Here is a 47227-nt window from a genome sequence, read left to right as displayed (position 1 = left end):
GATGATGATCTCTTTGTCGCTGTTTTTTAGCTGTTCGAAATACTTAAATCCCTGCTCGTCCGAGCTCGTCCACGCTACGCGAAGCGTAGAGATCGGATTTAGACCCCAAAAGACCACGACTTTGGAGTTTTCAAGCACCACCGGCCACGAGGTTTGCTGCTCATAGACCTGATTTGAACCCGTTACGTGCGGCATTATTACCTGCGCCGCACCCGTAGAGTAATCGCCCGTGACGCCAGTAAAGCCGCCGGTTAAATTCATAAATCTATGAAGCAGCGTCCTTGAGACATGCACGTTGCCCGTGCTCTGCCAGCCGTAGCTGCCCGCAAACACCGAGCTTGCGCCCTTTTGCTCGCGCGTCTTTTTAAGCTCGCGCGCGACGAGTTTGATCGCGTCTTCATATTTTACCTCGACCCATTCGTCAAGCCCGCGAAGCTCGGGCTTTGGATTATCGGGATCGGCGAGGTAAGATTTTCGCACCATCGGCGCTTTGATACGCGTATTATAAACGAGATCCGCCATCGTATTTTGAAGCGTATTTGGAATTTTAGAGGTGATCTTCCACGGCGCAGACTTTACGATCTTGCCGTTTTTGACGCTCGCTTTTAAAATTCCCCACCGCGCCGCGGTTAAAATTTCGCCGTTTTTCTTAAGCGCGGTAAGCTTATCCGCCGCGAGCATCGAGCTTGGGATGAGCGGAAGCGCCGATACTGCCGCGCCGAGCTTTAAAAAATTTCGTCTTTTCATTTCATATCCTTTAAATTTACGTCCTTGGAGTGCTTTTGTAGATACTGCACCACCGTCCAGCTCTCGTCTTTGCTAATAGGCGTGCGCGAAAGCATCGCCTTAATGTAGCCCGGCCATCTATTTGCTTCATAATCGGCGGGCTGGTGCAGAGCGTGACAGACGCTACACGAGGCCTCAAATTTCTCCTTTGCGCCCGCGAAAATTTTATCCACGTCGCCGCTTAGCGCGCCCTCGTCGGTGTAGGCGGTTATTTTAACCTTATTAAAGCCGTCCTCTTCGCCCAAGCTCTCGCTTTGAAATTTAGCTTGCTTCGAAAACGCCACCGCGATTATACGTACTTTAGGCGTGAAATAAATAACGTTGGGCGCCTTTGGATTTTGATAGCCTGTGAGCGAAAATTTCACCACTCCGTCCTTGACCTCCAGCACCTCTATGGCGTTTGTAGGTAGCAGCCTGCCGTCCTTGTGCGACAAATCGCCGCTTACACTTACCTGCTTTAGCACCGTGCCGTAAAGCGTCTCGCCCGCCTTAACCTCGGCGCCAGCGTAGCTTGCGATCACAGCCGCAAGAGCCGCCGCAGCCGCAATAGAATTTAAAAACTTCATGCTTATCCTTTCTTAAAATTTTAAAAACTTCTCGTAAATCTGCCGTATAAAAAGCCCGCAAACATAACGGCCAAAACGGCCGCGAATGCCGCAAACGCTACCTGCGCGCACTGCGCCGCGTCTGCAAATTTTATGCTCGGCACGAGATAAAATCCCTCGCCGTAAAATCCGCCAAAAAAGCTCTGCACATCGCTAAGCGCGGTGCCCGCGGGGAAGGACGGAGTGCCCGTGCAGCTTGCGGGGCGAAATAGCTCCGGCAGCAGGCTATCAAGCGGCACCGCAAAAGGAAATGCAGGCGCTGAGAGGCAATTTGCGGTATCTGCGGCGGGGTGCGGCGCGGAGCTTTGTAAATAGCCGTATATCGCGCCCGCAAAACCAAGCAGGTAAGCAATGAGCCTTGCTATGAAGCCAAACGGCAGCAGCAAGCCGATGAGCGCGCCCACGCCCGTTACGGCAAAGCCCAGACGCACGAGGGCACTCATCTGCGTAGGCGACATAAAAAGGTAGCGCTGAAAGAAAAAATGCGATACCGCAAGATAGCCTGCGCTTATCACAAAGAGCCAAAACCACGGCGCAGCAGTATTTTGCCACGCGTAAATCTTCAAAATCAATCTATTCAAGATCTCCTCCGTCTTATAAAATTCTTAAGAATACTTTTTAATCTTAAGATTTAAATTTATGAAGGAATTATAGCAATAAAAGATAAAAATTTAGGTCCGTATTGCCCTAAATATCGGAGTTTTATGAGCTTTAAGCTTAACGTATAAGATTTCAATTTTAAAATTTGACGCTCCTTGCGTGGCGGCGGAAAGTTTTTGAGATATGAAATTAAAATGATAGATTTTATAAAATTTTATCTTTATTCGGCTCTGTTTTGATAAAAAATATGCCGATTTTAAAACCCTCGAAACTCCGATGCTCGATAAATATTATGAAGATGATATAATGAGCCGAAATTTTGAAGAATATCACTTTATAATTTAAGGGCGGGGCGCTATATGAAATTTAACATAAATGCCGTTATCGGCGGGGCGGATGATGTGCCGATCTATATACCGGATATTATAAGAGCGGTAAGGCAAGAGATTAAAAGGGTTTTTAGCGATTTTGAAATGCACTCGCTGCAAAAGATCGATATTTGCCTTTGTTTGAGTGGGGAAGTGTCGAGATATTTTCCGAAATCGGGAATTTATCAACCGAAATATTATCTTAAAAGCAAAAAAATTATCGCGTATATTCATTTTAGCTCAGATGAGTGGGGCTCCGATAAAAGGGCAAATACAGATAAATTTTTAGAAAAGTTCAAGCAGTATCTTATGGAGCTTGGAGATATTACCGGGCGGAAAATTACGAATAATAATTTAGAATTTGACGATAAGCAGTACAAAGATAATATAGACCTAGTTTTTGAAAATTTAGTAGTAGATTGTTGAAATAAAATTTGAAAAGAATATCTATCTGAAGCGGCAAAATTCCGTTTCAGATAAGGCAGACGCTAACCCGGGCTAGTGAAATTCCAAACGCCCTTAAGACGCAAAATAGCGACGAGGTGAGTTTGGAATTTCATCATCAACGATAATTTAAAATTTTGCCCGAAAGCTTATTGGCTAGCTTAAAGCGCCTTGGTTGGCACCCCGTAGAATTTCAACGCGCCGTTAAGCAAGCGATGAGCGAGCCGCGCAAGGCGGGTCTTGCGCGAGCGCGTAAAAGTACGCGCGGTGTTATTTTGCAGTAGAATTTTACGGATTTGATCTCGCGCGCAAAAGGCGAGATCAAGCCTAAATACCCGACAAGAGTAAATTTTACGCAAACCGCGCAAGACGAGTTTTGTGCGAGCGCTAAATCGCGACTTTTAGCGCCTCAAATTTCGCGTCTTGCTCGGCTAGAAGCTGTCCTTTCTCATCGCGCGAGACGTAAATTTTAAAGATATTTTCGCCCGCCTTGTCGTAAAAACCCACGAATTTCGAGAGCATCCCCATAAAAGTCTGCGTCACGAGGATAATCTTATCGATCTCATCCGTCTTTAGATGACCCCCCAAAATGCCCAGCCCATGCGCCTCATCGCCGTTTGCGCCCATGCCGAAATTATAATATCCCTGCGCGCTCTTGCCGCTTGGGATCTTGGTTTTAAACTCGATGATGAAGCTCGGCGTATTTTTCACGAAAAGTACCTCGCCCCAACTCTCAAGCTCCCTAATGACCTCGCCGAATTTATCGCCGCCCGCGCTCTTTCCGAAGCGCTCGGGCAGGTTTAGCAGCACGTCGATCTCCTTGGCGCCGAGCTCCTTGCAGATCTGCGCGATCGAAATTTTAGGGTTTTGCGCAAACAGCGCCTCGATTCTCTCTTTCATTTTCATCCTTTCTAAAATAAAATTTTGAGCGCCATTATAATATAAAAATTCTAAGTTACAGATAACGGCAATCAATTAAAGCGTAATTGAAAAGTTTATTTGAAGAAAGATTTAGCGCTACAAAGTGCTTATGCGTAGAATTTTAAACGACAATACAAAGAATTTTATCTGCATGGAATTTTAGAATTCTAAAATTCCGCAAATATTTAGAGCTTTATCATAGCGGATCATATCCGAAGCGATTGGACCCACTATCGCCGCGCTGCACGAAAAACACAAGCAGCACTATCCAACCCACAAATGATATCAAAAGCCCGATATCGCCGAACAAAGCACCCACGAACGGCGTTAAAATAAGCAGAAAAAACCAGCCGCTTCTATCGGTGTCATGTAGTCGCCTGACCGATACGGCGATGGCTGGCACGAGCATAGCTAGCTGAAAAAGCGCATCTATAATGCCGATTTCTTGATGGACGATTTTGCCGGCTATTATTTGATTGTACCCTATCGTAGTGCCTAAAACGCCATCTATCAAGCTCAAAACGATCCCGCCAAGCACGGTAAATAGAAAAAACCACCAGTACTCCGACCTCGATGCTCGCCCGCTAAATGCGGCGTATTTTTGCTTGACGCAAGTTTGCACGGACTCCATAAAAGTCATTTTAAACTCCTTTTTTAAAATAATATAGGATTATACTAATCGCCCCTTAAATTTAAATACCTAAAACTCCCGCCCGTTCATCTGCTTTACGTGATACGCCAGATTCGCTAGATTGTAGCCGCCTTTTGAGGCGGCAACCTCTCTAGTGCCATAAACCGCCGAAACATTTAGAATTACCGAAGCTAACCACCCTATGGCAAATACTAAGGCAAAAAGCTGCGAGTCAAGCGCTATCAGGACTAGAGTTACTATCTCCGTAGCCACAATAACATAAAACGCTCTTAGATAGTTTTTCTCTCCGCTGCAATCATAAAGCTCTTTACTAACTAGCAGCTGATAGATCAGATATACCGCTGTGCATACACAATAAATGCTTATCATAAAAACTGATGGATTAAACAATTCAAATCCTACAAATATAGTGCTTACTGCGCTTATAGCCGAAGAAACTCCGACTAGCACGGCGTTTGATAGCAGGTCCGTGCTGCGTATAGCGCGCGCTAAAAAATATAGCCCCACAGCTAGGCATATCATAGATATAAGTCCGACACCCTCCAACGCGCCCACTTTATCTACATTCTTGATATATCTGCCTACCGCATTTAACGCCTCAAGCCCAAACGCTATATAAAGGGTAGTTTTGGCAGTAGATAGATTCTCGCTCTGCTCTTTAGCGTCATCCGTATAAACATACAGGATTGCTCCCGCGCCTACGGATACATTTAGCTTTCGCACCATATCAGGCAACCTAAAAAAGTCGCTAATAAGCCAGATCAAAAACAAAACATTGGGCACCGAGAAAATAACCATAAAATGAAAAAAGCCCTGTTCTATATCCTTTAGGTCTGATGCTTGCACGCCCAAATCCGGACGAGATGAGTTTATAAGCGCTAACAGATCGTTACCTTCTATACTCGTCCACATGACAGTAACCACTGCTAAAAAAAGCCAGATGAGAAATGGCAGCCCGCCTAAAAGCTGAAAAATCGCGGAGATTATACGCCCAAGATAAAATCTATGCGCGCCGAAAGGCCCGAGGAACATATAAAATACGTAGGCTTTATTTAGATCGTAAGCCCTAGCTGAGCTTTGCGTAGAGCTAATTCTATCGGAATTTAAGGAAGCTGAATTTCGCCAAGTGGAATTCTGCTCTGCAAAATTCTGCGAGTTCGTAGCATCTTCGGTAGAATTCAAACTTTTAGCGTTAGAATCTTGCTCGCTAGAGCCTGTCGCGGCAGAATCTCGTAAAATAGAATTTTCTTCATCCGAGCCTTGAGCTGCAAAAGCTAAATTTTGCTCTACAGAATTCTGAGCCGCGAAATTTTGCTCGCTAGTATCATCCGCTGCAAGAGCTTCTTGCGCTAAATCTAAATTCTCAGATTGCTCCTGTGGTTTCTCATCCAAGGGCTTTTTCTCTTCGCCACTTTTACGTCTTATACTGGCTAGCGATGCAGGATTACTGCTGCCGCCCCAAATATCTTCGCCCATCTGCTCTCCTTGATTTTTAAAGCAATTTTACCTGAAATTTAAGGAATTTTTGTATATTCGCCGCTACAAATTCAAAACAAAGGACAAAAATGTCAAAAGTAACATTTCAAGGAAAGCCCGTAGAGTTAAGCGGGCAAGAGATAAATCTAGGCGATCGCGCGCCGCAAGTGCGCTTAGTAGCTCAAGATCTAAGCGAAATTGAGATCGCTAGCGGCAAGCACGTGCAAATCATAGTCGCTGTGCCGTCGCTAGATACGCCCGTCTGCGCGACGGAGGCACGTAAGTTCAACGAGCGCGCCGCATCGCTTCCTAACACCGAAGTAATCGTCGTTTCGATGGATTTACCGTTTACGATGGGGAGGTTTTGCACGACTGAGGGGATCAAAAATCTACGCGTTGCAAGTGATTTCCGCGATAAGGAATTTTGCCGCCGCTACGGCACTCTCATCGCCAGCGGCGCATTAGCAGGTCTCAGCGCCAGAGCGATCTTCGTCATAGATACCGCAGGCGTTGTGGTTTATAAAGAGCTCGTAAGCGACATAGCCTCTGAGCCCGACTACGACGCAGCGCTGGATTTTGCAGAGCTCGTCGCTCGCAACAGCTGCTCTAACTGAGCAAGATAATAGATCCAAGGTTTGGATAATTTTCGCCTTGCTTTAGTTCACTACTTTAAGCAAATTCGCCCTACTGCAAGTAAAAAAACGAAGTAGGGCGCTTAAAATTCTACTTCAATTTTACATTTTGATTTTACGCTTTAATTTGTGCTCCAGCGTACGCAAAGCTATTAACGCACTGCGATAGCAAGCGAACGAGCACGAAATTTATAGGATAGCCTGCTGCTAAATTTTAAATTTAGCAGCAGCGAGAGTTGAAATTTTAAAATTTGCCCGCTTAGCCACGGCGCGCGATAAATTCGCTAAAAGTTATCTCCTGCGCGTAAAATTTAACTCCGAGCGAGGCGAGTTTGTCCTGCAGCGCCAGCGCCAGCTCCTCTATGCCGTTAAATACGCAAAGCGGCAGATTTTGCGTCCTATCTCTAGTCGCCGCAAAGCTCTCGTCTTCAAAAAATTTCTTTAAAAACACGAGCGTTTTTACCTTGTCCGCGCCCAGGTCCTCGATAAAAACGCTAAAATATTTATATTCGGGCTCCTCGCGCACTTCATCTTTCCGCGCGTAGTCGTCCGCCAGTTCGCGGTAAAATTCGTTGTTTAAATCAGTAAGCGGCGCAATCGCTTCAAGCGAGCAAGGCACCTCAAGCGCGGCAAGTGCGGTTAAAATTTCTTCAAATTTAACGACGTCGTCCGCGACCTTTATCGGCTCCCACGAACCCGCGCCGTGATAGGCAAAATACACGGGCGAGGCATCCCCGAGGGCAAAATCTACAAAAAACGGATCGTCCATGCCGTTACGCGCGATGACCCGCCAGCTCTTGCGCCACTGCCCGGGCGTATCGTCCGCAAGCTCCTCGCCAGTTTTGCGGCTAGCGAGCCTATATCCCTCCTGAAAGCTCTCAAACTCGCCCTCATCAGGATAGAAAAAAGGTAGCAAAACAGACTCTGAAACGATACGTTTGCGGATAAAATTTTGGATTAAATTTGGAATTTGCACGGTGCGATCTTTGGGTTAAATTTGAGCGAATTTTAGCAGAGTTTTTAATACGCGCAAAATTTGCGTTCAAATTTGACGGATTACAAAATTTGAACGCAAAAAGACAAGCGGAAGTATTTTAAGATGGATTTGAATGTTGCGACGAAAATTTCGTCCCAAGACTAGGCAATTAGCCTGTCGCAGGGCGAAATTTTCTAGCTCATTCAAAGACGCTTAAAAGACGACGCGCTACAAGGATTGTAAGATTTTAGGTTTTGAAAACGCCGTTATAGGTTTAATCTCTCCCTTAAATTTCTCAATCTGCGCTAGCACGGTGTGAGCCGAGTTGCTCTGCGCGAGACTTGACGTGCCCTTATCAAACGTAAGCACGTTTACGCAGCCATGCTGGCAGAGGCTCTTTTCGCCCCAAACCTCTGGATCGTACCACGCGCCCTCGCAGATCGCTGCGACGCGCTCAGGCACGATATCGGTAACGAGCACGCCCGCTAAAATTTCGCCGCGATCGTTGAAAACGCGCACGATGTCGCCAGTAGCCAAACCGCGCGCTTCGGCGTCTTTTGGATTGATAAGCACCGGCTCTCTGCCGCTAACCTCGGCGAAATTTCTGATAATCGAGTTGTTTAGCTGACTGTGCAAGCGGTAGCGAGAGTGTGGGCTTACGATGTGAATCGGGTACTTCGCCGTCTTTTTCGCGTCCCCCAGCCACTCTTTAGGCTCGATCCAAGTAGGCATAGGCGGGCAGTCGGCATAGCCCATCTTGGCGATTACGGGCGAGTAAAGCTCGATCTTGCCGGACGGGGTACCTAAGCGGTTTTTGGCGGGATTTTCGCGGAATGCCGCAAGGCGCGTATATAGCGCGCTGCTCTCGTCGTCCTTTTCAAAGCGCACGAAGCCTTTGTCATAAAATTCCTCGAAGCTAGGCATCGTTATATTTAGGCCTTTGGCTTGCTCTACGGCATCGGCGTAGAATTCCTTCATCCAGCCTAGCTCGTCCTTGCCCTCGCTAAAGACCTCGCCGTATCCCCAACGCTTGCAGATCTGCTCGCAGATCCAAAAGTCGCTCTTGCTCTCGCCCATTGGCTCGATTGCAGGTCTATAAGCGACTATATATTCGCCCGTAGCGCCCGTTTGGTTGATGTCGTTACGCTCGACCTCGATCGCGACGGGAAGCACGATGTCGCTAAGCTTCGCCGTACTCGTCCAGTAAGGCTCGGCGGTGATGACGGTGTCAAATTTACGCCACTGCCTCACAATATTATTCACGTCTTGATGGCGCGTAAACATCGATCCGCACGCCATATATGCGACTCTCATATGCGGCAGCTTGATCTTGGTACCGTCATAATCGATCTGCTTGCCCGGATGCTCCAGCGCCTCTATGCTGCGAGAGGACGGGATGGTGATATTTTTCGCGCTTTTCCAAGGCGCAGAGCCCGTGTTTTCGTATTTTTCATCTATGCGCGTACTAAGCCCTTTTAAAATCGGAGCCACTTTATTCGTAGCGCCCGCGGAGCCGTAGCCCAGGCTAAATTCAAAGCCGAGACCCTCCTTGCCGATATATCCCAGCATCGCATTAAGCGCCACTAGCGCCCAGAAAGGCTGCTCGCCGTGATCTGCGCGCTGCAAACCGCGACCGATTAGGATCGTGGTCGGCTCCTTTGCAAGCGCTGTAGCAAATTTCGCAATAGCATCCTCGCTAAGCCCGCAAATTTTGCTCGCCCAAGCTGCGTCCTTTACGATTTTATCGCTCTCGCCTAGAAAATACGCTTTAAATTTATTAAATCCGACGGTGTATTTTTTGATAAATTCCTCGTCGTAGAGGTTGTTCGTAAATAGATAATGGCACATGCCGATGATGAGCGCGGTGTCGGTATTTGGGCGCACGATGATATCTTCGCTGCCGAAGTAGCGCGCAGTATCGTTTCTCATCACGTTTACGCTGTAGGTTTTGATGCCCGATTTTTTAAGCTCTTGCATGCCGATGTAGCCGTCATGCGTAGGCGGAATGGATGAAATTTGATTAGTTACCGCAGGATCGGTCGCCCAAAATACGACGTTTTTGGCGTTTTTGACAATCGCTTTCCACGTGGTAGGCGCGTCGTAAACGGCGCTTGAGCCTAGCACATGAGGCATGATAACGAGCCCCGCGCCAGTCGAATAATCACCGCTTTCCTCTACGTAACCGCCTAAAATTTTAAGCATTCGGTGCGCTACGGTGCGTCCCCAGCCGATCTTGCCGCTGCCGCCCCACCAGTAGCACTCGCCGTAGATCGCCTCGGCGCCGTATTTGTCGAAATTTTCTTTCAAAGCCTTCGCCGCTAGATCAAGAGCTGTGTCCCAGCTAACCCGCACAAACTCCTCTTTACCGCGCAGTTCGCTCTTTGCCGCGCCTTTTGCCTTTAGATAGCTTTTGCGCACCATCGGATAGAGCACGCGGTTTTCGTTTTGGATATTATCGGGCAAGCTGTAATTCATCGTGTTTGGAAATTTATCGCCTTCGAAATCGCTTACCGAAACGATCTGCGATGAGTTTAAATTTAGCCAAAAAGTACCGAATCTGTTCGCGCCGAATACTTTTTTGTTATCAAAAATCGTCTGCGTGACCCCCTCGATCCTGCTAGCGCTAGCCGCGCTTGCGCCTAAAATCCCCGCCTTTAAAAAGTCTCGCCTTTTCATCTGATCTCCTTTATCATTCAGGTTTTTTTGCGTTGTGTTGTAGGTATTTTATGATCAAATTTAGCTCGTCGCCCTCGAGCGCTACGTAGTTTGCATTGATCATCTCCTGTAAATTTGCAGGCCACTGATTTGCCGTGAAGCTCTTTGGCTCATGCAGGCGGTGACACGCTGAGCAGATCTGCTCGTAGTTTGTCTTTGCCTCCGCATAAAGAACCTTGGCGTCCTTAGCTACGGCATCCGAACTGATCTCATAAATCCCCTCGGCTTCGTACCAGATCTCGCCGTAATCGTCCTCGAGCTTTTTGCCCTTTTTAAAATTTGCTTCGGCTTCGTTCGTAAAAATCGCGTAAATTTCAGCCTCCTTCATATTTTTTTGGATCTGAAGCTGATAATTTTCGCTTACGACGCCTTTAATTTTAATCTTGGCAACGCTGCCATCGCTGGATAGCACCTCAATCGGCGTTAAAATTTCAGCCTCGCCGATTGCTTTGCCGTCTTGCGAGATCGTAGCGGTTTTAGAGATTACCTCTCCGCCGAAAAGCGAACACGCACAGATAAATGAGATAAAAATTTTCCTCATAAAGTATCCTTTCTGGGTTGTCTTTAACGCGAATTATAAATCAAAGATAAATTTAAATTTGTCGCAATTGCGACGAATTTATCCTTTTTATGTAAAATTTACGTGAAATTTTATGCAAAGAGCTGCTATGATAGATAGACTAAATAACGATTACAGCGAGAAATTTGACTTTTTAAGCAGGGAGCGGATTGCTAAATTTAGGCGCGAAAGCTACGCTCGCGGCGACGTGATCTACGCGCAGAAGTTTAAATTTATCATTCTGCTGCGCGGCAGGGCGAAGCTAAACTGCTACGAAAACGGCAAGGAATTTATCTTTAGCTTCGTAAGAAGCGGCGCCTACGTTTGCTTGGATAAAAACACGAGCCTTGAAATTTTAAGCGACTGCGAGACGCTGCAGATCAACATCTCGGAGCTTTTTGAGCTGCTTGGAGACGAGTTTGCAAGCTCGATCATAAACGCGCTTATCAAAAATATCTACTCGCAACGGATTTTAATTAAAGAGATCGTTTTTGCGAAAATCCAGACGCGGATTTTAAATTTTCTAAATCGCATCGCAAACGCCGATAAGATCGTGGAGCTTCCCTTTAATATAATGACGCTGGCAAGCCTACTCGGTGCGCCTCGCCAAAACGTCTCTCAGGCGATTACGAAGCTAGTAAATGACAAAAAGATCGTGAAATTAAAGGGCAATAGGATTAAAATTTTGTAGATTAAATCCGCAAGGCGAGTTTAAATTTAAACTATTTTGGCGAAAGCCGCCCGCGAAATTTTAAATTTAACCCAATAAAAGGGCGCGTGGCGCGAATCAAACGAAAGGACACGCAGATCAAAAAGACAAGCGGAAGCATCGCAAAGTAAGATGAGGCTCGGATAAATTGGAGACCGGGCGTTTGCGCGACCAAGCAAATTTCACGCGCAAAATGCGGTGCGACGATTTAACGCTCTTGGCACGAATTTTAAATTTAACAAAGCGAGGCGGCGCGCTAAATTTTACAAAGATTGCAAAATTTTTACAGCGTCGTAAGTTTTCGCCTGCGCTTTTAGAAACTCGCAAAGCTCCTTTTGCTCGCAAAGGCCGTGAGCGAGCAGAAACTCCGCCGTCATCTCGTCATCCAGCACCACAGCTACTTTGATAAGCGTTTCTACCTCCTTTTTATCGATGCTCGCAAAGCTTTGAAATTTTAAAATTTCCTCCAAATAGCGTAATCTCCCGTCACGGAATTCTTTAAATTTGGCTCCCGCGGCAAACTCCCTCGCGGCAAGCGGCAGCGCCTCCTTATATCCGAGAATAGAAACGTTGTTATCGCTTAAAAATATTAATTCGCTGCCCGCAACCGAGCCGACCACGTCTTTCGTATCTCGCGCGCCGTTTGCGATCAAAAACTTAAATGCCTCGAAATTATCACTTGCCGCGGCATCTCGCAACAGCCCGCTAGTCTTGGCGTCCGCGCCGTTTTGCACCAAAAGCTCTAAAAGCCGCATCGCATCGGCGCTATCAAAGTGATAAAGCTTCGCCATCTCACCGCTAAATTTCGAGCCGAAAAAGATCGCGAGCTTTAGCGGCGAGAAATAACCGCCGTCTCCGCCGTAATTGAGATTTGGTTTAAATTTAAGGATTTTTTCTATCCGCTCGAAGTCGAATTTTGAATTTCGAAGCACCTTCGGATTAAAAATAAAAGCGGTGAAAATTCTATCTTTAAACTCCCCGAAATCCTCGTCGATCCTGCCTCTGTTTTGCGCCGCGAATTCTAAAAGCGCGTCCAAGCCCGCATCTATCTGCGCATCGCTAGCATTTTCATCGTAAAAAATTTCAAAATTTGGCTGCGGCAAATTTGACGCCGTCTGCTGCGTAGTAGAAGCCGCCGCATCCTCTTTAGCGGCACCGAAAGCGCAGCCCGCAAGCAAAAGCCACAAAAAGATAAAATTTTTCATATCGCCCTCGCTTAAATTTTGTGCGATTATATCAAATCTAAGGCTAAATTTAACGGCGTCTTGAAATTTCATAAAAAGCAAACGGCAAATAAATTTAGCCCAAAAAAGCGCCTTTTGATTTTAATTTCGCTAGAATTAGCCGTAAATAACCTAAACAAAGGAGCAGCAAATGAAACTACTTTTTACTTTGATCTTGCTTTGTGCGGGGCTTTTTGCAAACACGCTGCAAGAGATCAGAAATAGCGGCGTCATTAGAGTAGGCGTCAGAGACGGCAGACCGCCTTTTAGCGAGATTAGCGGTGGTAAATTTGAAGGCTTTGAAATCGAGCTTGCCAATGCGATCGCAAAGGCGATTTTCGGTGCCAAACAAGGCGAAGTGCAGTTCGTCTCTCTAAGCGCCGCCGATCGCGTCTCATATCTAGTCAATAATAAAGTCGATATGGTCGCAGCTACCTTCGTCATCGATTCGGCGCGCAAAAATCATGTAGACTTCTCGATGCCGTATTTTTCGACCAATCTCGGCGTACTAACTCGCAAAGCGGACGCCATCAAAGATATATCGCGTTTGCGCGATATGAGGCTCATAACCGAAGAGGGCACGACTGTAGATAATTACCTCAAAAAAGAGAAATTTAGCAACGTAAGCTACTGCAAAAACACAAGCGAATGCTACGCTATGATCCGTGACGGCAAAGCCGACGGATACGTCAATCTAAATATCACGGTGCTAGCCTACGCCGTCGTGGACGATACGCTCGAAGTGCCGTTTCAAAACTTCGGTAAGCCTGATTTCATCGGTATTGGCGTGCAAAAAGGAAATAAGGAGCTACTTGATTTCATCAACGCAGAGCTTGTCAAGCTAAGCAAAGAGGGCTTTTTCAAAAAGGCTTATCAGGACACTTTCGAGCCTTTTTACCGCGGTACGGCGGATAAAAAATACTTCCTTTTAGATGGAATTTATGACTTGCTATAAAAGCGAGCTAGGAATTAAAATATAAAATTTATCGAAGGCAGTTTGCATAACGAATAAATCTTGGGATTTAAAATTTAGAATTTGCGAAATTTTAAATCCCCGATTCGCCCCTAAATTTCAAACTTGCATACGCGCGGTGATTGAATTTTAAACCGCTTGCATTTATTTTCTCTAAAATATATAGTGCTATAATTATTTCAAAACTAAAAAGTAGGGGGCTTTTTATGAGATTACTTTTTATTTTAGCCTTATTTTGCGCTAGCATTTTTGCAAATACACTAGATGAAATCAGGCAGGCAGGGGTTATCAGAGTAGGTGTGCGCGAAGGTCGTCCGCCGCTAAGCGAGTCTAATAACGGCAAGTTTGAGGGCTTTGAAATCGAGCTTGCTAGCTCGATCGCCAAAGATATTTTCGGCGATAAAAAGGGCGAAGTGCAGTTCGTAGCCGTAACCGCGGGCGAGAGAATCCCGTTTTTGAAAAATAACAAGGTCGATATGGTTATCGGCACCTTTATGATTACGCAAGAGCGTAAGAAGCAGGTGGATTTCTCACTTCCGTATCTATCGGTAAATTTTGGCATCGTAACGCGTAAAGAGGATCAAGTGAAGGACTTCGCACAGGTTCGTGATATGAGAATTTCAATCGAAAAAAATCCCAACGGCTCGATGACCGAGCGCTATCTACGCAAAGAGAAATTTAGCAATTTGGTCTATTGCAAAAATACTAGCGAGTGTTACGCGATGATGAAGGACGGCAGAGCCGACGGTTACGCAAACGACAACATAATCGTCCTAGCCTATGCTGTCGTGGACGATACGCTCGAAGTGCCGTTTAAAAACCTAGGCGCAGCGGAATTCTTAGGCGTCGGCGTGCAAAAAGGTAATCAAAGCCTGCTTGATTTCATCAATGCCGATCTAATCAAGCTAAGCAAAGAGGGCTTTTTCAAAAAGGCTTATGAGGACACTTTCGAGCCATTTTACCGCGGCACTGCGGATAAAAAATACTTCCTGCTAGACGGAATTTACAACATGCTTTAGACCTTAGAATTCTAAGGCGCGGAATTTTGAAATTTTAAAATTCCGCTTCGTATGCGGCGAGTAGATATTCTGAAACCTGCAAATTTTGAAATTTTAGTAACCAATAAATTCCGTAAAATTTTAAATTTTATCTTACGCTCGGTTTAAAAACATCTATTCCATTCGGAGCAAAATTCCATGCTACGATAAAATTTTAAAATTTTATGCACGACGGAATTTCAGAATTTTATCTGCACCGAGAATTTTAAAATCCCATTCTGCAACATAATTTCGTAGTTCAGGGCTTTTGCGCTGCGATAAAATATAAATTTATCGTGCGGTGTAGAATTCCGCAGATAAGCGAGATAAATTTAAAAGGATAAAATTCCGCGTGAGGCGAAATCTAGCTCTTGGCAAAAGCGCAGTCATCGCAGATACTATCGCTTAAGCTTTGTGGTCGCAGAAATTTACTCAAACGCCTTGTAGTGCGCCTCGTCGGCGAATTCTAACATCTCGCGATCGCCCCTGCTGTCGCCGTAAGCGATGATGCGATCGAAGGCCTGCACGTCGTATGCCGCGCGCACGCGGGCGACTTTTTGCGCGCCGTAGCAGTTCTGCCCCTCGATCTCGCCCGTGACGATGCCGCCTTTACGCCGTATTTTAGTGCCTAAAAGCTCCAAGCCCTGCGCCTCGCACCACGGACGCAGCCAGTCTTCGAGCGAGGCAGTGACGATGACGATTTTATCGCCCGCGGCTTTGTAGCTTGCGATCTTGTCCATCGCGCTTTGTTTTAGGATATCTTCGATGTGGGTGGTGGAGTATTTTTTGCAAATTTTATCGAATTTATCGGCGCTCATGCCCGCAAAAAAGTAGCCCAAGAGCTTTCTGCGCGTAAAATTATTGCTCGCAAGGCCTAGCTTATACGCCGCTAAAATGGGCGATAGCACCAAAATCCCGCGAAAAAATTTCTTAAATCCGACTACGTAGGCGACGAACTCGAGCAGCGAATCATCGCGCGTGATCGTGCCGTCAAAGTCGAATAAAACAAGATTCATTGCCTCTCCTAGCAAAATTTTAGCAGCGCAAATTTTAAAATTTGGCTATAAAAAAAGGCGTGAAATTTAAAAGCTAAATTTCACGCCGAATTTTAAAATTTCATTTTGAAATTCTATTTTTTCGCCATTCGTCTGCGCGTCGTAGGATCCAGGTATCGCTTGCGCACGCGGATATTTACTGGCGTGACCTCTACAAGCTCGTCCTCTTCGATCCACTCCAAAGCGCGCTCTAAATTTAATACTCGCGGCGGTACGAGCTTGATCGCATCATCGCTACCGCTGGCGCGGACGTTAGTTAAATTTTTACCCTTGATTGGATTGACGTCCAGATCATTCGGACGGCTGTGCTCGCCGATGATCATACCCAGATAAACCTTTGCCTGCGGAGCGATAAAAAGCACGCCGCGATCTTGCAGGTTCCATAGACTATATCCTAGCGCCACTCCGTTTTCCATACTTACGAGTGCGCCGTTTTGTCGCTTCTCGACCGCGCCGATGAAAGGGCGGAATTCCAAAAAACTATGGTTCATTACGCCTTCGCCGCGAGTATCGGTCAAAAACTGCGAGCGAAAGCCGATAAGACCGCGCGCGGGGATCTCAAACTCCATACGCGTCTGCCCGTCGCCGGTAGGGTTCATCACCTTCATCTCGGCCTTTTTACGACCGAGCTTTTCGATGACGGTGCCGGTGCAATCATCGGGCGCGTCGATAACTAAGTGCTCGAAAGGCTCGCATTTGATGCCGTCGATCTCTTTGATGATAACTTCCGGGCGCCCGAGGCAAAACTCAAAGCCCTCGCGGCGCATATTTTCGGCCAAAATAGTGATCTGCAGCTCGCCGCGGCCGCTTACTTTAAATTTACCCTCGCCCGCGTTTTCATAGCGCATCGCGATATTAGTTTTCATCTCCGCTTCCAAGCGCTCGTCGATCTTATTTGAGGTTACGAATTTACCCTCCGTGCCCGCCAGCGGTCCGTCATTTACGCTGAAAATTACGCTAAGGGTGGGCTCTTCGATATGTAGCGCATCAAGCGGGATCGGATTATTGGGATCGACGATACTATCGCCTACGTCAAGCGCGTCAAAGCCAGCGATTGCCACGATGTCGCCCGTGCCCGCCGCGTCGATGTCGGTGCGCTCAAGCCCGTTAAAACCGATGAGCTTTGAAATTCTACCATTTATATGCGTGCCGTCGGCTTTAGCTAGCATAACGCTTTGGTTTTTGTTTATAGTGCCGTTGAAAATCCTAGCGATGCCAATCTTGCCTACGTAGTTATCGTAATCGAGCGTGAAAACCTGCAGCTGCAAAGGATTGTCATCACTACCGCTAGGGGTTGGAACGTGAGAGATGATCGTCTCAAAAAGCGGCTTCATATCGGCGCTTGTGTCGTTTAGATCGTATTTTGCATAGCCGTTTTTGGCCGCGGCGTAGATGACGGGAAACTCAAGCTGCTCGTCGTTTGCGTCAAGCGCTACGAAAAGATCGAAAATTTCATTTACCACGCGGTCCGGATCGGCTGCGGGCTTATCGATTTTATTTACGACTACGATAGGTCTGAGCCCCAAAGATAGCGCCTTTTTTACTACAAATTTCGTCTGCGGCATAACGCCTTCTTGCGCGTCGACGAGCAAAAGCACGCCGTCGACCATCTTTAGTACGCGCTCGACCTCGCCGCCGAAATCGGCGTGACCCGGAGTGTCAATGATATTGATTTTAACGCCGCCGTAGTGGATGGCAGTATTTTTGGATAGGATCGTAATGCCACGCTCGCGCTCTATATCGTTGCTATCCATCACACGCTCGCCGACTTCTTGGTGATTACCAAAGGTGCCGGACTGTTTTAAAAGCTCATCTACGATGGTAGTCTTGCCGTGATCGACGTGCGCGATAACCGCAATATTTCTGATATTTTCCAAATTTTTCTCCGTTTCTAATTTCAAAAACTGATGATTATACTAAAAAAATTCTTAAGATAAAAATTTACGAATACTCTTTGACTTCGCAGACAAAAAACTCATACACGCGCTGTTGGATCAGCGCATCCTCGTCATCATCTCCGATCAGACGGCGCAGATGCGAAAAATCGATCTTTTTGATATATTTTTTGTTGTTTTTGATATCTCTGTCGATCTCTTTTAGAAGCGAGTCTAAATTTAAACTTTTATAGGTCTTTGCCTTTAAGATATATTCTTTTACGATAGAGACCAACACGCCGATGCGCTGCTCGTCGCCCGGATAAATTTCGCCAGCTATATCTTTAATCGCGTCGTAATCCTCGTCGGTCTGCTTCTTTTTGGCAAGCAGCATTGCGGCAAAAATTTTGGCTCTAAACTCGATAGAGCGATGATGAGGGATAAAGACCTCGCGAAATACGGATAGAAGATGATTTTTGAAATTCATTTATAACCTTACTTTAAGAAACATTTCCATATAATCCCGTTTGCCCTTTCTTAGACCTGTGCAATGCTTTTTTAGGCACCGCTTCAGGGTAGGAATACAGCAGAGCACTTAGATCTCGCATGTGCCGCAGCCATCTGGGAAGGGGTTTTATAAATCGATCCTATTAAGTCCGAAATGCTCTTTGAAATCCTCGCAAACACTATAAAAATCGACGCCTTCGATTTTTGGCTTGGCTTTGAAAAACTCTAACATCGAATTATACCCGCTAAGCAGCTCCTTGCTCTTTACGCCGTAACTGATCGAAATTCCAGCCTCGAAAAACGCCGCTAGCTTGTCGCAATACTTAAGCGCTTTGCCGTCGATTGCGCGAAATTTATCTTTGTTAAACATCTTTAGGCTGCCCTCTGCAAATTTAGGCTCTTTGCCTAGCTCGAAGGTGCGGTTTTCAAACTCGTCTTTTATAAATTTACCGCCCTCTTTGCGGATACCCAAAATATAGCTAAAATCATCTCTCATATGCTCGGGCACGAATGGTAAAATTTTATCGTCTATTAGCCGCATCTCATATTCGCTAATGATGTCGCTAAGGCCTTTAACGCCGTATTTTACGGGGCTAATGATGTCGCGAGTGAGGCTTTCTGGCAAATCGTGAAATAGAGCGCAGAAAAAATTATATGCCGTGCGCGAGCGGCACGCACCCACTTCAAGCGAGAAAAAGTAGCTTAAAATCGCGACTACCAGCATATGTCCCAGCACCGAGGTTTCAGGGATGCGCGGCGTCTGCGCCCAGCGCTTTTGAAAACGAAGTCTGCCGCTAAAATCGACTATGCGGGCGAGTTTTTTGTTCATCACGATCTTTCGCACACCGATGAGCTCGTAATAATCCTCGAGCTCCTCCTCGACCTTGGCTTTTAGCTCCTCGATGTCGTTTAGAAACTGGCTCGTTTGATAGACGATGTTAAATTCCCATCGCGTAGAGAGGTAGCTTGCCGCCTTTAAGATCACGGCTTCTTTCTTATGGTCTTTGGAATTTAGATATTTTTTAAATCGCTCGAAAAAGGCGCCGTTTTGAATAGGCAAAAGATCGCTTTCCAAGACGCTTAAAACCCATTCGTTGATCTTATATTTTTTGGTTTTTTGGATCTGATGAAAGACGTCCGGGCGGATATCGGTCACGACGATGCGCGCTAAAAACTCGAAAATCCCCGCTTCTATCACGTAGTTGATATCCACATCGCGCTCAAAGCTAGCAATAAAATAAGCAATGATAAATTTATGTGCCTGTTTGTCGAGCTCGACTAAACTCACCATCTTTGGGTAATCGTTCCAACGGCTAATGCTTGCGGATTTAAAAATTTGTTCGACTAAATTTGAGCTTATCATCGGTAAATTTGATCCGAGTTTATTTCGATTACCGTGTGGACGTTACCGCGCGGATTAAAATCGCCCGTGATTTTCATAAATTTAGGCTTTAGCTTGCTTTGAAGCGCGCCGTAAATTTCATTTATGCTATCTTCGTGGCTGATATATCGGTTCATAAAGGAATTTATGTAAATTTTAATCGCCTTAAGCTCCACTACGAGCTTGTCCGGGATATATTCCAAATAGATCGTCGCAAAGTCCGGATAGCCCGAGCGCGGGCAGCGGCAGCAAAACTCGGGCAGGGTGATTTTTATCAAATAATCGCGCTCCTGTTTATTGGGCCAAACTTCCATATTTTCTATATCGAATTTTTCAATTTCCTCTTCGCCGTATCTCACTATGATCTCCTTAAATTCGATATATCGTTCGGCTTTTCGACGCAAAATCCTTGAATATAATCGATACCCATTTTATAAAGCTGCATTTGAAATTCCTCTTTGTCGATGAAGCGCATTACGGTTTCGACGCCCGATTTCGCGCAGGCTTCGTTCATGCCTATAAATATATTTTTAATCTTTTCATCGTCTAAATTTTTATTAAATTCTATGTCATAAACGATAAAATCGACGTTTAGAAATTTTAAATACTCAAAGCTCGCGTTTGAGCCGCCGAACTGCGACAGCGCGAAGCTAAAACCGAGTTCGCGGAATTTAATTAAAATTTCATCAAAGCGCTTAATCTCCGAATAGATAAGCTTTTCGTTAAACTCAAACACAATCTTTTTTGGATCGATCAGATTATTATCGATGAGCTTTAAAATTTCATTGCGAAACTCGTTATTTCGCAGGGTCTGAGGCATAATCTCGATGAAAATTTTAGCGTCAATATCTTTAAAATAGATGATTCTAGAAATTTGTCTCATCATCGAAATATCATATTTAATATCGTAATGATTTAGAAGCAAAATATCTAAAATTCTACTTTTTGTGATCTTTTCGCCGCTTCTTAGATCGAGCTTCGGGATCAAATTTATATGCGATTTTACGCCGTTTTTATCCGCGACGCGCTGATATTTAAAACTGAAATTTTCGCTATCAATCGCTTCCATTACGTCGGCGGAAAACACGTCTATTAATACTTTCTCTACGTCAATAGCCTTCTCGCCGTGTTCTTCGTCGTTCAGGTGATTGATCTTATAAAATAGCGCATTTACGATATTATGCAGATTGCGATCATATGAACTTGGAAGCATCGTAAATTCGCTTTTAATCTCTACATTTTTGATCGTTTGACTTGAAATTTTATGCTCAAACATCCGCAAAATATGGCTTAAATTTGTAGCTTTTGATTCCACTCCGAATACAAAGTAGCCGTTTATAAAGCGCCCGATCGGAAGGTCCTTAAAACCCTGCTCCGCCATAAAATTTGAAAGTTCCTTACAATACTCATATAAAATTTCATCGCCGTTTTTATATCCGTATCGATCGTTTATGTCGATGATATTTTTAATTCGCAAAAGAACGATATTTATTTGACGATTTTTAGCTAGATCATTACTTAAAATTTTCTCGATCTCCTCGCGCACAAACACGTGAGTAACGGGATCTATCAGCGTCTTTTGAAAGCCAAAGTAAATTTGATATATGACATAATAAACATAGCAGATTAAAAGTATTAAAAATAAAATTACGTCGTCAAATTTAAACTCACCGTTTCGAAACAAAATAATTCCAAAAACAATCAAAACGCAGGTAAACGGCACCGAAATTTTAAGTGCCGTTATGAAGCGATTTTCGCGCTCTTTGGTCTCACTAAATAGAACAGACATTATATATCCAAGTGTTTAACATCTTTGGCATGATCTTGGATGTAGTTTCGGCGCGGCTCGACCTCATCACCCATAAAAAGATTAAAGGTATCGCTAGCACTCTGTGCGTCTGCAATGCTGATTTTTAAAAGCCTTCTATTTTCAGGGCTCATAGTGGTTTCCCAAAGCTGCTCCGGATTCATCTCACCAAGGCCTTTGTAACGCTGAATATAAGCGCCTTTTTTCGAGCTTTTTTCGATTTCGTCTAAAATTTCAATAAAATCTTTGCCAAAATTTACATCCCGATCTTTGATCTTTGAATAAATTTTAATCGCCTCTTCAAAGATATAATTGCCGAATAAATTCTCATCTATCACGAGCTGTTCTAGGCCGCTCGGTGTCTGGACGTAAATTCTAATCCCTTCATCATTTACGTAGGAATTTAAGATATTAAATCCTTCACTCTCAAGACGCGGTTTTAAAATTTTAAATAGCTCTTCATAACCAAGGCTACGCGCTTCGTCGTTTTCTATCAAAAATCTGATCGCGCTAAGCACGCTGAAGCGCTTTTTGAGCTCATTTAGAAGCGAGCGGTAGTTTGAAACGATTTTTAGGTAATCGATCAGATCCTCATTTCCGATACCTTCAAACTCGCCCATATCAATGCCGGTTTCGATCAAAAACTCACTCAGCGCTTTTTCGTCTTTTAGATAAATTTCTTTTTTACCCTTTTTATATCTAAAAAGCGGCGGTTGCGCCAGATAAACATAGCCGTTTTCCACGATAGGGCGCAAAAATCTAAAGAAAAATGTTAAAAGCAGCGTCTGGATGTGGCTGCCGTCGACATCCGCATCGGTCATAATGATGATTTTGTGATAGCGAAGCTTCTCTTCGTTAAATTCCTCGCCGATACCGCAACCAAAGGCCGTGATCATATTTTTAATCTCTTCGGATTGCAAAATTCTATCTAGCCGCGCCTTTTCTACGTTTAAAATTTTACCTCTAAGCGGCAGGATCGCTTGAAACACGCGGTCTCTTCCCTGCTTCGCCGAACCGCCCGCACTATCGCCCTCGACTAGATAAATTTCGCTGATGCTTGCATCCTTACTCTGACAATCAGCTAACTTTCCGGGAAGGGTGCCGACGGAATTTATATTATCTTTTTTGCGCGTTAGATCACGTGCTTTCTTCGCCGCTTCGCGACCGCGCGCGGCTAAAAGAGCTTTATTCATAATGGCGCGCGCTTCAATCGGATTTTCTTCAAAATACTTGCTAAGCACCTCAAATGCCATCTTTTGCACGATCGGCTTAACATAGCTGGAGCCCAACTTGCCTTTCGTCTGTCCCTCAAACTGCGGCTCGGGAACCTTTACACTAATTACCGCTATAAGTCCCTCGCGAACGTCGTCGCCGGTGATCTTTGTGTCCTTTTCACGCGCAGCCGCATTTGCCGCGACATAATTTGTTATCGCGCGCGTAAGACCCGCTCTAAAGCCCGCCTCATGCGTACCGCCGTCCGGAGTTTTAATATTATTTACGAAGCTCAGTAAATTTTCGCTATATGTTTCGTTATACATCAGCGCAAAATCCACCATAACATCTTCTGCGCCGTCGCTAAACGATACAGCTTTGGATATGGCAGGCGCTTTATTCATATCGTTTACAAAGCTCTCCAAACCGCCTTCGAAGTGAAAGTGCTCGTCCCTGCCCGTGCGATTATCTTTAAAATTTATCGTAATTTTTGGATTTAGATACGCTAGCTCGCGAAATCTTTTTGATAAAATTTCATCATCAAATTCTAAAATTTCAAAAATTTCGCCGTCGGGCCAAAACTCGATCGTAGTACCCGTGCGATTAGTAGTTTTTATCTTTTCAAGCTCGGTAGTAGGAATTCCTTTGGCAAATTCTTGTCTATAAATATTTCCGTCACGTTTGATCGTAGCAACGAGCTTTTTTGAGAGCGCATTTACAACGCTAACGCCCACGCCGTGCAAACCGCCGGAGACTTTATAAGTGTCTTTGTCAAATTTACCGCCTGCGTGGAGCACCGTAAGAACCACCGTCGCAGCAGGAATTTTTTCAGTCGGGTGTATATCGACGGGGATTCCACGACCGTTATCGCTAACGATACAGCTTCCTTCGCTAGTGATCTCGACATCAATCGTGTCACAGTACCCTGCCATCGCCTCATCAATCGAATTATCTACGACCTCATAAATCATATGATGAAGTCCGCCGATATTGGTGTCTCCGATATACATACCGGGGCGCTTTCTAACAGCCTCAAGACCTTTTAAAACTTTAATATTACTAGCGCCGTAATTTTGCTTCATAATTTTCCTTTAAATATTATTTATCGGCATGACGACCGTTTTTAAGCCATCCGCGCTAAGTACGAACGCCGTATCGGAGCTGTTAAAATCAAGCTCAAAAATTTCACTCTCGATATTACTTAAAAAATCAAGTAAAAAGCGGTTTTTCACGCCAAAAACTATCTCGCCGTTTATCTCGATCGCCGCTTCAATCTCGGTTTTTGCCTCGGAATTATCTTCGTTAATGCTCTCAAAAATCATTCCGTCCTTTTTAATGGTAACCTTCATCTCCTCGCACATCGCGTTTATAGCTCGCACGCCGCTTACCATCTTATCGCGTGGGATTAAAATTTTATACGCCGTATCGCTTGGGATCACGCGCTCGTAGTTTGGAAATTTGCCATTAATAAGCTTTGTAAAAAATTCAAAATTCTCGCTCACTGCTAGTAGCACGTTTTCGTCGTAGTAAATTTTAATTTTATCCGAAAATAACTTTTGAATTTCGCCTATCGCCTTTTTAGGAATCAAAATTTTAGTATCTAGCTCGCCCGCTTTTGATTGAGTGATCAGCTTATAAACGCTAAGTCGCTTCGTATCGGTTCCGACTAAATTTAAAAAGCCCTCTTTTACGTCGATCAAAGCGCCATTAAGCTCATATTTTGGATTGTTGGTGTCTATCGACGGATATATTTTTTTAAGGCTTCTGCCTAAAATTCCAGCGTTTACGTCAAAGCTGTTTTTACCATCTATTGTAGGAAAGTTTGGAAAATCATTAGTCTCAAACATTGGAAGTTTATACTTGGATTTTTTTTGCTTTACGAATAGCACTCCGTTGACAGTTTCTAAAGTAACGTTATCGTCGCTTAGACCTTTAATTACGCTAAGGAGCTTGCCTCCATTTGCTGTAGCTTCTCCCTCTGTTTCTATTGAGACGTTTTGAAGATTATAGCTTAGACCGATTTCGTGATCGGTAGCTTTTATACTAAAAATTCCATTTTTTGCACTCATTAAAAGATGCGAAGTTATCGAGCTTAGATCTTTTTTATCAAGATAGGAGCTAGTATTTGAAACTATCTCTTCTAGAAGTTTTTTAGTGATTAACACTTTCATATTTTTATCCTTTTAAATTTTTATCGTTGTAGTAGTTGGTAAGTGGTTTTTGTGAAAAACTTATTCTAAAACTTGTCTTTAGGTAGTTTATCCAGTGAGTAAGTAGCTTTGTTTTATTCACTTTCATTCACCTTTTTTGCTTTATTTTTATAAAGTTTAAATTTCATTCTTGTCCTTTTTGGTTATTTTGTTTTTTAGCTCTTCGATTTTTATCTTTAACATCTCGTCGGTTTGTATGAGCTCGTTGATTTTTTTGATATTTTTGCTGATGGCGCTGTGATCTTTTAGATTAAAAAATGCGGCGATTTTAGGCATTGAGTTTTGAGTTAACTGTTTGGTTAGATATATGCAAATTTGACGCGCTTCGACGACGTTTTTAGCTCGCGTTTTGCTCTTTAGTTCACTAGGTTTTACGTTCAGTTCTTTTGAGATCACCTCGATGACGTGTTCGAGATTCACGCTTGAATATTTTTGATGGATCTGATCTTGAAGTGTACTTTTTGTAAATTCCAGCGTGATCTTTGTGCGAAGTATCGACGAGTAAGCGTTTAGCTTGTTGATTGCACCCTCGATCTCGCGGATATTGTCGCCCATATTTGCAGCGATATATTCTACGACGTCGTGTGGAATTCTAACGCGATTTTCTTCGCTCTTTTTATTGATAATGGCGATTTTAGTTTCGAGATCTGGCGGGGTAATGTTTGCTATTATGCCGCTTTCAAATCGCGTTGTGAGGCGGCTTTCAAAGCCTTTTAGGAATTTTGGTGGTAGGTCGTTGGTAAGGACGATTTGGCAGTTTTTGTCTTTCAGCTCGTTAAACGTATAAAAAAGTTCCTCCTGGGCTTTATCGCGTCCGATTAAAAACTGAATGTCGTCGATGAGCAAAACGTCGCAGTTGCGGTATTTTTGTTTAAATTTATCGATCGAGTTGTTTTTGAGATTAAAGACGAAATCATTGGCAAACTGCTCGCTAGTGACGCAAATGACGGTCTTTCCCTTTTTGATGCAGTAATTTCCGATCGATTGAAGCAGGTGAGTTTTTCCTAGCCCGCTAGGTCCGTAGATAAAAAGCGGATTAAAGCGGATTCCAGGCTCTTTTGCGACGGTAATTGAGCACTCAAAAGCAAATTTATTTGAATCGCCGATGATAAAATTTTCAAAATTATAATTTTCACTTAAAATTGTGCTCTTAGGCTTTTCGGAGATGATTTTTACCTTTTCTTTCGGCGAAATTTTAGCCTTTGAGGTGATTTTGACGATCACGTCATTAAGTCCGAACTGTTTTTTGATAAGCTCTTTTATTTTAGTGCCGTATTTTGTCTGAGCGTATTTAGCGATAAACTCGTTAGTTGCGTTGTAGATGAAAAATTCCGGTGTCGAGTTTTTATCGTTAAATTTCAAATTTTTGATATATCTAGAGTATTCGGTAGGCAAAATTTCCTTCTCTAGGTTTGATAAAATTTCTTGTGCTTGTGACGTCGCCATTAAATTCCCTTATAAATTAAGTCGCTATTTTAGCTAAATTTCACTAAATTTGCGGTAAATTTCAGTTTATTCACCGGTGATTAAGCCGTGAATAAGTGTGAAAGGTGGCTATGAAAATTTTAGGAATTGATCCGGGAACTAGAAATTTAGGCTATGCGATTTTGGAAAAAGATGTGAATAAAATTACTCTTATAGAGGCGGGACTTGTGAAAATGAAGGCCGAAAATGTGCAATTTCAAATGACGCAGATGAGCGAGGCGATCGATCAAATTTTTAGCGCTCATAAGATCGATGAGGTCGCGATAGAATCGATGTTTTATGCCTATAATCCGCAGTCTGTTTTAAAGCTTGCTCAGTTTCGCGGCGCGCTGGCTCTTAAAATTTTACAAATTTTTGGGAATTTTGTCGAATATACGCCGCTTCAGGTAAAAAAATCTGTCACGGGCAAGGCAAAGGCTGCAAAGGAACAGGTTGCGTTTATGGTTAAGCGAATTTTGGGGATTAATAAGGAGATTAAGCCGCTTGACATCACCGATGCCATAGCTATTGCGCTTACGCATGCAAATGTTATGCGCTTAGCGCCTAAATAGGAGGTTTTGTGAAAATCGCTATTTTGCAAATGGATGTGAAAGTAGCTCAAAATTTTGCAGATTGTGAGCAAAATTTTGTTCATGCGCGCGAGCTGATAGATCGCGCGTTAAAACGCGGCGCGGACGTAGTGGTGCTGCCCGAGGCATTTAACACGGGCTTTAATACGGCTAAATTTAAAGAGCTTGCCGATACGAACGCTGCTTATACGAAAAAATTTTTAAGCGAAATTTCGCAAAAAAGCGGCGCTGTTTTAATCGGCGGATCGATAAGCTCCGAGCGAAATAAAATTTACAATTCTACTTTCGTATATCAAAACGGAGCCGAAATTTTACGCTACGACAAGATCCACGCTTTCTCACCCGTTCGAGAAAACGAGATCGTAAGCGGCGGCGATAAGCTAGGCATTTGCGAGATAAAATTTCAAAATCGCGCGGTCAAAATCGGCGTCGCGATCTGCTATGATCTGCGCTTTTGCGAAATTTTTCGCGCCTTGGCGCTTCGCGGCGCGCAAGTGGTTTTTGTAATCGCACAGTTTGCACAAAGCCGCATAGAGCATTTTATCACGCTTGCGAAAGCCCGCGCGATCGAAAATCAAATTTTTATCTGCGCGGTAAACGGCTGCGGCGATACGGGGCAGGGCGAGAGTTTCGGCGGAAATTCCATGCTGATCGGTCCGGGAGGCGAGATCGTCGCGCGCTTAGGCAAAAAAGAGGCCGTGAAGATCGCTCGAGCGGATTTAGATGAAATTTTAAAATTTCGCGCTAAAATGGATCTTTTAAAAGATATGAAACCTGAAATTTATAAGGAGTTTTGATGAAAACTTTGGTATTTGTGATCGATATGCTAAACGGCTTCGTAAAATTCGGCGCGATGGCCGATCCTAGCATAGCAAAGATCGCTCCTGCGGTGCTTAAACAGATTGAGGCGGCGAAAAACGTGCATTTCATCTGCGATGCTCACGCCGAGCGGGATTTGGAGATGAAGCGCTACCCGATCCACTGTCTAGTTGGCTCGCCCGAAGCGGAGGTGATCGAGGAGCTTGCGCCCTACGTAGGTGAGCAAAACGTCACTTTTAAGCGCAGTACGAACGGCTTTCATAATTTGGATAAAAAAATTCTGGACGGCTTCGATCGCTTTGTGATTACGGGCTGTTGCACCGATATCTGCGTGATGCAGTTTGCGCTTAGCCTGCGCACCTATCTCAACGAAACTGGCGAGGATAAGGACGTCATCGTTCCGCGAGGTGCGGTAGCTACCTACGATGCGCCGAACCATGAGCGCGGCTACTACGACGAATGTGCGCTAAGCTTAATGCAAAATGCGGGTATTTTGGTAATTTAAGCTGCGCTTGGATCAGACAGAATTTTAAGTTAAATTTTATAGAGTATAAATTTAAAATTTAGAGCCGCTCTTAGAATTTTGAAATTTTGTGTTGCTCGTAAAATTTTAAAATTTTAATCTTTTTATGGAATTTAGCTTTGTTTTACCGCGACTGCTTTTGCGACGAAAAATCCCACTACTCCGGAAATTATCGAGCCTAAAAATACCGCGAGCTTGTCCGTGTAATGATACATATCGCTGCCACCATATGCTAGGCCATCGACGAAAAGCGCCATCGTAAAGCCGATACCACAGATGATTGCTACTGCGTAAAGCTGCGGCCAGCCTGCATTTTCAGGCATGTAGGCGATTTTGGCTTTGATTAGGATCCAGCTAAAGGCAAAAATTCCGATCTGTTTACCGAAAAATAGTCCAAGCATGATGCCCATCGGCACCGGACCGAAAAGGAAGCTAGGACTGATGCCTGCTAGCGAAACGCCTGCGTTTGTAAAGGCAAAGATCGGCAAGATGAAGAAATTTACGGGGTAGGCTAGTCCGTGCTCCATATCCTTTAGCATAGAGCCCGAGCGGGTTTTAAGCGGGATACAAAAACCCGCAAGCACTCCCGCGATGGTCGCATGTATGCCAGAGTTTAGGACCATCACCCACAGCACAACGGCCACGATGATAAACGGAAGCTTTTTATCAACGCCAAGTCTGCTCATCGCTAGCATTATTGCGACACAGGCAGCCGCGCCGCCTAGATAGATTGCGTTTATGGTAGAGGAATAAAACAAAGCGATGATTAAAATTGCGCACAGATCGTCCATTATGGCAAGCGTCAAAACGAAAATTTTAAGGCTAGCCGGGATTTTTTTGCCTAAAAGCGCCATCACGCCCACGGCAAAGGCTATGTCGGTCGCCGTTGGGATCGCCCAGCCCTTCATCGCGACGGCATCGCTCCAGTTGATGATCGAAAATATGATCGCAGGCATCATTACTCCGCCCAGAGCCGCGAAGCTAGGAAGTAAAATTTGTGAGAAATGGCGCAGCTGTCCTTCTATTTTTTCGCGCTTGAGCTCAAGTCCAATGGCAAAGAAAAATATCGCCATAAGCACGTCGTTTACCAAAAAATGCATCGATTCGTCAAGTTTCGCAGAACCCACACCTATGGTGAAGCTTAGATGTAAAAATGCCTCATAGTATTTAGATAAAAAGTCCACATTTTGAGCTATGATCGCAAAAACCGCGGATAGAAGTAATATAACGCCGGCGCTACTTTCGCTTGATAAAATTTTCTTAATGATATGTTGCACATGCTTCCTTTAAAAATTTTGCCTTAATTTTATGCAAATTTTAATTAAATTTTTATCAAAACGGGCTAGTTGCTCGGTAAATTCGGCATTATTAGCATTGCATAAAGTATTATAAACATTATGATCGTAGGGCCTTCGTTGATCGCACGGAAGTATTTTCCGCTCCTGTGACACTCGTTTTTTTCAAATTTATACATATAATAATACAGCCACAAATGATAACAGATTAGCAAAACTCCGGCTAGTAATTTTATATGAAAATATCCCATTTTCATAAGCCCAGGATTTAAAATAATAAGCATCACGCCGCTAAAAACCGTTACGACCATTGCTATCCAGCCGATCGCGTGATACAGCATCCGCTCCATCTTTTTAACGACCTTTACGAAATCCGGCTTGTCTAAATTTTCAGCGTGATATACATACAAGCGCGGCATGTAAAATAGCATCGCCATCCATGAAATAAAACCCGCAAAATGGACAAATTTAAACCAAAAATAACTCATTTGAGCCTCCTTAATCTCTCATTAAAATTTCTTTTCGCGCCTCGAATTCCTCTTTAGAAATCGCGCCTTTTTGATACAGCTCAAAGAGCGCATCGACTTTTTTTAGACGCCCCTCGTAGTCGTCTTCCTCCGTCTCGCTTGCAAAAGCATTTAAATCTTCCACCCAAATTCCTACGAAAAATATGTCTAGCAAAATCCAAATTCCCCAAATCGCCCAAAACAAAAAGCCCACCAAAAACCATAGTGTAAAACTTCCCAGCCAAAATAGCGCAATTTGAGCAAATCCGCTGATAAATTTGCCGCAATAAATTCTATGCAGTCCGCCGCCGATCGGCATAGCTGCGATCCATGAAAACGCACCTAAAAACCAAAGCGCGTAAGCGATATAATTATTTCTCTTCATTTTTCTCCTTTTTCGCGATCTTGTAGCTTTGGAAGATAAAAATCACGACGGCCAGATCTATCATCACGTCGGCGAAATTAAACACCGCGAACTCAAACCACTTATGCCATGCGACATAATCTACGACGCCGCCGCGAATAAAGCGATCGAGTAAATTTGAGCAGCCTCCCGCGAGCATCAGCGCAAACGGCGCCCAGTGCTCGCAAAAAAGCTTTTTATGACAAAATACATACGCCGCAAGCGCCGAGATCAGCGCGATCTGGATAAATTTTAAATTTTCGCCCAAAAAGGCAAACATCGAAAACGCAACGCCGCGATTAAGCGTAAGCTCTAGCGAAAAAAACTCCCCCTGCCACGAAAAGCCGTTTAAAAACAGAAGTTTGATCGCTTGATCGATTGCAAAAATAACCGCGAAAAGCAGGACAAATTTAATACAGGTCTTAGCCATCTTGCAATCCAAATTTAAATATGTAAAGCCTGCATTTTTTATCCGCGCCTTTTGTACCGAGCCATGAGCTTGTCGCGCCGTAAAATTTCACCGCAACGCTACTCATTTAGGGCTTTGGTAAAAAATTTCTCGACCTCATCCATGCGCTTTTGCAGCAGTTTTTCGTTTTTGCCCTCGATTAAGAGGCGGATAACGTTTTCGGTGCCGGAGTAGCGAAAGAGCGAGCGGATCTTGTCCGCTTTAAGGCTTGTTTCAAGCTCCTTTAGCCCTTTTAATTTTTCAAGCGGTTTTTTATCCGCGATCTTTAAATTTCGTAAAATTTGAGGATACGGCTTAAGCATTGATGAAAGGTCGCTCGCTTTTTTATGCGTATCCAGCATGCAGGCGGCGAATTGCAGCGCGCTTGCGATGCCGTCGCCCGTTTTGGCGTAATCGCCAAAGATCACATGCCCGCTCTGCTCGCCGCCGAAATTTGCGCCTAGTTCGTGCATCGTCTCAAGTACAAATTTATCGCCTACGTTGCAGCGATGAAGCGCGATGTCGTGTTTAGCTAAAAAATCCTCCAGCGCAGAATTACTCATCACTGTGGCTACCATTTTATTGCCTGCTAAGCGATTTTTTCCTTTCAAATAGACTGCTAAAATTCCAAGCAGCGCGTCGCCGTGGATGATCTCGCCGTTTTCGTCCACGACTACGAGCCTATCGGCATCCCCGTCGAAGGCAAAGCCGACATCGGCGCGTAATCTTTTGACCTCCGAGGCTAAATTTTGCGGGCTTAGTGCGCCGCAAGCATCATTAATATTTTTGCCATTAGGTTCGTCGCCGATGACGATAGTTTCGGCTCCCAGCTCGTTAAATACGGTAGGTGCGACCCTGTAGCTTGCTCCGTTTGCGCAATCAAGTACCACGCGAAGCCCGTGCAGCGTCTTTTGCTTCGGGAAGGAATTTTTAATATGCACGATGTATCTGCCGATGACGTCGTCCACGCGCTTTGCGGCGCCGATTTGCATCATTTTGGTGCGCGCTTCGGCAATGAGCTCGTCGTTAAAATAAATTTTTTCGATCTGCGCTTCCTCTTTTTCATCAAGTTTAAAGCCTTCGCTGTTGAAAAATTTAATGCCGTTGTCGTAGTATGGATTGTGGCTTGCACTTATCATAATGCCCGCGTCGCAGCGCATATCCTCCGTAAGAAAGGCGATCGCAGGAGTAGGCATCGGTCCGATCTGGCGGACGTTGTAGCCCACGGAGGTAAGGCCTGCTACGATCGCGGTTTCTATCATATAGCCGCTTCTGCGGGTATCTTTGCCGACTAAAATCATATTCGTAACGGAATTTTTCCTAAAGTAAATCCCTGCCGCCATTGCTACGCGCATCGCAAGCTCGGCGGTCAGAAATTCTCCCGCTTTACCGCGTACGCCGTCCGTTCCGAAAAGTTTCATTATCAAATCCTTATATAAAAATCGGGAAATTCTACCAGAAAAAGTTTAATCTTAATAAATTTAAACTATATTTAAATTTTACTTAAATTAAGCGTCGATTAAATATTTTTTACGTATAATCGTAGGTTCAAATTTAACCGAAAAGGAACGTTATGGCAAATCACAAATCCGCCGAAAAACGCGCGAGACAAACCATAAAAAGAACGGAGCGAAATAGATTTTATCGCACCAGAGTAAAAAATATCACAAAAGCCGTAAGAGAGGCGGTCGAGAGCAAGGATCTAGACGCAGCGACTCAGGCTCTAAAAACGGCTAATGAAAGCTTTCACAGCTTCGTAAGCAGGGGCTTTTTGAAAAAACAGACCGCGAGCAGAAAAGTAAGCCGCCTAGCCAAACTCGTAAATTCTTTAAAAACCGCCGCGTAAGCGTTCCTTACGCATAAAATTTAAATGCTAGCCGATAAACTAAAGCCTTTTTTGGATCGCTATGACGAGCTTTCGCGCATGCTTAGCGATCCCGCAGTTACCGCAGATATCGCCAATATGACTGCGTTATCTAAGGAGCAGCGCAATATCGAGCCGATCAAAGAGGCGGCTAGCGAGTATCTTAAAATTTTAAATCAGATCGAAGAAAACAAAGCCCTGCTAAGCGATGCCGATCTCGGCGAGCTAGCCAAAGAGGAGCTTAAAAGCTTAGAGATGCAAAAGCCGCAGCTCGAAGAAAAAATCAAAATTTTACTGCTTCCGAAAGACCCCAACGACGATAAAAATATCTTCCTTGAGATCCGCGCCGGTACGGGCGGCGACGAAGCGGCGCTGTTTGCGGGCGATCTGCTCGGCGCGTATCTGCGCTACGCCGATCTTCGTGGTTATAAATGCGAGATCGTAAGCACTAGCGAAGGCAGCGTCGGCGGCTACAAAGAAGCGATCTTGCTCGTAAAGGGCGCGGGAGCGTATTCGCGGCTGAAATTTGAAGGCGGCACTCACCGCGTGCAGCGCGTCCCCGAGACGGAGAGCCAGGGCAGGGTGCACACCTCCGCGATCACCGTCGCCGTGATGCCCGAGATCGAGGATAGCGAGATACAGATCAATCCGAACGACCTTCGCATTGACGTTATGCGCAGCTCCGGCCACGGCGGACAGTCCGTAAATACCACAGACAGCGCCGTTCGTATCACTCACATCCCGACCGGCTTAGTCGTCACCAACCAAGACGGCAAGGACCAGCACAAAAACAAAGAAGCGGCGATGAAGGTGCTGAAGGCGCGCCTTTACGATATGCAGGAGCAGGAGCGGCTCGAAAAAGAGCGCAAAGATCGCAAGGATCAGGTAGGCACCGGCGACCGCTCGGGGCGAATTCGTACCTACAACTATCCGCAAAACCGCATCAGCGACCACCGCATAAATTTAACTCTCTACCGCCTGGACGCGATAATGGCAGGGGGCTTGTTCGACGAGATCATCGATCCGCTCATCGCGCACTCTCAAGCTGAAGCGATCGCAAACGCGGGCTATTAGCCTTTTAAAATTTAATCCTCATATTTTCAAAATTTTGCTGCGATTTTGTTGCAAAATTTACTTAAATTTAGCCGCAAGCCTTCGGGACAATGTGTTTAATGGCTTTCGCCTCGGCAAATTCACTTAAATTTCATCGCAGTCGTCGCTTGAAATCCCGCCTTTTTAAATTTAAATTCTATTCGCCGTGCCGCCTGGCGTTTTAAATTTCTCTGTTTTTTTAAAATGCGCGCCTTAAACGCCGCTTTAAAATTTACGCAGACGCGAGCAGGGGGGGTCGCTGCGATAAATTTAAAGTCAAATTTTATTTCTAGCCATCTTTTAATTTGTTTCTTATCTTTGGTGTATTAAATCCCGCTTCGTTTCATTCGTAAATTTGAAACGTATTTCTAAAAAGGAAAAACAATGAGCGAAAGAAATTTACAAATTTTAGGTTGGGCGGGCACATGCCTGTCGGTCATCATGTACGTATCCTACGTGCCGAACATAATGGCAAATTTAAGCGGCAACAAAGTCCCGTTTCTCCAGCCGCTCGCAGCCGCGATAAACTGCACGATATAGCTTAGCTACGGCCTGCTAAAGCCCAAAAAGGACTATCCGCTCGCCGCGGCGAATTTCCCGGGGATCATCTTTGGGCTACTAATCGCAATAACGGCGCTTTGAACCGCGCTTTTAGCGGCTTGATAAATTTTAAAACCGCCCGCGCCGCACCTTGTCTGCCGCGTCCGCAACGCTTTTTAGTCGCCTACTACGCTGCAACTACTCGATCGCTGTCAGCTGAGCCTGAGCTAGCTTACCACAAGCGCGCCCGCACCTCAAAAATCCATTACGACGTGGCTTTAAAATTTCACAAAATCGCTCGCTCCGCATTCAAATCTGACGAATTTAAATAACTTTTATACAAAATTTGATAAGCTTATTTTGATTAAAATTTTATCTTTAAAAGGACGAAAAATGAAAAAGGTCATCACTTGCGTCGATCAAAATGCGCTTGCCCCGGCGGTTAGAGATTACGGAATTTACGTCGCTAAAACCTTGGGTGCCGAGCTCGTGTTTATTCACGTGGTTGAAATCCCGGAGCTTGGCGAGAATTTTTATGGGCTAGCCGCAGGCGGGATCGTCCTAGGAGAGAATGATATCCTTGCAAATAGCTACGGAAGTCCCACACTAGGCGGCGTGGATGCGGAGAAAGACCACGAAGAAGCCGAAGCGATGCTGGATGAATATATCTGCGCCGCGACTGCTGCGGGCGTAAAGACGAGTAAGATCATCAAAGATGGCGATTTCATCGACGTTATCGCTGAGTACAAGGACGAAGCTGAAATTTTTGTACTCGGTATCAAGGGCTCAAATAACGAGGACGTAGGCTTTAACGCAAGCGTGCTAATAAAGGAGCTTCACGTGCCGTCGCTGCTCGTGAATAAGGAATTTTCACCGATTAACTCCGTGCTCATTGCGTTTGACGGCACCGATGCGGCAAAGCGCACGCTTGAGTTTATAAAGAGCTCAAAGCTTCTTGCGAGCGCGCATAAGCATGTCTTGCACATCAATGCGGGTGCCACAGAGGGCGAGCGGATGCTAGATCTGGCGCGCGAAATTTTAGGCACTCAAAACGCCACTTTCAAATACATCCAAGCCGAAGTTCCCGCCGATGAGATCATCAAATATCGCCGTGCCAATAACCTCGATCTGATCGCTACCGGTGCCTTTACGAAGGGCTTTTTCAAAAAGCTCTTTTTAGGCAGCGTTTCCGAGGATATCTTGCACAATGCGCTTGTACCGGTGCTAGTGCTATCGTAATCGCAAGACCAAACGCCGATAAGCGCTAAATTCCGTCGCTTACGTTATTTTAAAGCGGCGGAATTTTAGAATTTTAAATTTTTCAATCCTTCGTTTTTCAAATTCATATACTTTTTAAAATTCATAGAAATTTTGCTTAAAAATTCGTCAATAGATCTTATTAAATTCCGTTAAATTAGCAATTGCATATATAATTTTATGATTTAGTTTATTAAAAATTTTATTATTATTTAAGAAGAATTGTAAGATAATCCCGCCAGTAAATTGATATAGATTATAAAATCTAAAAAGGATTTTTATGAAAAAGGGTAAAATTTTACTTTCTTTTGCGCTACTTTGCTCGCCGTTTTGGCTCGCCGCAGCACAAAATGAAAGCTCGCGCCCAAACGCTGCATCGCAGAGCTCCGCGCCGTCTGCTTCAAATTTCGCCGCCAATAATGCGGCGCCGAAAAACTCTACGCAAAAGCCAGCGAGTTCTACCGTCGTAAATTCCACGTCGCAAAGTGGTAGCGCAGAAAATTCTACGCCGCAAAGCGCAGACGGCGATGATTTTGGCACCATAAACGTCACGGGCAAGGCCGATCTATTGACAACCGAAGGCACCGGTATGTATACGACCGATAATATGAACACCGCCACCGGTCTTGATCTAAGCATTCGCCAGACGCCCCAAACCGTCTCCGTTGTACCCGATCAGCTCATAAAGGATTTGAGCCTTACAAAGGTCGATGACGCACTAAATTACGTACCCGGCATTACCGCTACCAGCAGATTTGGTATGAGTTTGCCGATATCGCGTGGTTTTAATATCGACAATATCCAAGAGGACGGCATGCAATCCACGACTGCGCTTGCAGCGCAGGGGCTTTACGGGCAGTCTAAGGAGCACACCGATCTTGCATTTTATGACCGCGTCGAGGTTTTGCGCGGCGTAGCGGGTCTTACGCAGAGCAACGGCGAGCCCGGCGGAACTATAAATTTAGTAAGAAAGCGTCCTCAAAAGGAGCTCGGAGCGAATTTATCGCTAAGTGCGGGCAGTTATGATTATTATCGCGGCAGCGTGGACGTGACGGGTGGCTTAAACGAAAGCGGCTCGCTCCGAGGACGGCTCATCGGCGTAAGCGGCAAGGAGGGCTCCTTTAGAGATTTGCAAAATACCGAACGCGGCGCGGCATCGGCGATGGTGGGAGCTGATCTCGGAGATTTTAGCGAAATTTTAGCCGGTGTGATCTATCAAAAGACAAGAAGCGTTTATGATCCTTTTGGCATTCCTGTAGTGGGCAAGGACGGCAACGCGTTAAATTTAAGCAAAAGAACGACCTTTATATCGGATTGGAGCAGGTCGGTTTATGAAAAATATAATACGTTTTTGGAACTAAATCATAAATTTAGCGATAATATCAAGGCTTACGCCAAACTAAACTATACTCACAGCGAGAGCTTGTTGAAATTCGGCGGCTGGCACGGAGTGGGCAGGGATCCTGCGAGCAGATACATAGGCTATGACAGATACGATAACGGCAGTAAAGAGTTAAGCTTTCAAGTAGGTAGCGATATAAACTATGAGCTGTTCGGACAGAGCCATGATTTTTTTATAAACGCCACCGCGTCGAAGGAGAGATTCACGCAGCACGATAGAGACGTTTACGGCGGCGCAGCGGGATTGACGTATGAGAGCTTTAATAAGGGGCTTATAAACAACGAGCCTAATTGGAATGATACGACCGCGCTATGCGCGCTTGGAACCCGCTGCTACAATCTTTACTACACGATTAAAATTTATCAGCAGATGGTTGCAATGGGCACGAGATATAATTTTAACGATGATTGGCATCTGCTCGTAGGTGGCAGATATTCAAGGCTAAAGCGAGAAAGCGCTACGGATAACTATCGCACGGGCCGCCACAGCGAAGACTATATCGTTAAAAAACACAAGATCACGCCTTACGCGGGGCTTACGTGGGATTTTTCGAGAGATCATTCGCTATATGTGAGCTATGCCGAAATTTATAAACCTCAAACCGCTAGGGATAGAAACGAAAAAATTCTAGAGCCGATCGTAGGCTATAACGCCGAAGTGGGCGTGAAGTCGGAATTTTTCGACGGCGCGCTAAATACGACCGTGGCTTTCTTTCAGATCATGCAGGAAAATAGAGCCGTCACCGACTACGATTATTACGACGCTACGGGTCTAAGCAGATCGGTAGCTAGCGGCAAAGTCAGATCCAGAGGCTTTGACATAGAAGCAAACGGTGCAATTACCGACGAGTGGAAAGTATTCGGAGGCTACACCTACAATAAAAGCGAGTATATGAAGGACGAGAGGCGTTTTGCGGCGCTAAGCAACGTCGATTACCGCAAGGGTGCCAATGCCAAGCCTTGGATCCCTAAGCGTATGTTTAAGCTCTACAGCAGCTACGAAATTCCGCTCGTAGCGCAGCAAAAGATCACTTTGGGCGCCGGATTTCGCTATCAGAGCAAGACCGACAACCAATATACCAGGCGCAGTATCTCGACGGGCGCTTATTACCCCGCTAACGACATCCCCGTACAGGGCGGCTACACGATATGGGACGCCAACGCTGCGTATGAATACAATGAGCATTTTAGTTTAAATTTATCGGTAAAAAACATAACCGACAAGCGCTACTTTATCAATCAAAATAACAGAGTAGCGGGACAAAACAACTACTACGGCGAGCCGCGGAATTTTATGCTGACGTTTAATTATAAATATTAAGGCGCCGTTTTGCTCAAAGTCTGCCCGCGCCTTGCTTTGGGCGGGATGCATAAAATTTGCGAGTAAGTCGTATTCGCAAATCTTTATGCTCTCAGATCGCACGGGTTAGTGTCAATGCGAGCGCAGCGGGGCTTGCATGAAGGTATGAGTTGATCGGCGCTCATTAAGCTTGAGCAATCCAGTGCGCCGAAGTCTGCAGACAGGTTTTGCGCGAATAATGCTGCGCAGTTAAATTTTGCATTCGTTCGCACGGATTTTGTACTTGCAAAGCTGCGAGCGGAGCGAGTACGCAAAGGCGCGTGAGCTAAATTTATCGTAATCCGCGCATGGCGAGGCGGGCAAAATTTAAACGAAGCCGCGGAATCAAAATTTAACTCGCGATTTGGTTGATTAACGATTGATTAGCGCGAGCGATTGCAAGCGATGCGGGCGAGGGCGATAAATTTAATCTCGCGAAATTCCAAGCAAATTAAACGCGCAGGCTTGCGAGCATAAATCCGCTCGCGAGCCTGCGGGATCAAATTTAATCCCGCGATCTCGCTGTAACCGGCGCTAAATTTTAAAATTTAAAGAGAAAATTTGAAAACGCTAAAGCAATTTTTTGAAATTCTACGTCCGCACTGGTTCGGCAAGGGCGCGGCGAAGCTGTGGGCGCTGCTGCTGCTCGCGCTTGGTTTTAGCCTCGCTATCATCAAAATCAGTGTGCTGATGAACGCGTGGGACAAGCGCTTTTACGACGCGCTAAGCGAGCTTAAAGGCGAGCTCATTCCCGCGCTCGTGGGCGAGTTTTTACTCTACACGGCGCTCATCGTGCTTTTCATCGTCTGCGGCAGCTGGCTTCGCAAACTGCTCGTAATCGTCTGGCGCGAGCGGCTAAGCGCGATGATGGAGCGCAAATGGCTACATAACGCAAACTTCTACCGCACGAGCCTTGATGGAAATTTTAGCGCCAGGGGCGGATCAAATTTAGAAAAACCCGGCGACGCGAATTTAGATGAAAATTTAAACGAGCGCGCGGAGTATTCCGCAGTGGAGGCGGACAGCACCGCTTTACATAGAGACGCAAAGGGGTTTGAAATTTTACCGAGCACGGCGGAGCAAAATGCAGCAGAGCAAAGCGGCGCAGGCGAGAATAAAATTTCATCCAAAACTTGCGCAGATCGTGAAATTTCAAAAACGATCGCAAAGCTAGACAACCCCGATCAGCGTATCGCCGAGGACAGCCTGCTGCTCGTGCAAAAAAGCGTCGATCTCGTAAAATCGCTCGTCTATAATCTCGCCAAGCTCATCGCCTTCGTTACGATCTTGTGGCAGGTCTCGAAGGTGCTGAAATTTGAAATTTTCGGCATGCGCTTTGAGATCGAAGGCTTTTTGCTATACGTAGCGCTCCTTTATACGCTGCTTTGCTCGCTGATCACGCATCTCATCGGGCGCAGGCTTAGGAGGCTAAATTTTGCCAAGCAGCGCGCCGAAGCCGACTACCGCTCGGATCTACTGCTCGTGCGCGAAAACGCAGAAGCCGTAGCCTTTATGCGCGGAGAGGGTGCCGAGCGCGGCCGCTTCCGCGCGAGCTTCGGCGAGATCATGAGAAACTGGCGCAGCATCATGAATACGGAATTTCGCCTCGAATGCTTTTCGGCAAGCTACCTAAAAATCACGAATTTAATCCCGATCTTTGCCTGCTTGCCGCTGTATTTGTCGCGCGCGATGAGCTTTGGCGACATGATGCAGGCGCGTTCGGCGTTTTACAGCGTGCAAGACGGATTTGCGTGGTTTATGGACTATTACAAACAGATCATGGAGTGGGCGGCGAGCGTGCAGAGGATTTATGAGTTCATCTCGCGCATGGACGGCGAGAGCGCAAATCTGCGTGCTTGCGTCAAACAAAGCGACGAAAATTCCGCTCGTTGCGAAGGCTTGTCGGTCTTCACGCCTGCGGGCGAGCCGCTGATCGAGGATCTACGCTTCGAGCTTGCGCCCGCGCAGTTTATAATGCTGCGAGGCAAGAGCGGCGCGGGCAAAAGCACGGCTCTGCGCTACGTCGCGGGTCTTTGGAGATACGGCCGCGGCGAGATCAGTTTGCCGCGCACGGGAGTGATGTTTATCCCGCAAAAGCCCTATCTAGCGCCGCTTAGCCTAAAGGAGCTTATCGCTTATCCGCAGCCGCCGCGCAAAGACGATGCGGAATTTTTAGAAATTTTACGCAGCGTAGGACTTAAGAAATTTGCCCGCATGCTAAACTCGCGCGCCGATTACGTTAAAATTTTAAGCGGCGGAGAGGCGCAGCGGCTTAGTTTCGCACGCATTCATTACCACAAGCCGAGCTTTGTTTTCGCAGACGAGATCACGTCCGCGCTCGACCCTGCCTCGGCGCGCGAGCTGCTACTTGGTCTGCGTGCGGATCTACCGAGCCTCGGCATGCTAGCGATCGTGCATCAAACGGGGCTTGAGGACATATTCGAGCGGACGATAGAGCTTTAAATTTTATCGTTTAAATTTCTCGTCGGGGATTTCGCCTTTAAATTCATATCTTTTTAAATCCAGATTTATTAAAATTACTCATTTATATTAAGCGGCGATAAAATTTAGCCGAAGCGCTCGGTGTTCGCATACATGGGCATCGGCATCCGCGTGGCTAGGTGCTCGCACGCAGTCGGTGGCATAGCACCGCCGTAGGTAAGTATTTGCGGCGCAACGAGTAGCTCGGAAGTTGGTCAGCAGTGCGCGATCGCGATTTTGCGCGAAATTAAGTCGGTAAAATTTAAACGCAAAATGATCTGCCAAGAAGACGGCGCCTAAATAAAATTTTAAACCGAGCCGCGATCGGTAGCGTAACGGCATGCTAAATGAGCGGGCTGCGTCAGAGGCGCGATGCGTGGGCGTCGCGATAAGTCAGTAACGCGTCGGATGGCGCGTAACACATCGGCGGCGCAGACGGCACGCCGTAGTCGAGAAGCGGAGCGGTGATACGTACCTACTCGGCGCCGTATGACATAACCTTCGCTCAGGTATATCATCATCGTAACGGCACGACGATCAAAACGAACAACGTTGCCGTGGTGGCGGATCGACAGCACAAAGCGGCGCGGCGTGATTGCGGCGACGACAGCATAAAATGCCACAATATGGCAACCGCGATCGACAGGATGTGTATGTAAGTAAAGCACAGTGCAAGTAGCGCAAACGCGCGATACGATGATGGCGGCCTGCGGAGCGTATAGGCAAGCAGCAGTGCGGACGGCGCAATAACGCCGAGGCGATACGATAGCGGCGACCGACGAGACGTAACGCCGCCGTAGCGTTCGCGTGCGCTACGCCTAAGCCGCTAAATTTTAAAACGAAGCAAGGAGATTTTATGCTTAAAGCGAGGATTGTTTATAAATTTGCGCTCATCGTGTTGCTAGGCTGCACGCTTTGCATTTTGGGCTTTTCGGGCGCCTACTTTGCGCGCGGCGAGTACGACGAGATGTGGATGAGCCTGCATAAGATCGCGGGATTTGGCCTGCTTTGCGTCGCGATCTTGCATATAATCACAAGGCGAAAGAAGCTCGTAAAGCTCTGGAGCGAGTTTTTGGACGTGGTTTTGAGCCGCAAAAATCCCGGCTTTTGTAATATGGATCGCATAATCGGCGCGATCGAGCGCTATAATATCAGAGAAATCGCTAATAAAATGGGCTTTGAGCCGGACGAGCTCGCTGAGATTTTGAAATCAAACGGCATCAAGCTTGTAAGCGCAGATCAAGGCCTGCGCGAGCTTGCGAAGTTTAACGACGAAAAAATTTTCTTCATCTTGGTGCTTTTGATCGAGGCGAAATTCGGCAAGGCGGGCGAATGCAAGGTTTAAATTTTAAAATTCCGATCCGAATTTGTTCCATAAACTCGCTAAACTCGCTGCTTTAAGAAGCGAAAGTCGCCAAAGAGTCTAAATTTAAAATCGAAATTTTATCGCGCCCAGTAAAACGCTCAAAATCAAAATTTCATCCGAACTACGCCTAAATTTTAAAAAATCTATCTTTAATCTTTGAAATTTATTATTATTTAATCAAGAGAAATTATAATATAGCATTTGCAAATCATTCGCAAAATTTTAATTTTAAATAGGGGAGAGTGATGGTTAAGAAATTTTATCTTTCAAATGCCGCAATCGCGCTAAGTTTGTGCGCCGCCTTACAACTAAACGGGGCTGAAAACAACGCTACGTCCGCAAATATCAGCGCGCCCGGCGCGGGAGCCGTAAATTCCGCAGCTCCTAAAAACGCTTCCGGCGCGAACGCCACAAAGCTGGGCACCATCGTAGTTACCGCGACGGGCTTTGAGGATATGCTTAAAAACGAGGTTCGCAACGTCTCGGTCATCACCGCGGAGGATATGGAAAACCGCGGCTATCGCGATCTACGCGAAATTTTAGAAAAGGCGCCGGGGGTTAGCTTTCACGGCGATACGGTCGATCTGCGCGGACAGGGTCAGAAAGCAAATACCTCCGTCAAAGTCCTTCTTAACGGAGTCGCGCTCAATATGATCGACACGACGCCGACGAGCATCCCGATCGATCTCATTCCGATCGAAGATATCGAGCGCGTGGAGATCATCCCGGGCGGCGGTAGCGTGCTATACGGCAGCGGCACCAGTGGCGGCGTGATAAATATCATCACGAAAAAGGGAGCCAGATACCCGTACGCCAATATCTCGACCAAGATCGCGTCGTATAATTACAATGATCTAAATTTAGGGCTCGGCGGCAACGTGAGCGAGAATTTGTTTCTAAAAACCGCCGTAAAGGGCTTTAAGCAGCGCGGATACCGCAAGGGCGAGAAAAATACCGGCTATTACGGCTCGCTCGGGATGCATTATAAAATTTCGGACGATCAAAGCATCTCTTTTGATCCGAGCTATTATCAGGCGCGAACCTATTCGGTGCCGAGCTTAGGGCTTGCCGAGCTGAGAGCGGATCGCCGCCAGCAAGGAGGTGAACGGACTTTTACCAAAAGTACGCGGGCAAATTTCGATTTCGGCTACACGGTAAAATTCGGTGATAAAATCGAAGCAAATTTGCATCCTTATTATCAAGATATCAGGATCATTCAGAGCGGATTTGTGATGAAAGACCGCAAAGAGGGGGCAAATTTAAAAGGCAAGCTCGACTACGACAGTGGCGAGTTCATAGCGGGATATGATTATCTCAAAAACAAGGGCTTTCGCAAGATTGACTTTACCACTCCGATGAATCCTATGATGAGTCTTTCGCAGCTTACGATCTTTGATATGCAAAAGCTTACCCACTCGGTCTATGCTTTAGAAAAGCACAATTTCACCGAGGCGTTTTCGCTTAGTGCGGGCGGTCGGTTTGAGCGCGCCGAATACAAAGTAAATCGCAGGGTTTCAACGACCATAAAAAGGATGGGAAACATAATCTCGCAGACGCAAGACAGTACCCGAGTAAGCGATCATAAAAACAACTACGCTTTTGAGATTACGCCGAATTTTAATTATTCCAAGGATGGCAATCTATATTTTAAATTTGAGCGCGGCTATATCTCCCCGGGTCCTAATCAGCTCATCGATAAGCTCGGTCGCAACGGTCCTTATGTGCTTAATAACCTCAAATCCGAAACCTTTAAAACCTACGAGATCGGTCTTAAAGATCTGATCTACGGGCAATACGTAAGCGCTACGATCTTTTGGACCGATACGAAAAACGAGATCGTAAACGAAACCCTGGGCAGCTCGATCACCGACGGTTGGCATTTTATCAATATCGACGAGACGCGCCGCAAGGGCGTGGAGCTGTATGCGGAGCAAAGTCTGCTTTCAAATTTAAAGCTCAGCGAGACCTTTTCATACGTGGACGCCAAGATCCAATCCGGCGCGAATAAGGGCAAGCAGGTTCCGCTGGTGGAGCGCTCGAAGTTCGTTTTGGGCGTCGATTACGAGCCGATTAGAAATTTAACGCTGATGAGCGATTTTAAATATTTCTCATCATCGCACGACGCCAACCACGATAGGATCGACTCGCGCACGATCGTGGATCTGGGCGCTGCGTACCGCTTCGCAAGCGGATTTTTGATAAGCGCGGGAGTCAAAAACGTCTTTGACGAGGAGTATAATTACAACCAAAATTTACGCGCAGACGTCTATACTCCGGCTCCAGGGCGCAACTATTACGCGGAGTTTAAATACACCTATTAGCGTGCGTTTAAATTTAGGTGGGGTTTTGAGCTGCGGGCTTTAAAATTTACGGGCGAAATTTAAAATTTTGCCGCCGCGCGCTTTTCCGCCGCAGGATTAAATTTAATAAAAGGAGCGAAGATGAAGCCTGATTATAAAAACTGGGTGCCTAAGGGCATGATCGCGAGCTTTGCCGCGGGTGCGGGCGTAGCGCTAGTTTTGTTTTTGATTTTCGGCGTTTGCGGCGCTTTCGTGGGCGGCGTGCTGAGGTGGTTTCTTGCTGGGCTTTTCGGCGCAGCGGCGCTGGTTTTGATCGGCTTTACGATCTACTGCGTCGTGTGGTACCGCGCGTTTGATTACGGCGGCAAGCGTCAGCTCTCGCGCACGATCGTAGAGGGCACGGCAAAATACGTGGATCTGCCCGAGGGCGGGCGCGGGCTAGACGTAGGCTGCGGCAGCGGCGCGCTAACGATCGCCGTGGCTAAGCGCAACCCGCACGCATCGGTGCTGGGCGTCGATCGCTGGGGCTTTGAGTATGCGTCTTTTAACAAGCAGCTGTGCGAATCCAACGCGCGCGCCGAAGGGGTGCAAAACACTAGCTTCGAGCAAGCCGACGCCACGCAGCTGCCCTTTGAGGACGGCAGCTTCGATGCGGTTACAAGCAACTACGTCTATCACAACATCATGCGCAAGGACCGCCAGGCGCTGCTTTTAGAGACGCTCCGCGTGCTTAAAAAGGGCGGCAGCTTCGCGATCCACGATCTTTTTTCGCGCGGAAACTACGGCGACATGGATGCTTTCATCGCGCGACTTAAGGAGCAGGGCTATGAGCGAGTTGAGCTTATAGATACGACGCAGGGGCTTTTTATGGGCCCGCGCGAGGCGAAATGGCTAATGCTAGGCAGCTCAAAGCTTCTGGTAGGTAGAAAATAGAGAGCCTTCGTAAATTTGATAAGTTAATGTTACGAATATCTTTTATGGCTCTACCGTTTTGACTTCTATCCCCAGCAGGTTGCCTAGGGTAGACGGCTTTTTAAATTTCGCCCGAATCTCGCTCACGACAAAATGCCCATCCTTGCTAAAAGGCTTAACATCTGAGCCAAAAAACATCTCGCTGCGCGCTCGCTCGCAAAATTTGATAGTTTACGTGGTAGACCAGGCTTCAACATCGGTATCCTATGGCGGATTTATTATAAATTCTTAAAACCTTTTGCCATTTTAGACTACTATTTAGATAATATACGAATTAATCATTTTCTAGTATCTTTTCTTACGGCTGTTAAAAATTGATAATACAGATAGCCTAATGAAACTTTATTGAATAAAAATACAAATGAATTACGTTTTAATTCGTCGTCCATATTGCCTATATAAATATACTTCCACAAGTTGTCAAATATTTTATAAAAATATTCAATTTTAAAAGAACATGGATTGATAAATAATTCTTTTACTGCATTCAAATGAAGAAATATTGTTGTTAAAAGGCCCACCAATATAATCCACAATAATGCTAAAACCCAATTTGTAGAATGGTTTGAACTTATATGGTGCAATTTAAATACAATATAATCATCCATATTTACCCATTTGTTTTTTTTCAAGATCCATTCTCTTGCTTTCTAGCTCTAAGGAATGATATTTATTGGCTTCAATTTTATTGCCGATTTTTTCAAAATTATTTTTTATAATACGATATGTTTCTTGTGACGTATGCTTTTTAGATTCAGCGCTATCAAGCCCACTTATACCGAAAAAATTGATTTCCTTATCACAACTTGTAAAGTCAAGATTTAAGCCCTTATTAAAAACAGAACCTCTAAAAGAAGTCAATTTTTCAAAAGTAATATATTTAAATTCCGCCTTTGTATTAAAAAGACATTTGTCAAATAAAGCAAGCCCTTTATACGAAATTTCTTCAAAATCAAACTTATTTTTAAAAACAACTGCTCTAAACTCTGCTAATGCTTCAAAATCAACATCTCTAATTTCAATGGAATCAACTTGAGAACTATAAATTATAAAATCACTTTTAAAAATATTATCAATGATTATTGCCTGACCAATATTTGTATTGCCAATATTAATTTTATTAACCTCATTATCTGCTATCTTAGTTATAGCGAACTGCAACAATTTGATATCATTAAAATTCAAATCAATATGCAAAGTTTTAACATTACTGAGTAAGCTTAAATTTTCAAATGTACAATTATTAAAATTTTGAGTTAACAAATAAATTTCATCAAGCTCAATATCTTGGATATTAATATTTATATTGCTATCTTTAAAATTTATATGCCAATCAGGATTAATATCTTCATTCCAAAATTTGATATCACATTTTTCAAAAATAAATGTAACAAAATGCGTACTATTTATTTCTTGAATCTCTTTTACAATTTCCTTTATTTCTTTATTAATCTTTCCAAATTTAACAATTTCCTCTTCAGTGCATAGGATATCGATACTTTTAAAACTAAAATCTTGATTTGGAAATTGCCCTGAATTTGCTGGTTGGATAACCTTTATTTCTATATTATAAGTTAATTTTGAAAAATTAACTTGCTTTTGTATTATGGATTTTAATTGTTCTTTTAGCTCATTCATTATTTACCTTTCTGTCATTTTTACTTTGTATTTTTATCTGCGTTGCGTCTGCCTCGTTTTGCCGTTTTTGACGCTGCTTAGTAAAATTTGACCCTCTACGCGCAAATTTAGGCGATCGCCGCCGCTTAAATTTATTAAATTTTTCATTTTTGCTCCTGCGGATTAGTTTTAAAAATTATCGCAAAGCGGCGCTTAAAAGCCGCTAAA

The 47227-nt window shown here is 45.1% G+C and carries 44 protein-coding genes and 1 other RNA gene; 19 read left to right on the top strand and 26 right to left on the bottom strand.

The features are described from left to right. The 3 genes from Q0135_RS01360 to Q0135_RS01350 form a co-directional block, all read right to left on the bottom strand. The coding region (locus Q0135_RS01360) for a molybdopterin-dependent oxidoreductase (RefSeq protein ID WP_297987658.1) at positions 1-747 on the bottom strand (747 nt) is incomplete at its 3' end. Next, positions 744-1352: a cytochrome C gene (locus Q0135_RS01355; RefSeq protein ID WP_297987657.1), complete on the bottom strand. Its 609-nt coding sequence runs from the start codon at positions 1350-1352 to the stop codon at positions 744-746. The genes Q0135_RS01355 and Q0135_RS01360, both read right to left, overlap by 4 nt. A 20-nt stretch (positions 1353-1372) precedes the next feature. Next, positions 1373-1972 (bottom strand): disulfide bond formation protein B, encoded by a 600-nt coding sequence (locus Q0135_RS01350; RefSeq protein ID WP_297987656.1) that lies wholly within the window; start codon positions 1970-1972, stop codon positions 1373-1375. A 378-nt stretch (positions 1973-2350) separates the two neighbouring features. Here Q0135_RS01350 and Q0135_RS01345 point away from each other — a divergent pair, with 378 nt between their 5' ends. Continuing rightward, entirely contained in the window at positions 2351-2785 is a 435-nt protein-coding gene (locus Q0135_RS01345; RefSeq protein WP_297987654.1) for an Imm12 family immunity protein, read from the top strand. 405 nt (positions 2786-3190) lie between these two features. Here Q0135_RS01345 and hutX read toward each other — a convergent pair whose 3' ends face one another. The 3 genes from hutX to Q0135_RS01330 form a co-directional block, all read right to left on the bottom strand. Next, positions 3191-3703 carry a heme utilization cystosolic carrier protein HutX gene (gene hutX, locus Q0135_RS01340; protein WP_297987652.1) on the bottom strand — a complete coding sequence of 171 codons (513 nt, stop codon included), beginning with the start codon at positions 3701-3703 and terminating at the stop codon, positions 3191-3193. A gap of 217 nt (positions 3704-3920) precedes the next feature. Next, positions 3921-4364 carry a DUF805 domain-containing protein gene (locus Q0135_RS01335; RefSeq protein ID WP_297987650.1) on the bottom strand — a complete coding sequence of 148 codons (444 nt, stop codon included), beginning with the start codon at positions 4362-4364 and terminating at the stop codon, positions 3921-3923. A 60-nt stretch (positions 4365-4424) separates the two neighbouring features. Beyond that, the gene (locus tag Q0135_RS01330; RefSeq protein ID WP_297987648.1) at positions 4425-5852 is read right to left on the bottom strand and encodes a TM2 domain-containing protein; all 1428 of its coding nucleotides are present in this window, start codon (positions 5850-5852) and stop codon (positions 4425-4427) included. Positions 5853-5941: 89 nt separating this feature from the next. On the opposite strand from Q0135_RS01330, the gene tpx reads away from it, so the two are divergent. Then, positions 5942-6466, top strand: coding sequence for a thiol peroxidase (gene tpx, locus Q0135_RS01325; protein WP_297987646.1), 525 nt, complete (start codon positions 5942-5944; stop codon positions 6464-6466). A gap of 277 nt (positions 6467-6743) precedes the next feature. Here tpx and Q0135_RS01320 read toward each other — a convergent pair whose 3' ends face one another. From Q0135_RS01320 to Q0135_RS01310, 3 genes are all read right to left on the bottom strand, one after another. Continuing rightward, complete coding sequence (locus Q0135_RS01320) at positions 6744-7460, bottom strand: hypothetical protein (RefSeq protein WP_297987644.1); 717 nt, start codon at positions 7458-7460, stop codon at positions 6744-6746. A 228-nt stretch (positions 7461-7688) separates the two neighbouring features. Beyond that, positions 7689-10136, bottom strand: a complete 2448-nt coding sequence (locus Q0135_RS01315) for a molybdopterin-dependent oxidoreductase (protein ID WP_297987642.1) — start codon at positions 10134-10136, stop codon at positions 7689-7691. 13 nt (positions 10137-10149) lie between these two features. Then, the gene (locus tag Q0135_RS01310) at positions 10150-10716 is read right to left on the bottom strand and encodes a hypothetical protein (protein WP_297987640.1); all 567 of its coding nucleotides are present in this window, start codon (positions 10714-10716) and stop codon (positions 10150-10152) included. A 127-nt stretch (positions 10717-10843) separates the two neighbouring features. Here Q0135_RS01310 and Q0135_RS01305 point away from each other — a divergent pair, with 127 nt between their 5' ends. Further along, entirely contained in the window at positions 10844-11425 is a 582-nt protein-coding gene (locus Q0135_RS01305) for a Crp/Fnr family transcriptional regulator (protein WP_291938860.1), read from the top strand. Between the two features lie 281 nt (positions 11426-11706). On the opposite strand, the gene Q0135_RS01300 is transcribed toward Q0135_RS01305, so the two are convergent. Further along, on the bottom strand, positions 11707-12720 hold the full coding sequence (locus Q0135_RS01300) for a hypothetical protein (RefSeq protein ID WP_297987637.1): 1014 nt from the start codon (positions 12718-12720) through the stop codon (positions 11707-11709). Between the two features lie 97 nt (positions 12721-12817). Here Q0135_RS01300 and Q0135_RS01295 point away from each other — a divergent pair, with 97 nt between their 5' ends. Both Q0135_RS01295 and Q0135_RS01290 read left to right on the top strand, forming a co-directional pair. Beyond that, positions 12818-13621, top strand: coding sequence for a transporter substrate-binding domain-containing protein (locus tag Q0135_RS01295; protein ID WP_297987635.1), 804 nt, complete (start codon positions 12818-12820; stop codon positions 13619-13621). Between the two features lie 224 nt (positions 13622-13845). Beyond that, positions 13846-14658, top strand: coding sequence for a transporter substrate-binding domain-containing protein (locus Q0135_RS01290; RefSeq protein WP_297987633.1), 813 nt, complete (start codon positions 13846-13848; stop codon positions 14656-14658). A gap of 446 nt (positions 14659-15104) precedes the next feature. Here the strand turns inward: Q0135_RS01290 and Q0135_RS01285 are convergent, their stop codons facing one another. From Q0135_RS01285 to Q0135_RS01275, 3 genes are all read right to left on the bottom strand, one after another. Continuing rightward, positions 15105-15692 carry an HAD-IB family hydrolase gene (locus tag Q0135_RS01285; protein ID WP_297987631.1) on the bottom strand — a complete coding sequence of 196 codons (588 nt, stop codon included), beginning with the start codon at positions 15690-15692 and terminating at the stop codon, positions 15105-15107. A 113-nt stretch (positions 15693-15805) separates the two neighbouring features. Further along, entirely contained in the window at positions 15806-17608 is a 1803-nt protein-coding gene (gene typA / locus Q0135_RS01280; protein WP_297987629.1) for a translational GTPase TypA, read from the bottom strand. 64 nt (positions 17609-17672) lie between these two features. Further along, entirely contained in the window at positions 17673-18092 is a 420-nt protein-coding gene (locus tag Q0135_RS01275) for a hypothetical protein (RefSeq protein ID WP_177386922.1), read from the bottom strand. A gap of 47 nt (positions 18093-18139) precedes the next feature. Here Q0135_RS01275 and ffs point away from each other — a divergent pair. Beyond that, an RNA gene (gene ffs, locus Q0135_RS01270) (signal recognition particle sRNA small type) lies at positions 18140-18236 on the top strand. A gap of 3 nt (positions 18237-18239) precedes the next feature. Here the strand turns inward: ffs and Q0135_RS01265 are convergent. From Q0135_RS01265 to dnaA, 6 genes are all read right to left on the bottom strand, one after another. Then, positions 18240-19475, bottom strand: coding sequence for an HD domain-containing protein (locus Q0135_RS01265; protein WP_297987627.1), 1236 nt, complete (start codon positions 19473-19475; stop codon positions 18240-18242). Continuing rightward, the gene (gene queF / locus Q0135_RS01260; RefSeq protein ID WP_297987626.1) at positions 19472-19852 is read right to left on the bottom strand and encodes a preQ(1) synthase; all 381 of its coding nucleotides are present in this window, start codon (positions 19850-19852) and stop codon (positions 19472-19474) included. The genes Q0135_RS01265 and queF overlap by 4 nt, the downstream gene beginning before the upstream one ends. Then, positions 19852-21282 carry an EAL domain-containing protein gene (locus Q0135_RS01255; protein ID WP_297987624.1) on the bottom strand — a complete coding sequence of 477 codons (1431 nt, stop codon included), beginning with the start codon at positions 21280-21282 and terminating at the stop codon, positions 19852-19854. Before Q0135_RS01255 ends, queF begins: the two co-directional genes overlap by 1 nt. Then, positions 21282-23594: a DNA topoisomerase (ATP-hydrolyzing) subunit B gene (gene gyrB, locus Q0135_RS01250; protein ID WP_297987622.1), complete on the bottom strand. Its 2313-nt coding sequence runs from the start codon at positions 23592-23594 to the stop codon at positions 21282-21284. Before gyrB ends, Q0135_RS01255 begins: the two co-directional genes overlap by 1 nt. A 9-nt stretch (positions 23595-23603) precedes the next feature. Continuing rightward, a complete protein-coding gene (dnaN, locus tag Q0135_RS01245; protein WP_297987620.1) occupies positions 23604-24683 on the bottom strand; it encodes a DNA polymerase III subunit beta in 1080 nt (359 codons plus the stop codon). Between the two features lie 156 nt (positions 24684-24839). After that, a complete protein-coding gene (gene dnaA, locus Q0135_RS01240; protein ID WP_297987618.1) occupies positions 24840-26168 on the bottom strand; it encodes a chromosomal replication initiator protein DnaA in 1329 nt (442 codons plus the stop codon). A gap of 110 nt (positions 26169-26278) precedes the next feature. Between dnaA and ruvC the strand changes: the two genes are divergently transcribed. Genes ruvC through Q0135_RS01225 form a run of 3 tightly spaced genes read left to right on the top strand, consistent with a single transcriptional unit; the run spans position 26279 to position 28100 of the window. Then, positions 26279-26758, top strand: coding sequence for a crossover junction endodeoxyribonuclease RuvC (gene ruvC / locus Q0135_RS01235; protein ID WP_297987616.1), 480 nt, complete (start codon positions 26279-26281; stop codon positions 26756-26758). 8 nt (positions 26759-26766) lie between these two features. Beyond that, positions 26767-27573 carry a nitrilase-related carbon-nitrogen hydrolase gene (locus tag Q0135_RS01230; RefSeq protein ID WP_297987614.1) on the top strand — a complete coding sequence of 269 codons (807 nt, stop codon included), beginning with the start codon at positions 26767-26769 and terminating at the stop codon, positions 27571-27573. Then, complete coding sequence (locus Q0135_RS01225) at positions 27573-28100, top strand: cysteine hydrolase family protein (RefSeq protein WP_297987613.1); 528 nt, start codon at positions 27573-27575, stop codon at positions 28098-28100. The genes Q0135_RS01230 and Q0135_RS01225 overlap by 1 nt, the downstream gene beginning before the upstream one ends. Positions 28101-28231: 131 nt before the next feature. Here Q0135_RS01225 and nhaA read toward each other — a convergent pair whose 3' ends face one another. From nhaA to glmM, 5 genes are all read right to left on the bottom strand, one after another. Continuing rightward, entirely contained in the window at positions 28232-29395 is a 1164-nt protein-coding gene (gene nhaA, locus Q0135_RS01220) for a Na+/H+ antiporter NhaA (protein ID WP_297987611.1), read from the bottom strand. Positions 29396-29460: 65 nt separating this feature from the next. Beyond that, positions 29461-29901 carry a CopD family protein gene (locus Q0135_RS01215; RefSeq protein ID WP_297987610.1) on the bottom strand — a complete coding sequence of 147 codons (441 nt, stop codon included), beginning with the start codon at positions 29899-29901 and terminating at the stop codon, positions 29461-29463. Positions 29902-29911: 10 nt separating this feature from the next. Then, positions 29912-30304 carry an SHOCT domain-containing protein gene (locus Q0135_RS01210; protein WP_297916965.1) on the bottom strand — a complete coding sequence of 131 codons (393 nt, stop codon included), beginning with the start codon at positions 30302-30304 and terminating at the stop codon, positions 29912-29914. After that, positions 30291-30752 (bottom strand): signal peptidase II, encoded by a 462-nt coding sequence (gene lspA, locus Q0135_RS01205; RefSeq protein ID WP_297987607.1) that lies wholly within the window; start codon positions 30750-30752, stop codon positions 30291-30293. Before lspA ends, Q0135_RS01210 begins: the two co-directional genes overlap by 14 nt. Before the next feature lie 98 nt (positions 30753-30850). Continuing rightward, the gene (gene glmM, locus Q0135_RS01200) at positions 30851-32191 is read right to left on the bottom strand and encodes a phosphoglucosamine mutase (protein ID WP_297987605.1); all 1341 of its coding nucleotides are present in this window, start codon (positions 32189-32191) and stop codon (positions 30851-30853) included. Between the two features lie 152 nt (positions 32192-32343). On the opposite strand from glmM, the gene rpsT reads away from it, so the two are divergent. From rpsT to Q0135_RS01150, 10 genes are all read left to right on the top strand, one after another. After that, the gene (gene rpsT, locus Q0135_RS01195; RefSeq protein ID WP_291938896.1) at positions 32344-32616 is read left to right on the top strand and encodes a 30S ribosomal protein S20; all 273 of its coding nucleotides are present in this window, start codon (positions 32344-32346) and stop codon (positions 32614-32616) included. 24 nt (positions 32617-32640) lie between these two features. Next, the gene (gene prfA / locus Q0135_RS01190) at positions 32641-33708 is read left to right on the top strand and encodes a peptide chain release factor 1 (RefSeq protein WP_297882595.1); all 1068 of its coding nucleotides are present in this window, start codon (positions 32641-32643) and stop codon (positions 33706-33708) included. A 402-nt stretch (positions 33709-34110) separates the two neighbouring features. Beyond that, the gene (locus Q0135_RS01185) at positions 34111-34266 is read left to right on the top strand and encodes a hypothetical protein (protein ID WP_295150474.1); all 156 of its coding nucleotides are present in this window, start codon (positions 34111-34113) and stop codon (positions 34264-34266) included. 393 nt (positions 34267-34659) lie between these two features. Further along, a complete protein-coding gene (locus Q0135_RS01180) occupies positions 34660-35505 on the top strand; it encodes a universal stress protein (RefSeq protein WP_297987602.1) in 846 nt (281 codons plus the stop codon). A gap of 298 nt (positions 35506-35803) precedes the next feature. After that, positions 35804-38245: a TonB-dependent siderophore receptor gene (locus Q0135_RS01175; RefSeq protein WP_297987600.1), complete on the top strand. Its 2442-nt coding sequence runs from the start codon at positions 35804-35806 to the stop codon at positions 38243-38245. 579 nt (positions 38246-38824) lie between these two features. Beyond that, complete coding sequence (locus Q0135_RS01170) at positions 38825-40726, top strand: ABC transporter ATP-binding protein/permease (protein WP_297987599.1); 1902 nt, start codon at positions 38825-38827, stop codon at positions 40724-40726. 482 nt (positions 40727-41208) lie between these two features. Continuing rightward, positions 41209-41403, top strand: a complete 195-nt coding sequence (locus Q0135_RS01165; RefSeq protein WP_297987597.1) for a hypothetical protein — start codon at positions 41209-41211, stop codon at positions 41401-41403. Between the two features lie 197 nt (positions 41404-41600). Further along, positions 41601-42089 (top strand): chemotaxis protein, encoded by a 489-nt coding sequence (locus Q0135_RS01160; protein ID WP_297987595.1) that lies wholly within the window; start codon positions 41601-41603, stop codon positions 42087-42089. Positions 42090-42355: 266 nt separating this feature from the next. Then, positions 42356-44431 carry a TonB-dependent receptor gene (locus tag Q0135_RS01155; RefSeq protein WP_297987593.1) on the top strand — a complete coding sequence of 692 codons (2076 nt, stop codon included), beginning with the start codon at positions 42356-42358 and terminating at the stop codon, positions 44429-44431. A gap of 120 nt (positions 44432-44551) precedes the next feature. Continuing rightward, complete coding sequence (locus tag Q0135_RS01150) at positions 44552-45343, top strand: class I SAM-dependent methyltransferase (RefSeq protein ID WP_297987591.1); 792 nt, start codon at positions 44552-44554, stop codon at positions 45341-45343. 42 nt (positions 45344-45385) lie between these two features. Here the strand turns inward: Q0135_RS01150 and Q0135_RS01145 are convergent, their stop codons facing one another. Together Q0135_RS01145 and Q0135_RS01140 are read right to left on the bottom strand one after the other, a co-directional pair. Further along, positions 45386-45520, bottom strand: a complete 135-nt coding sequence (locus tag Q0135_RS01145) for a hypothetical protein (RefSeq protein ID WP_297987589.1) — start codon at positions 45518-45520, stop codon at positions 45386-45388. Positions 45521-45982: 462 nt separating this feature from the next. Then, on the bottom strand, positions 45983-47020 hold the full coding sequence (locus Q0135_RS01140; protein ID WP_297987587.1) for a hypothetical protein: 1038 nt from the start codon (positions 47018-47020) through the stop codon (positions 45983-45985). Positions 47021-47227 lie beyond the last annotated feature (207 nt).

The sequence above is a fragment of the uncultured Campylobacter sp. genome (assembly GCF_937981295.1).
GTDB lineage: Bacteria > Campylobacterota > Campylobacteria > Campylobacterales > Campylobacteraceae > Campylobacter_B.
This window is presented reverse-complemented; position numbering and strand designations above follow the sequence as displayed.

What these genes read in the sequence shown, in the direction of transcription:
- Q0135_RS01355 (WP_297987657.1), bottom strand. Translation starts at nt 1,352, where the DNA reads ATGAAGTTTTTAAATTCTATTGCGGCTGCGGCGGCTCTTGCGGCTGTG.
- Q0135_RS01345 (WP_297987654.1), top strand. Translation starts at nt 2,351, where the DNA reads ATGAAATTTAACATAAATGCCGTTATCGGCGGGGCGGATGATGTGCCG.
- hutX (WP_297987652.1), bottom strand. Translation starts at nt 3,703, where the DNA reads ATGAAAGAGAGAATCGAGGCGCTGTTTGCGCAAAACCCTAAAATTTCG.
- Q0135_RS01335 (WP_297987650.1), bottom strand. Translation starts at nt 4,364, where the DNA reads ATGACTTTTATGGAGTCCGTGCAAACTTGCGTCAAGCAAAAATACGCC.
- Q0135_RS01330 (WP_297987648.1), bottom strand. Translation starts at nt 5,852, where the DNA reads ATGGGCGAAGATATTTGGGGCGGCAGCAGTAATCCTGCATCGCTAGCC.
- tpx (WP_297987646.1), top strand. Translation starts at nt 5,942, where the DNA reads ATGTCAAAAGTAACATTTCAAGGAAAGCCCGTAGAGTTAAGCGGGCAA.
- Q0135_RS01315 (WP_297987642.1), bottom strand. Translation starts at nt 10,136, where the DNA reads ATGAAAAGGCGAGACTTTTTAAAGGCGGGGATTTTAGGCGCAAGCGCG.
- Q0135_RS01310 (WP_297987640.1), bottom strand. Translation starts at nt 10,716, where the DNA reads ATGAGGAAAATTTTTATCTCATTTATCTGTGCGTGTTCGCTTTTCGGC.
- Q0135_RS01305 (WP_291938860.1), top strand. Translation starts at nt 10,844, where the DNA reads ATGATAGATAGACTAAATAACGATTACAGCGAGAAATTTGACTTTTTA.
- Q0135_RS01300 (WP_297987637.1), bottom strand. Translation starts at nt 12,720, where the DNA reads ATGAAATTTCAAGACGCCGTTAAATTTAGCCTTAGATTTGATATAATC.
- Q0135_RS01295 (WP_297987635.1), top strand. Translation starts at nt 12,818, where the DNA reads ATGAAACTACTTTTTACTTTGATCTTGCTTTGTGCGGGGCTTTTTGCA.
- Q0135_RS01290 (WP_297987633.1), top strand. Translation starts at nt 13,846, where the DNA reads ATGAGATTACTTTTTATTTTAGCCTTATTTTGCGCTAGCATTTTTGCA.
- Q0135_RS01285 (WP_297987631.1), bottom strand. Translation starts at nt 15,692, where the DNA reads ATGAATCTTGTTTTATTCGACTTTGACGGCACGATCACGCGCGATGAT.
- Q0135_RS01275 (WP_177386922.1), bottom strand. Translation starts at nt 18,092, where the DNA reads ATGAATTTCAAAAATCATCTTCTATCCGTATTTCGCGAGGTCTTTATC.
- Q0135_RS01265 (WP_297987627.1), bottom strand. Translation starts at nt 19,475, where the DNA reads ATGATAAGCTCAAATTTAGTCGAACAAATTTTTAAATCCGCAAGCATT.
- Q0135_RS01255 (WP_297987624.1), bottom strand. Translation starts at nt 21,282, where the DNA reads ATGTCTGTTCTATTTAGTGAGACCAAAGAGCGCGAAAATCGCTTCATA.
- gyrB (WP_297987622.1), bottom strand. Translation starts at nt 23,594, where the DNA reads ATGAAGCAAAATTACGGCGCTAGTAATATTAAAGTTTTAAAAGGTCTT.
- dnaN (WP_297987620.1), bottom strand. Translation starts at nt 24,683, where the DNA reads ATGAAAGTGTTAATCACTAAAAAACTTCTAGAAGAGATAGTTTCAAAT.
- dnaA (WP_297987618.1), bottom strand. Translation starts at nt 26,168, where the DNA reads ATGGCGACGTCACAAGCACAAGAAATTTTATCAAACCTAGAGAAGGAA.
- ruvC (WP_297987616.1), top strand. Translation starts at nt 26,279, where the DNA reads ATGAAAATTTTAGGAATTGATCCGGGAACTAGAAATTTAGGCTATGCG.
- Q0135_RS01225 (WP_297987613.1), top strand. Translation starts at nt 27,573, where the DNA reads ATGAAAACTTTGGTATTTGTGATCGATATGCTAAACGGCTTCGTAAAA.
- Q0135_RS01215 (WP_297987610.1), bottom strand. Translation starts at nt 29,901, where the DNA reads ATGAGTTATTTTTGGTTTAAATTTGTCCATTTTGCGGGTTTTATTTCA.
- Q0135_RS01210 (WP_297916965.1), bottom strand. Translation starts at nt 30,304, where the DNA reads ATGAAGAGAAATAATTATATCGCTTACGCGCTTTGGTTTTTAGGTGCG.
- lspA (WP_297987607.1), bottom strand. Translation starts at nt 30,752, where the DNA reads ATGGCTAAGACCTGTATTAAATTTGTCCTGCTTTTCGCGGTTATTTTT.
- glmM (WP_297987605.1), bottom strand. Translation starts at nt 32,191, where the DNA reads ATGAAACTTTTCGGAACGGACGGCGTACGCGGTAAAGCGGGAGAATTT.
- rpsT (WP_291938896.1), top strand. Translation starts at nt 32,344, where the DNA reads ATGGCAAATCACAAATCCGCCGAAAAACGCGCGAGACAAACCATAAAA.
- prfA (WP_297882595.1), top strand. Translation starts at nt 32,641, where the DNA reads ATGCTAGCCGATAAACTAAAGCCTTTTTTGGATCGCTATGACGAGCTT.
- Q0135_RS01185 (WP_295150474.1), top strand. Translation starts at nt 34,111, where the DNA reads ATGAGCGAAAGAAATTTACAAATTTTAGGTTGGGCGGGCACATGCCTG.
- Q0135_RS01180 (WP_297987602.1), top strand. Translation starts at nt 34,660, where the DNA reads ATGAAAAAGGTCATCACTTGCGTCGATCAAAATGCGCTTGCCCCGGCG.
- Q0135_RS01175 (WP_297987600.1), top strand. Translation starts at nt 35,804, where the DNA reads ATGAAAAAGGGTAAAATTTTACTTTCTTTTGCGCTACTTTGCTCGCCG.
- Q0135_RS01160 (WP_297987595.1), top strand. Translation starts at nt 41,601, where the DNA reads ATGCTTAAAGCGAGGATTGTTTATAAATTTGCGCTCATCGTGTTGCTA.
- Q0135_RS01155 (WP_297987593.1), top strand. Translation starts at nt 42,356, where the DNA reads ATGGTTAAGAAATTTTATCTTTCAAATGCCGCAATCGCGCTAAGTTTG.
- Q0135_RS01150 (WP_297987591.1), top strand. Translation starts at nt 44,552, where the DNA reads ATGAAGCCTGATTATAAAAACTGGGTGCCTAAGGGCATGATCGCGAGC.
- Q0135_RS01145 (WP_297987589.1), bottom strand. Translation starts at nt 45,520, where the DNA reads ATGTTTTTTGGCTCAGATGTTAAGCCTTTTAGCAAGGATGGGCATTTT.
- Q0135_RS01140 (WP_297987587.1), bottom strand. Translation starts at nt 47,020, where the DNA reads ATGAATGAGCTAAAAGAACAATTAAAATCCATAATACAAAAGCAAGTT.